This is a genomic window from Streptomyces sp. a15 (assembly GCF_059026085.1).
In genome coordinates, this window is sequence record NZ_JBWLKM010000053.1 from 1 (window position 1) to 55,849 (window position 55,849).

Annotated in this window: 50 protein-coding genes and 10 pseudogenes (1 of these 60 cut by a window edge); 31 read left to right on the top strand and 29 right to left on the bottom strand. The window is 69.6% G+C overall.

What is annotated here, in order from left to right; all coding sequences use genetic code 11:
- Positions 1-588, top strand: a pseudogene (locus tag AC5P09_RS35720) (hypothetical protein); the annotation flags it as partial.
- Between the two features lie 390 nt (positions 589-978).
- On the opposite strand, the gene AC5P09_RS35725 reads toward AC5P09_RS35720, so the two are convergent.
- On the bottom strand, positions 979-2,148 hold the full coding sequence (locus AC5P09_RS35725) for a PucR family transcriptional regulator (RefSeq protein WP_493877869.1): 1,170 nt from the start codon (positions 2,146-2,148) through the stop codon (positions 979-981).
- A gap of 267 nt (positions 2,149-2,415) precedes the next feature.
- Between AC5P09_RS35725 and AC5P09_RS35730 the strand changes: the two genes are divergently transcribed.
- From AC5P09_RS35730 to AC5P09_RS35775, 10 genes and pseudogenes are all read left to right on the top strand, one after another.
- On the top strand, positions 2,416-3,483 hold the full coding sequence (locus AC5P09_RS35730) for a Glu/Leu/Phe/Val dehydrogenase family protein (protein ID WP_493877870.1): 1,068 nt from the start codon (positions 2,416-2,418) through the stop codon (positions 3,481-3,483).
- A complete protein-coding gene (locus tag AC5P09_RS35735) occupies positions 3,480-4,670 on the top strand; it encodes an MFS transporter (protein ID WP_493877871.1) in 1,191 nt (396 codons plus the stop codon). Before AC5P09_RS35730 ends, AC5P09_RS35735 begins: the two co-directional genes overlap by 4 nt.
- 505 nt (positions 4,671-5,175) lie before the next feature.
- The gene (gene hppD / locus AC5P09_RS35740; RefSeq protein WP_493877872.1) at positions 5,176-6,252 is read left to right on the top strand and encodes a 4-hydroxyphenylpyruvate dioxygenase; all 1,077 of its coding nucleotides are present in this window, start codon (positions 5,176-5,178) and stop codon (positions 6,250-6,252) included.
- On the top strand, positions 6,249-7,397 hold the full coding sequence (locus AC5P09_RS35745; RefSeq protein WP_493877873.1) for an alpha-hydroxy acid oxidase: 1,149 nt from the start codon (positions 6,249-6,251) through the stop codon (positions 7,395-7,397). Before hppD ends, AC5P09_RS35745 begins: the two co-directional genes overlap by 4 nt.
- Positions 7,391-7,936 carry a hypothetical protein gene (locus tag AC5P09_RS35750; protein ID WP_493877874.1) on the top strand — a complete coding sequence of 182 codons (546 nt, stop codon included), beginning with the start codon at positions 7,391-7,393 and terminating at the stop codon, positions 7,934-7,936. The genes AC5P09_RS35745 and AC5P09_RS35750 overlap by 7 nt, the downstream gene beginning before the upstream one ends.
- Positions 7,923-10,073 carry a malate synthase G gene (locus AC5P09_RS35755; protein WP_493877875.1) on the top strand — a complete coding sequence of 717 codons (2,151 nt, stop codon included), beginning with the start codon at positions 7,923-7,925 and terminating at the stop codon, positions 10,071-10,073. The genes AC5P09_RS35750 and AC5P09_RS35755 overlap by 14 nt, the downstream gene beginning before the upstream one ends.
- Before the next feature lie 37 nt (positions 10,074-10,110).
- Positions 10,111-11,073: a quinone oxidoreductase family protein gene (locus tag AC5P09_RS35760; RefSeq protein ID WP_493877876.1), complete on the top strand. Its 963-nt coding sequence runs from the start codon at positions 10,111-10,113 to the stop codon at positions 11,071-11,073.
- Between the two features lie 780 nt (positions 11,074-11,853).
- Positions 11,854-12,711: pseudogene (locus AC5P09_RS35765) on the top strand (reverse transcriptase domain-containing protein); the annotation flags it as partial.
- Complete coding sequence (locus AC5P09_RS35770) at positions 12,602-13,156, top strand: group II intron maturase-specific domain-containing protein (RefSeq protein WP_493877919.1); 555 nt, start codon at positions 12,602-12,604, stop codon at positions 13,154-13,156. The pseudogene AC5P09_RS35765 and the gene AC5P09_RS35770, both read left to right, overlap by 110 nt.
- 278 nt (positions 13,157-13,434) lie before the next feature.
- Positions 13,435-14,049, top strand: a complete 615-nt coding sequence (locus tag AC5P09_RS35775) for a transposase (protein WP_493877877.1) — start codon at positions 13,435-13,437, stop codon at positions 14,047-14,049.
- Here the strand turns inward: AC5P09_RS35775 and AC5P09_RS35780 are convergent.
- Genes AC5P09_RS35780 through AC5P09_RS35790 form a run of 3 tightly spaced genes read right to left on the bottom strand, consistent with a single transcriptional unit; the run spans position 14,030 to position 16,267 of the window.
- On the bottom strand, positions 14,030-15,124 hold the full coding sequence (locus tag AC5P09_RS35780) for an ArsO family NAD(P)H-dependent flavin-containing monooxygenase (protein WP_493877878.1): 1,095 nt from the start codon (positions 15,122-15,124) through the stop codon (positions 14,030-14,032). The genes AC5P09_RS35775 and AC5P09_RS35780 overlap by 20 nt on opposite strands.
- Positions 15,121-15,912: an aquaporin gene (locus AC5P09_RS35785; RefSeq protein WP_493877879.1), complete on the bottom strand. Its 792-nt coding sequence runs from the start codon at positions 15,910-15,912 to the stop codon at positions 15,121-15,123. Before AC5P09_RS35785 ends, AC5P09_RS35780 begins: the two co-directional genes overlap by 4 nt.
- Positions 15,913-15,952: 40 nt before the next feature.
- Positions 15,953-16,267 (bottom strand): ArsR/SmtB family transcription factor, encoded by a 315-nt coding sequence (locus AC5P09_RS35790; protein WP_493877880.1) that lies wholly within the window; start codon positions 16,265-16,267, stop codon positions 15,953-15,955.
- A 253-nt stretch (positions 16,268-16,520) separates the two neighbouring features.
- Here AC5P09_RS35790 and AC5P09_RS35795 point away from each other — a divergent pair, with 253 nt between their 5' ends.
- Together AC5P09_RS35795 and AC5P09_RS35800 are read left to right on the top strand one after the other, a co-directional pair.
- A complete protein-coding gene (locus tag AC5P09_RS35795; RefSeq protein ID WP_493877881.1) occupies positions 16,521-16,943 on the top strand; it encodes an arsenate reductase ArsC in 423 nt (140 codons plus the stop codon).
- A 5-nt stretch (positions 16,944-16,948) separates the two neighbouring features.
- Positions 16,949-17,118: pseudogene (locus AC5P09_RS35800) on the top strand (thioredoxin-disulfide reductase); the annotation flags it as partial.
- Positions 17,119-17,177: 59 nt separating this feature from the next.
- Here AC5P09_RS35800 and AC5P09_RS35805 read toward each other — a convergent pair.
- From AC5P09_RS35805 to AC5P09_RS35815, 3 genes are read right to left on the bottom strand one after another with little or no spacing between them, the layout of a single operon-like run.
- Positions 17,178-18,149: an NAD(P)-dependent alcohol dehydrogenase gene (locus AC5P09_RS35805; RefSeq protein ID WP_493877882.1), complete on the bottom strand. Its 972-nt coding sequence runs from the start codon at positions 18,147-18,149 to the stop codon at positions 17,178-17,180.
- Complete coding sequence (locus tag AC5P09_RS35810) at positions 18,146-18,397, bottom strand: helix-turn-helix transcriptional regulator (protein ID WP_493877883.1); 252 nt, start codon at positions 18,395-18,397, stop codon at positions 18,146-18,148. Before AC5P09_RS35810 ends, AC5P09_RS35805 begins: the two co-directional genes overlap by 4 nt.
- Positions 18,391-18,819, bottom strand: coding sequence for a hypothetical protein (locus tag AC5P09_RS35815; protein ID WP_493877884.1), 429 nt, complete (start codon positions 18,817-18,819; stop codon positions 18,391-18,393). Before AC5P09_RS35815 ends, AC5P09_RS35810 begins: the two co-directional genes overlap by 7 nt.
- Positions 18,820-18,939: 120 nt before the next feature.
- Between AC5P09_RS35815 and AC5P09_RS35820 the strand changes: the two genes are divergently transcribed.
- Together AC5P09_RS35820 and AC5P09_RS35825 are read left to right on the top strand one after the other, a co-directional pair.
- Complete coding sequence (locus AC5P09_RS35820) at positions 18,940-20,301, top strand: hypothetical protein (protein ID WP_493877885.1); 1,362 nt, start codon at positions 18,940-18,942, stop codon at positions 20,299-20,301.
- An 81-nt stretch (positions 20,302-20,382) separates the two neighbouring features.
- Entirely contained in the window at positions 20,383-20,670 is a 288-nt protein-coding gene (locus tag AC5P09_RS35825; protein ID WP_493877920.1) for a metal-sensitive transcriptional regulator, read from the top strand.
- A 62-nt stretch (positions 20,671-20,732) separates the two neighbouring features.
- On the opposite strand, the gene AC5P09_RS35830 is transcribed toward AC5P09_RS35825, so the two are convergent.
- Entirely contained in the window at positions 20,733-22,898 is a 2,166-nt protein-coding gene (locus tag AC5P09_RS35830; protein ID WP_493877886.1) for an MMPL family transporter, read from the bottom strand.
- Between the two features lie 104 nt (positions 22,899-23,002).
- Here AC5P09_RS35830 and AC5P09_RS35835 point away from each other — a divergent pair, with 104 nt between their 5' ends.
- Positions 23,003-23,401: a DUF302 domain-containing protein gene (locus AC5P09_RS35835; protein WP_493877887.1), complete on the top strand. Its 399-nt coding sequence runs from the start codon at positions 23,003-23,005 to the stop codon at positions 23,399-23,401.
- Between the two features lie 20 nt (positions 23,402-23,421).
- Here AC5P09_RS35835 and AC5P09_RS35840 read toward each other — a convergent pair whose 3' ends face one another.
- A complete protein-coding gene (locus AC5P09_RS35840; protein ID WP_493877888.1) occupies positions 23,422-23,883 on the bottom strand; it encodes an Lrp/AsnC family transcriptional regulator in 462 nt (153 codons plus the stop codon).
- Between the two features lie 98 nt (positions 23,884-23,981).
- Here AC5P09_RS35840 and AC5P09_RS35845 point away from each other — a divergent pair, with 98 nt between their 5' ends.
- Together AC5P09_RS35845 and AC5P09_RS35850 are read left to right on the top strand one after the other, a co-directional pair.
- Positions 23,982-25,088, top strand: coding sequence for a histidinol-phosphate transaminase (locus tag AC5P09_RS35845; RefSeq protein WP_493877889.1), 1,107 nt, complete (start codon positions 23,982-23,984; stop codon positions 25,086-25,088).
- On the top strand, positions 25,085-25,720 hold the full coding sequence (locus AC5P09_RS35850; RefSeq protein WP_493877890.1) for a YitT family protein: 636 nt from the start codon (positions 25,085-25,087) through the stop codon (positions 25,718-25,720). Before AC5P09_RS35845 ends, AC5P09_RS35850 begins: the two co-directional genes overlap by 4 nt.
- 167 nt (positions 25,721-25,887) lie before the next feature.
- Here the strand turns inward: AC5P09_RS35850 and AC5P09_RS35855 are convergent, their stop codons facing one another.
- Together AC5P09_RS35855 and AC5P09_RS35860 are read right to left on the bottom strand one after the other, a co-directional pair.
- Entirely contained in the window at positions 25,888-27,636 is a 1,749-nt protein-coding gene (locus tag AC5P09_RS35855; protein WP_493877891.1) for a VanW family protein, read from the bottom strand.
- 267 nt (positions 27,637-27,903) lie between these two features.
- Positions 27,904-28,710, bottom strand: coding sequence for a DeoR/GlpR family DNA-binding transcription regulator (locus AC5P09_RS35860; RefSeq protein WP_493877892.1), 807 nt, complete (start codon positions 28,708-28,710; stop codon positions 27,904-27,906).
- Positions 28,711-29,018: 308 nt separating this feature from the next.
- Here AC5P09_RS35860 and AC5P09_RS35865 point away from each other — a divergent pair, with 308 nt between their 5' ends.
- From AC5P09_RS35865 to AC5P09_RS35895, 7 genes are all read left to right on the top strand, one after another.
- A complete protein-coding gene (locus AC5P09_RS35865; protein WP_493877893.1) occupies positions 29,019-30,086 on the top strand; it encodes an ABC transporter substrate-binding protein in 1,068 nt (355 codons plus the stop codon).
- A 32-nt stretch (positions 30,087-30,118) separates the two neighbouring features.
- A complete protein-coding gene (locus AC5P09_RS35870; protein ID WP_493877894.1) occupies positions 30,119-30,937 on the top strand; it encodes an ATP-binding cassette domain-containing protein in 819 nt (272 codons plus the stop codon).
- A 122-nt stretch (positions 30,938-31,059) separates the two neighbouring features.
- On the top strand, positions 31,060-32,184 hold the full coding sequence (locus AC5P09_RS35875; RefSeq protein WP_493877921.1) for a sugar ABC transporter permease: 1,125 nt from the start codon (positions 31,060-31,062) through the stop codon (positions 32,182-32,184).
- Between the two features lie 5 nt (positions 32,185-32,189).
- The gene (locus AC5P09_RS35880) at positions 32,190-33,698 is read left to right on the top strand and encodes an FGGY family carbohydrate kinase (RefSeq protein ID WP_493877895.1); all 1,509 of its coding nucleotides are present in this window, start codon (positions 32,190-32,192) and stop codon (positions 33,696-33,698) included.
- Complete coding sequence (locus AC5P09_RS35885) at positions 33,695-35,182, top strand: FGGY-family carbohydrate kinase (RefSeq protein ID WP_493877896.1); 1,488 nt, start codon at positions 33,695-33,697, stop codon at positions 35,180-35,182. Before AC5P09_RS35880 ends, AC5P09_RS35885 begins: the two co-directional genes overlap by 4 nt.
- Positions 35,179-35,802: a histidine phosphatase family protein gene (locus AC5P09_RS35890; RefSeq protein ID WP_493877897.1), complete on the top strand. Its 624-nt coding sequence runs from the start codon at positions 35,179-35,181 to the stop codon at positions 35,800-35,802. The genes AC5P09_RS35885 and AC5P09_RS35890 overlap by 4 nt, the downstream gene beginning before the upstream one ends.
- Positions 35,799-36,833: a 2-hydroxyacid dehydrogenase gene (locus AC5P09_RS35895; protein WP_493877898.1), complete on the top strand. Its 1,035-nt coding sequence runs from the start codon at positions 35,799-35,801 to the stop codon at positions 36,831-36,833. The genes AC5P09_RS35890 and AC5P09_RS35895 overlap by 4 nt, the downstream gene beginning before the upstream one ends.
- Positions 36,834-36,842: 9 nt before the next feature.
- Here AC5P09_RS35895 and AC5P09_RS35900 read toward each other — a convergent pair whose 3' ends face one another.
- On the bottom strand, positions 36,843-37,043 hold the full coding sequence (locus tag AC5P09_RS35900; RefSeq protein WP_493877899.1) for a VOC family protein: 201 nt from the start codon (positions 37,041-37,043) through the stop codon (positions 36,843-36,845).
- Between the two features lie 274 nt (positions 37,044-37,317).
- Between AC5P09_RS35900 and AC5P09_RS35905 the strand changes: the two are divergent.
- A pseudogene (locus tag AC5P09_RS35905) lies at positions 37,318-37,500 on the top strand (putative quinol monooxygenase); the annotation flags it as partial.
- Positions 37,501-37,606: 106 nt separating this feature from the next.
- A pseudogene (locus tag AC5P09_RS35910) lies at positions 37,607-38,131 on the top strand (alpha/beta hydrolase); the annotation flags it as partial.
- Here AC5P09_RS35910 and AC5P09_RS35915 read toward each other — a convergent pair.
- Both AC5P09_RS35915 and AC5P09_RS35920 read right to left on the bottom strand, forming a co-directional pair.
- A pseudogene (locus AC5P09_RS35915) lies at positions 38,121-38,198 on the bottom strand (phosphotransferase-like protein); the annotation flags it as partial. The pseudogenes AC5P09_RS35910 and AC5P09_RS35915 sit on opposite strands and share 11 nt — an antisense overlap.
- A 99-nt stretch (positions 38,199-38,297) precedes the next feature.
- Complete coding sequence (locus AC5P09_RS35920; RefSeq protein WP_493877900.1) at positions 38,298-38,885, bottom strand: carboxymuconolactone decarboxylase family protein; 588 nt, start codon at positions 38,883-38,885, stop codon at positions 38,298-38,300.
- 223 nt (positions 38,886-39,108) lie between these two features.
- Between AC5P09_RS35920 and AC5P09_RS35925 the strand changes: the two genes are divergently transcribed.
- Complete coding sequence (locus AC5P09_RS35925) at positions 39,109-40,053, top strand: hypothetical protein (RefSeq protein WP_493877901.1); 945 nt, start codon at positions 39,109-39,111, stop codon at positions 40,051-40,053.
- A 113-nt stretch (positions 40,054-40,166) separates the two neighbouring features.
- On the opposite strand, the pseudogene AC5P09_RS35930 reads toward AC5P09_RS35925, so the two are convergent.
- Positions 40,167-40,574 (bottom strand): annotated as a pseudogene (locus AC5P09_RS35930) (transcriptional regulator); the annotation flags it as partial.
- Positions 40,575-40,634: 60 nt separating this feature from the next.
- On the opposite strand from AC5P09_RS35930, the pseudogene AC5P09_RS35935 reads away from it, so the two are divergent.
- Positions 40,635-40,790 (top strand): annotated as a pseudogene (locus AC5P09_RS35935) (polyphosphate kinase 2); the annotation flags it as partial.
- Between the two features lie 120 nt (positions 40,791-40,910).
- On the opposite strand, the gene AC5P09_RS35940 reads toward AC5P09_RS35935, so the two are convergent.
- From AC5P09_RS35940 to AC5P09_RS35990, 11 genes and pseudogenes are all read right to left on the bottom strand, one after another.
- On the bottom strand, positions 40,911-41,366 hold the full coding sequence (locus AC5P09_RS35940) for a pyridoxamine 5'-phosphate oxidase family protein (RefSeq protein ID WP_493877902.1): 456 nt from the start codon (positions 41,364-41,366) through the stop codon (positions 40,911-40,913).
- A gap of 66 nt (positions 41,367-41,432) precedes the next feature.
- Positions 41,433-42,059: a glyoxalase gene (locus AC5P09_RS35945; RefSeq protein ID WP_493877903.1), complete on the bottom strand. Its 627-nt coding sequence runs from the start codon at positions 42,057-42,059 to the stop codon at positions 41,433-41,435.
- Between the two features lie 14 nt (positions 42,060-42,073).
- Positions 42,074-42,350: pseudogene (locus AC5P09_RS35950) on the bottom strand (helix-turn-helix transcriptional regulator).
- A gap of 9 nt (positions 42,351-42,359) precedes the next feature.
- Complete coding sequence (locus tag AC5P09_RS35955) at positions 42,360-42,713, bottom strand: winged helix-turn-helix transcriptional regulator (protein WP_493877904.1); 354 nt, start codon at positions 42,711-42,713, stop codon at positions 42,360-42,362.
- A 5-nt stretch (positions 42,714-42,718) separates the two neighbouring features.
- Positions 42,719-43,612, bottom strand: coding sequence for an amidohydrolase family protein (locus AC5P09_RS35960; protein ID WP_493877905.1), 894 nt, complete (start codon positions 43,610-43,612; stop codon positions 42,719-42,721).
- Between the two features lie 53 nt (positions 43,613-43,665).
- The gene (locus AC5P09_RS35965) at positions 43,666-43,860 is read right to left on the bottom strand and encodes a DUF2795 domain-containing protein (RefSeq protein ID WP_493877906.1); all 195 of its coding nucleotides are present in this window, start codon (positions 43,858-43,860) and stop codon (positions 43,666-43,668) included.
- A 170-nt stretch (positions 43,861-44,030) separates the two neighbouring features.
- Positions 44,031-45,473 carry an FAD-dependent oxidoreductase gene (locus AC5P09_RS35970; RefSeq protein ID WP_493877907.1) on the bottom strand — a complete coding sequence of 481 codons (1,443 nt, stop codon included), beginning with the start codon at positions 45,471-45,473 and terminating at the stop codon, positions 44,031-44,033.
- 75 nt (positions 45,474-45,548) lie between these two features.
- Positions 45,549-46,772, bottom strand: a complete 1,224-nt coding sequence (locus tag AC5P09_RS35975; protein ID WP_493877908.1) for a polysaccharide pyruvyl transferase family protein — start codon at positions 46,770-46,772, stop codon at positions 45,549-45,551.
- Between the two features lie 451 nt (positions 46,773-47,223).
- Positions 47,224-48,105, bottom strand: coding sequence for a 3-hydroxybutyryl-CoA dehydrogenase (locus AC5P09_RS35980; protein WP_493877909.1), 882 nt, complete (start codon positions 48,103-48,105; stop codon positions 47,224-47,226).
- A 55-nt stretch (positions 48,106-48,160) separates the two neighbouring features.
- Positions 48,161-51,406, bottom strand: coding sequence for a fused isobutyryl-CoA mutase/GTPase IcmF (gene icmF / locus AC5P09_RS35985; RefSeq protein WP_493877910.1), 3,246 nt, complete (start codon positions 51,404-51,406; stop codon positions 48,161-48,163).
- 170 nt (positions 51,407-51,576) lie between these two features.
- Positions 51,577-52,113: pseudogene (locus tag AC5P09_RS35990) on the bottom strand (acyl-CoA dehydrogenase family protein); the annotation flags it as partial.
- Between AC5P09_RS35990 and AC5P09_RS35995 the strand changes: the two are divergent.
- Both AC5P09_RS35995 and AC5P09_RS36000 read left to right on the top strand, forming a co-directional pair.
- Positions 52,113-52,745, top strand: coding sequence for an FAD-binding oxidoreductase (locus AC5P09_RS35995; protein WP_493877922.1), 633 nt, complete (start codon positions 52,113-52,115; stop codon positions 52,743-52,745). The pseudogene AC5P09_RS35990 and the gene AC5P09_RS35995 sit on opposite strands and share 1 nt — an antisense overlap.
- 20 nt (positions 52,746-52,765) lie before the next feature.
- On the top strand, positions 52,766-53,038 hold the full coding sequence (locus AC5P09_RS36000) for a DUF6510 family protein (RefSeq protein ID WP_493877911.1): 273 nt from the start codon (positions 52,766-52,768) through the stop codon (positions 53,036-53,038).
- A gap of 31 nt (positions 53,039-53,069) precedes the next feature.
- On the opposite strand, the gene pgm is transcribed toward AC5P09_RS36000, so the two are convergent.
- The 3 genes from pgm to AC5P09_RS36015 all read right to left on the bottom strand — a co-directional run.
- Positions 53,070-54,710 carry a phosphoglucomutase (alpha-D-glucose-1,6-bisphosphate-dependent) gene (gene pgm / locus AC5P09_RS36005; RefSeq protein ID WP_493877912.1) on the bottom strand — a complete coding sequence of 547 codons (1,641 nt, stop codon included), beginning with the start codon at positions 54,708-54,710 and terminating at the stop codon, positions 53,070-53,072.
- 125 nt (positions 54,711-54,835) lie between these two features.
- Positions 54,836-55,276 (bottom strand): OsmC family protein, encoded by a 441-nt coding sequence (locus AC5P09_RS36010; RefSeq protein ID WP_493877913.1) that lies wholly within the window; start codon positions 55,274-55,276, stop codon positions 54,836-54,838.
- Between the two features lie 335 nt (positions 55,277-55,611).
- Positions 55,612-55,849 carry the 3' portion of a PPOX class F420-dependent oxidoreductase gene (locus AC5P09_RS36015; RefSeq protein ID WP_493877914.1) on the bottom strand. The gene runs 194 nt beyond the window's last position, so only the last 238 of its 432 coding nucleotides appear in the window; the start codon falls outside the window, past its right edge — the gene reads right to left on this strand; it ends in the stop codon at positions 55,612-55,614.

Genomic DNA, 55,849 nt, shown 5'->3' on the forward strand with positions numbered 1-55,849 from the left:
GCCGGTGCGGACACGGTTGCCGCCTGGATCGGGGACATGCTCGACCGTCCCCGTCCCCGCCAGCGATCAGCGAAGGCACCGCTGCATCCGGAGACGGGACTGGCGAACGCGACCGTCCAGCAACGTGTGGTGGCCGTGCGGTCCTTCTACGAGTACCTGGTGGAAGACGGGCTGCGCGAACGGAATCCGGTACGTTGGGGGCAGTCGAGCCGCCGTGGCCGTCCTCCTCGGCAGGGGCTCGTGCGGCGCCTCGAGCAGCCGTGGAAGTACTACGACCTGGGTGAGGGCTACTGCTCTTACGACTTCTTCGCCAAGTGCCCCCACCGGCTGGCCTGCGCACGCTGCCCGTTCTACGTCCCCAAGACCTCCAGCCCAGGCCAGCTCCTGGCCGTCAAGGACGGCATCGACGAAATGCTCGAACAGCTCAACCTCACCGATGACGAGCGCGAAGCCCTCGAAGGCGACCGCGAGGCGGTCGCCGCCCTAGCGGAACGGCTCAGCGACATCCCAACTCCGGCTGGCCCTACCCCCAAAGAGCTCGGCACCACCAAGAGCTTCATCCCTCTCACCCAACTCACCGAAAGGTAAAGCTCCTGCCCCGATTCTCAATAACTTGCCACTTAATCCCGTTGTCGGTGACGTACCGGATCGCGTCCAGCATCCGGCGGTGGCAGTAGCCCTCGGGCTGCCCGCCCCGGCCCTCCAGCCACGCCGGGGTGGGCAGAGTCTTCCGGTGGCTGAGAAAGCTGCACCGCCTGCGCTGGAAGCAGCTGCGCCGCCTGTTCGTCACCACCTCCGGGCGGTGGCGGCCGGTCGGCATGGGCGGGATCGAGTTGTTCGACCCCTCATCGGTGACGGTGACCCGCTATCGATATCGGGGCACGATCCCGACCCCCTGGACAACACCGGCACCGCGCTCCGGGGGCGACTCAACCAGCGCATCGTCCACCGCTTTGCGGCCCTGGCCGGATGAGCGTTTCAGAGTGTCGGCAGGCCGAGCGCGATGATGGTGGACGACAGTCCTTGCCAGGTGCGTACGTCCCAATCGGTGAGTTGCTGCCAGCGCTGCAGGCGGTACTTCACGGTGTTCGGATGCACGTGCAGGACGCGGGCGGTCGCGCTGAGCGAGAAGCCGTTCTCGGCGAACCTGAGCACTGTCTCTGCCAGGTCAGGGTGTTGTCGCGCGGCCTCTCTGCGCGGCTCGAGCAGCACCGCGAAGCGTTGCGCGGTGGGCGCCAAGGTGGCGAGCAGCCAGTGGTCGGCAAAGGATTTCACCTGTCCCGGATCCGTCAGGGGCAGCGCCGCTCTCGCGTCCGCCATGCTCATCGCGGCGCCGGGGAGCCCGGTCCGCGGCAGGCCGATGCCGAAGCTCGCATCAGGGTTCTGCCGCTGGGCCGCTTCGACCACGGCCTGCGGCGAGATGTCCTGGACCAGGGCGATCATGAGGTTGCCGCGAGTCGCGCAGCGCAGCGTGCCCGGCCACCGGCGGTGCCGCAGATCCATCATGCGCTCGTCGGTCCAGGCCTCGGCCGGTGAGCACAGCGCCTGGAACTCGCCGGCCGGGTCGAAGGTGAGGGCGGCAGCCAGTTGCTCGAGGTCGACGCCTGCGGGCGCGGCGGTGGCAAGGCCGTCGAGGAACTGGTGGGTCAGCCTCAGGAGCGTGGCATCGGCGGCGCGGACGGCGACGCCGTACGCCTCGGCGGCCGCACTGCTGGAATGCTGCACCCACGTCCAGACCATCCCGACGATCGAGACGAGTTGCGCGACGACCCGGGTGTCGTGCGACTGAGCGCGAGCCAGCAGCACGTTCCACATCTCACGGTAGCCGACGTGGTAGGCCTCGACGAGGGCTTGCAGCGGCAGGCCGGTGGCGGCGCGTTCGGCTCCGAGTGCATGCGCGGCCTCGACCTCTTCGCGGGTGGGTGAGCGGCGTGCGGCCACGCCGGTCAGCAGGCCCTGGTAGTGGCGGGTGACGTCGCGTTCCTGCTGCTCGCGGTCCACGATCTGATAGCTCGGGATTTCGAGCCGTATGCGGTCAACGATCTTCGGGATCACCGTGGGCAGTTCTGCGGCGAGTGATTCGCAGAGTTCGACGACGGGCTGCCACGCCGCGGCGGTGTCGGCCTGCACCCCGGCCCCCTCGGTCACGGACTCCACCATCGCCCCTCCCGATATGTGGATTTCGTAGTGATCTCTCTCGCGGTTGTATGGCAGCTTCGCTGCGACTACGCGTCGACGATAGGCGATCAAGAACGCGCATGCTGCTCTTTTGTGGACTCCGCAAAGACGACGCCGGGAAGTTCTCAGATTCGGTTCTGGTCCCGCGGACCGGTCGTCGGCAGGCTGGACAGCGGACGCCGTGGGGGCCTGGTCCCCAGCGATGGGTCGAAAGCATCTGGGTGCACTGGAGGACGCGTGGAGACTCCGATGGAGTTCAGTCATGAATCGGTCGTGGTGCGACGCGGGCGGCGGAGCCGGCTGCCGATCGTCGTCGCAGTGCACTCCACTGCTCTCGGCCGTGCGGTAGGCGGCTGCCGGATGTGGGCGTACGACAGCTGGGAGGGCGGCCTGCGCGACGCGCTGCGCCTATCAGAGGGCATGACCCGTAAGTGCGCTGCCGCCGGACTGCCGAACGGCGGCGGCAAGACGGTCGTGGTCGTTCCCGCCGGGCGGAGCCTTACCGCGGACGAACGCCGCGCGGCGCTGCACGATGTCGGCGACATCGTGGCGGAGCTCGGCGGCGCCTACGTGACCGGTCCCGACGCGGGTACCGGACCGGCCGACATGGCGGTCATCGGCGAACGGACCGAGTACGTGTTCTGCCGGCCGGAGGCCGTCGGCGGAAGCGGTGATCCCTCGCCGTTCACGGCCCTGGGCGTCGTCGCCGCGCTGCGCTCGACCTGCCTGGCGCTCTTCGGCTCGCCGGCCTTGGCGGGCAGGAGATTCGCGGTGATCGGCTTGGGACACGTCGGGGAGCAGATCGCCCGGCAGTTGGCGGCGGCGGGAGCCGACCTGGTCCTGAGCGATGTCGACCCGGCGAAGCGCTCGCTCGGCGCAGAACTGGGCGCGGTGTTCGCCGAACCCGACGCAGCGGCCACCGCCGAGGTGGACGTGCTCGTCCCCGCCGCGCTCGGCGGCTTGCTGACCCGGGATCTGGTGGCGCGACTGCGATGCGGCGCGGTCGCGGGCGCGGCGAACAATCAACTGGCCGATCCCGGCGTGGCGGAGTTGTTGCGGGAGCGCGAGATCCTCTGGGCCCCCGACTACATCGCCAACGCCGGCGGTGTCGTCAACGCGGTCTCGCGCGAAGTCCTCGGCGACGAACCGGAGGAAGCGGTCAAGCGCATCGAGTCGATCGCCGACACCCTGACCGGCCTGTTCGAGACGGCCGTACGCGCGAAGACCACGACAGCGCAGGCCGCCGACGACCTCGCGCGCCAGCGGCTGGCCGTACCGGTTCCCAGCGCACCGGGACCGGCATGAACCCCCGGGTCTACGTGCTGGCCCTGGCCACCTTCACCGTCGGCACCGAGGGCTATGTCATCGCCGGCGTACTGCCGGCGGTCGCGCACTCCATGAACGTGTCCGTAGCAGTGTGCGGACAGCTGGTCACGGTCTTCGCGCTGGTCTACGCCCTGGCCGGGCCGCCACTGATCGGCGCGTTCCGGAGGGTGCCGCCGAAGTCGTTGCTGATCTGGGCCATGCTGGCTTTCGCGCTCAGCAACGCCCTCGCGGCGTGCGCACTCGACTATGCCGTGCTCGCCGCGGCGCGCGTGCTGGCCGCGTTGAGCGCGGCCCTGCTGGCCGGGCCGGCCGCCGCGGCGGCGGCGGCGCTGTGCCGTCCTGAGGACATGCCCAACGCGATCGCGGTCACCGCCAGCGGCAACGCGCTGGCGCTCACCCTGGGCGCGCCGCTCGGCACCTTGATCGGCGGACTGTTCGGCTGGCGGGGTACGTTCCTGTTCGTCACGATCCTGGCGCTGACGTCCGCGCTGATGCTGGCGGTCCTGCTGCCGACGGTGCCGCCTGCTCCCCTCGGCACCGGCCGGGCCGAACTGCTGCGCAACCCGGCCGTCCGGTGGAGTCTGCTGACCACCTTCGGGGTCTTCCTCGCCGCGTACTGCACCTACACGTATCTCGCGCCGATCGTCGAGCGGGCGACCGGGATGGGAAGCCAGGGTGTCGCGGCGCTGATGATCGTCTTCGGAGCCGGCGCGTTCCTGGCCGGGCGCACGATCGGCAAGATCCTGGTCAAGGTGCCCGTGGCGCGGGTGCTGCGGGTGGCTCTTTCGCTGATGGCGCTGCTCCTCGCGGCCATCGCCGTCGGCACCGCCTGGCATCCCCGCACCGCCGCGGGGATCGCCGCGTTTCCGGTGCTGTTCTGCCTGGGTGCCGCCTGGTGCTGCGGCGGGGTCTCCCAGCAGACGCGGATCGCCGCCCTGGTGCCCTCGCAGCGGTCCCTGGCTCTGGGTGTGCACTTCTCCGTGCAGTTCCTGGGCGTCGCCGTCGGCGGTGCCGTCGGTGGCCTCGCCCTGTCGACGGGGGGACCGGTGGCCGTTCCGGCCCTGTCCGCGCTGATCGCGTGCGTATCGCTGCTCTTCGTGCGGCGGACCGTCCCGGAAACAGCCGACTCACCGGATCGCGTGGCGCCCGCGACGATCCCGCGGTGATCACCGCGCAGGAGTGAGCAGCGGATCGGCCCGGAGAGTTACTCAGAAGCGCCTTCGCACGTGGAGGCGCTTCTGATGTCTGTATGCCGCGAATTATCAGCGCCCTGCTGACGCGAGCGGGCCCAGTCATCAATCTACTTGTCTACATGTTCGCATCACCAAGACGGGCCCCGGAAAAGTTCGATGAAATCCACAGAATACTGAGCCGCAGATTTGCGAGAATTGCAACCGGCGATTCCGCATTGCCTGCTCAGCGCGCGCGAGATGTGCCGTGAAACATGGATTTAATCTCGTGTTCCGTCGCGCCGCCGAATGTGGCCATTGTCAAGCCGCCCGAGGGGACTGTAAGTTCGAGTTGAGCGAGCAACAAAAGGGCCTGCGACTCTCTCATCCGAGCCGCAGTTGCCAATGGAGTGCGTCAGCCGCAGGTCGGGGCGTTCTGGGGGATCCCTTCTTCGAAGTCCCATCTGATTTCGGTTGACTTCAATGCGTTGGGAGAACTGCCATGCACGCGTTGCGTGATGCTCGGTTGGATCACGTCGAGTTCTATGTCGGAGACATTGACGCGACCGTCAAAGACCTCGTGTCGAAATACGCCTTCCAGATAGCGGGGACGTCGAGCACGAGCATCCGGTCCCACCGCTCGATAGCGTTGAAGCAAGGGGACATCGTCCTCTTAGTCACCCAGGGGCTGACCGAGGGTTCCCCGGTGTCCACGTGGGTCCGCACCCATGGCGACGGCGTGGCCAACGTCTGGCTGCGCACGCCGTCGGTCCGTGCGGCCTTCACGGAGGCCGTGGCCAACGGCGCCCAAGCCGTGCTTGAGCCGGTCGAGCGCGCCGGTGTGCTGGTCGCCGGCTTCGGCGCGTTCGGCGACGTCCAGCACGGCCTGGTCGAACGCCCGGACGATGCCGACCCCGGGCAACTGCCGCCGGGCATCGTCCCGACACAGGAGTCCGCGCCGCAGGCGCCCGCGGAGTTCGACGTGCTCGACCACTTCGCCTACCTCGTCGGCGCCGGCGACCTTCGGAACGCGGTGAAGTTCTACGAATCCGTCCTGGGTTTCTCGGTGATCTTCGAGGACCGGACCATGGTCGGCGGTCATGGTATGGATTCCCAGGTCGTGCGCAACGCCGCGGGCGACGTCACGTTCACCATCGTCGAGTCCGCCGCGAAGCCGGGGCAGGCCCTGGACTTCATCGCGGAGTTCGTGCAGAACAACGCCGGGCCCGGCATCGAGCACATCGCGTTCGGCTGCGCGGACATCGTGACGGCCGTCCAGAAGCTGCGCGGGCGCGGAGTGGACTTCCTCGACACTCCGGCCGCCTACTACGACCTGCTGCCCGACCGCATCGGCGGCGTGGCACGCCACGAACTCGAGCAACTGCGAGAACTGGGCATCCTCGCCGACCGGGACCACGGCGGCGAGCTGTTCCAGATCTTCACGCACTCCACGCACCCGCGGAAGACCTTCTTCTTCGAGGTGATCGAGCGGTTCGGTGCCGAGACCTTCGGCAAGGGCAATGTCAAGGCGTTGTTCGAGGCCAGGAAGGCGGAGCGGAACCAGCGGGAGGAAGGGTGACGGAGGCGACGGAGGTGACAGAGCCCGGGCAGCCGAGTCGGCCGCTGTCCGTGGCCGAGTTCGCAGACGCGGCCCGCGAGGTGATACCGACCGGCGCCTGGGATTTCATCTCCGGCGGCAGTGGTGCCGAGCTGAGCGTGGCGGCCAACCGGCGCGCCTTCGACAACCTGTACGTGGCGCCGCGGATGCTGCGGGACGTGTCGCACGTGTCGACCGCATCCCGTCTGGTCGGCACCGAAGCGAGCCTGCCGGTGGCCATCGCGCCGATGGCCTACCAGGGGCTGGCCCATTCGCAGAGCGAGGCGGCCACCGCACGCGCGGCGAAGACGGCGGGTGTTCCGTTCACCGTGGCGATGCTCAGTGGGACACCGGTGGAGGACATCGCCGAGTCGGGTGCCGACCTGTGGTTCCAGCTGTACTGGCTGCGGGACCGGGGCGCTACCACGGAACTGGTGAGCCGGGCCGAAGCCGCGGGCTGTCAGGCGCTCATGCTCACCGTCGACGTGCCCCGCATGGGCCGCCGCCTCAAGGACCACCGCAACGGCTTCGCGCTGCCGTCCGACGTCTACGCCGCGCACTTCCGCGGTGCGGCCGCGATCGGAGCGCAACGGGCCTCGGCCGGAGGCTCGGCCGTCGCCACGCACACCACCGAGATGTTCGACCCCTCATTGGCGTGGAGCGACATCGAATGGCTGCGGGCGCGCACCAGGCTGCCGCTCGTCGTGAAGGGCATCCTGACTCGCGAGGACGCCCTGATGGCGACACGCTCGGGCGTGGACGCGCTGGTGGTCTCCAATCACGGTGGGCGTCAGCTCGACGGAGCCGTGCCCGCACTCACGGTGCTGCCGGAGATCCGGGCCGCGGTGGGAGACACCGTGGAACTACTCGTCGACGGCGGCATCCGGTCAGGGGCGGACGTACTCAAGGCCCTGGCTCGCGGCGCCGACGGCGTCCTGCTGGGGCGGCCGATCCTCTACGGGCTCGCCGTCGGCGGTGAGTCGGGCGTCGACGCCGTGCTGTCGCTGCTGCGCGAGGAACTCGAGACGGATCTCGCCCTGTCCGGCTGCCGTACCGTCGGCGAAGCCGCCCACCTGACGACCTACGAACTCAGCGCTTCCAGCAGTACGGGGACTGCACCATGGTGAAGCAGGACATCATCAAGACGCTCGGTCCGTCGGGGACGGACGCGCACGCGGAGGCCGTCCGCATCGGGGGCGAGAACATCAAGCTCTTCCCCTCCTTCCGTGCCGCCATCGACGATTCCGAGACACACGGCGGCAGGGCGCTGGTCGCCGCCGGGTATCTCGACATGAACAACGGCTCAGTGATCGACTCCTGGGTCGACCTTCATTTCAGCAAGCTGAAGTCGATGACGATGGTCGGAGTCTGGGAGTCGCCGACCAAGCCCATGTGCGTCGCGGTCCATTCGGAGTTCTCCGGCGAGCTCGCGGACATCCGCACGGCGGCGTCCCACCCGGCCACCCTCCAGTTCGTGCGCGAGCACCTGCCGGCCGACGTGGCGGTCTCGACGGTGCGGGCGAAACCGGAGGCCGCACGGCTGGTGAGCGAGCAGGCCGTAGACGCCTGCATCGGATCGGTTGACGTCGTCGAATCCATCGAGAATCTGAAGATCTTGAAGAAGTTGGAGGCGACGATGGTGTGGTGCCTGTATGAGCATCGCTGACGTCGCCGCGGACGCACGGGTCCGGATCGGGGCACTGCGGGTCGCGCGCGCGTTTCGGGATTTCGTGGAACGGGAGGCTCTCCCCGGCATCGGCGTGGCTGCCGGGGAATTCTGGGCCGGGTTCGAGCGGCTGATCGACGACCTCGCGCCGCGCAATCGCGCGTTGGTGGACCGGCGCCGCGAACTACAGGACAGCGTGGACGCCTGGCACACCGCGCACCGCGGCGAGACCTTCGACGCGGACGCGTACCGCCGGTATCTGACAGAGATCGGCTACCTGGTCGCGACACCGGAGCCCTTCACCGTGGACACCGCCGGCACGGACGCGGAGATCACTCGGATCGCCGGTCCGCAACTGCTGGTGCCGGTGGTCGACGAGCCCTTCGTGCTCGAAGGGGTCAACGCCCGGTGGGGGTCGCTGTATCGCGCCCTGTACGAGACCGACGTGATCCCTCCGGGTGACGCCGCCGGACGACGCGAGGCGGTCATCGACTTCGCCCGGGGCATCCTCGACGTGATGGCGCCGCTCGACGAGGGCTCGCACGCGGAATCGACACGCTATCAAGTCATCGACGGCGCATTGCGCGTGCAGTTGTCCGACGGCACGTTCAGCACACTGGCCCCCACGGCGCGGCTGGCCGGATTCCGCGGTGATCCCGCTCGGCCGTCGGTCGTGCTGATCGAACATCATCGTCTGCACGTCGAGATCCAGTTCGACCCGGGCGGCGAGTTCGGCCGCCTCGACGCGGCCGGCATCCAGGACGTGGTCCCGGAATCCGGGATCACCACGATCATGGACTTCGAGGACTGTGTCGCCGCCGTGGACGTCGCGGACAAGATCGAGGTCTACCGTGCCTGGCTGCGTCTGATGGCCGGCAGCTACACCGCGCGGCACGGTAGCGGCGGGATGGACCCCGATCGCGGGTACACCGCCCCGGACGGCAGCCGGATATCACTCCCCGGGCGGGCCCTGCTGTTCGCCCGGATCGTCGGGCAGTTGATGACCACGGACGCGATCCTCGACCGCGAGGGCGCCGAGGTGCCGGAAGTCATCGTCGACACCGTGATCGCCACCCTCGCGGCGCTGCACGACCTGCGGGGCGACACCTCTCGCGTGAACTCCCGTGCCGGCGCGGTGTATCTGGCGGTGCCGAAACTGCACGGGCCGGACGAGTTCGCCTTCGTCGACGAACTGTTCGGCCGCGTCGAGCGCTTGCTCGGACTGCCGGATCACACGGTGAAACTCGGGCTGCTGGACGAGGAGCGGCGCACCACCGTCAACCTGGCGGCGTGCCTTGAGGCGGTCCGGCATCGAGTCGTCTCCACCAACAACGGCCTGCTCGACCGAACCGCCGACGAGATCCACACCTCGATGGCGGCCGGGCCCATGGTGCCCAAGGCCGCCATGAAGACCCAGCACTGGCAGATGGCCTACGAGCAGTGGCACGTCGACACCTGCCTGGCCCACGGCCTTCAGGGGCGGGCACTGATCGGGCTGGGCATGTGGCCCACGCCCGATCGGATGAGCGACCTGTTCGAGTCCAAGATCGGCCAGCTGTCTCTGGGCGCGGGGATGACCTGGGTGCCGACCGCCGTCGCCGCGACTCTGCACGCCGTGCACTACCACCAGGTGGACATCGCCGATGTGCAGCGCGAGGTCGCGGCGGCCGGACCGCGCCGTTCGCTCGGCGAGCTCCTGCGCCCGCCTGTCGCCGAAACCGAAACTCTCGCCGATCCGCGGACGGAGCTGGACGCCCACTGCTACACCGCTCTCGGGTACGCGGTGCGCTGGATCGAGCGCGCCGTCGCCAGTTCCCCGATGCCCGCTTTCGACGGTGTCGTCGTACTCGAGGATCGCGCCACACTGCGGATGTCGACCCAGCTGCTGGCGAACTGGCTGCACCACGACGTGATCACCGTGCGGGACGTGGACGACGGTCTGCGCCGGGCGGCGGCGGTCCTCGACGATCGCCTCCACGACGAACCGGGTTACCGGCCGCTACTGTCCGCGGGGGAAACCTCCCTCGCGTGGCAGGCAGCCCGCGAACTGATCACCCGGGGCACAACGGCGCCGAACGGCTACACCGAACCGGTGCTGTACCGATTCCGCCGCGACCAGAAGGCCCAGGCAACGTGATGCGGTCGAACCGACGAGAGCGAGAAAGGGAGACCTCGTGCACGCAGTAGTAGTGACCGAGCCCGGCGGCCCGGATGCTCTCCGTTACCGCCGGATGCCGGACCCGGTTCCCGGGCCGGGCGAGGTGCTGGTGCGGACCAGAGCGATCGGCGTGAACTACCGCGACGTATACGTGCGCAGAGGGGAGTATCCCACTGAACTCCCCATTCCGGGCCTCGAAGGAGCAGGCGAGGTCGTGGCGGCGTGCGATGGAGCCGAGGTCGCCGTCGGGGATCGAGTGGCCTGGGCGTACGGCAGGGCCAGCTATGCCGAACTCGTGGCCGTGCCGGCCGACCAGTGCGTGCCGGTGCCCGACGGGATCGACTGGCAGGTCGCCGGTGGCGCGTTGTTGCAGGGAATGACCGCGCACTACCTCCTGGAGTCGGTGTATCGACCGACGCCGGGAGACTCGATCCTGATTCACGCGGGTGCCGGCGGCATGGGCCAGCTTCTGGTGCAATGGGCCGCGGCGCGAGGCGCCAAGGTGATCACCACCGTGTCCACCGACGAGAAGGAGAAGCTCGCCCGGGAGGCAGGGGCCTGGCACGTGCTGCGTTACGGTGACGATCTCGCCGATCGTATCCGGGAACTGACGGGCGGCGATGGGGTCTCCGCCGTCTACGACGGCGTCGGTGCGGCCACCTTCGAGTCGAGCCTCGCCTCACTTCGGCCGCGAGGCACACTCGCGTTGTTCGGATCCGCGAGCGGCCGAGTGCCGCCGTTCGATCTGCAACGTCTCGCCGAACTGGGTTCGTTGTTCGTGACCCGGCCGGTGCTGCCGCACTTCGTCCGTACCCGCGCCGAGGTGCTGTGGCGCGCGAACGAGGTCTTCAGCGCGATATCCGAAGACGTACTGCGCATACGGTTCGGTGGCACCTACGCCTTGCCCGACGCGGCACAGGCCCATCGGGCGATCGAGTCCCGCGCCACAGCCGGTTCACTCGTGCTGCTGCCGGCATGATGGTGGACCTTGGCTTGACTCTGTCGGGGATCTTGGTTGCGCCGTGAGGCGCTGTGGTTCGAGTGGAGGTGAAAGACCGACACCTCTGGCCTGTCGCAGCAGGTCAGCGTAGCTGAGGGCAGCCTGACCCGGGTGGTGCCGGAGAGGGCGGGAGCGGCCCTGACAAAGCCGGGACGTACCAGCACTGCCAGATGGTGCGGGTCCGGCGAGCGAGACGAAGAGGAGTACGCGAGGAACCGGCGTTACTACGTCCTTCAACCCCGACACCGGCTCGAACCTGGCGGATCTGGGCCGGGCGCGGTGCGTCTCGTCGTCCGAAGGGGCGACGGGAACTTCCACGGCCGTATTCAAGAGCGGGCGTGGGAGGCCACGAGGAAAGCCTGCGGCGTACTCGTGGCGAGGCCGCTGGGACATAGTCGGGCTCCTACTTCGACAAACGGATCACAGTGAACACGGGAACCGTCCGGTCGCAGCTCCACGCTCCTCAACTCCCATATGAGGAACGCGGATAGGCGCACCGACAGCCGAACGGATCGGGCGGGGCGGAGCCGCCGTAGTACTCCGAGGCCGGGAAAGCCGGTCACATGGGGAAGGGCGGCAGCGGAAAACATGCAAGGAGGGACTGCAATGCCAGAAGACACCTCGCTGAACAGCGAGGATCCAAGTTCTCGGGCTCGGGTACTGGAGATGCAGACCAAGCTGCACCATTGGGCGACGGCCGATCCGGGCCGTCGGTTCGATGACCTGTTCAACCTCGTGCACGACCCGGCAACGCTGACCATGGCGTTCGCCCGGGTCGCGGGAAACCAGGGTGCCCGCACTCCCGGTGTCGATGGCCTGACGGTCATCGAGGTCGAGGGGCGGATCGGGACGCCCGGGTTCCTACATGACCTGCGGGCCGCTCTCAAGGACGGCTCGTTCCGACCTCTTCCGGTGCGGGAACGCAAGATCCCGAAACCAGGTGGGTCGGGGAAAGTCCGCAGCCTCGGCATTCCGACGGTCGCGGACCGGGTCGTGCAGGCCGCGCTGAAGCTGGTGATGGAACCCGTATTCGAGGCCGACTTCACGCCGGTCTCCTACGGATTCCGGCCGGGCCGGCGGGCCCAGGACACGATCGCCGAGATCCATCACTTCGGCGCCAACAGCTACCGCTGGGTGCTGGACGCGGACATCGAGGCGTGCTTCGACCGGATCGACCACGTGGCCCTGATGGACCGCGTGCGTGCCCGGGTGAAGGACAAACGTGTTCTGGCCCTGGTCAAGGCGTTCTTGAAAGCCGGAATTCTGACGGAGCTCGGCGAGAACAAGGAAACCATGACCGGGACCCCGCAGGGCGGGATCCTCTCCCCGCTATTGGCCAACATCGCCCTGTCGGTGCTCGATGAGCACCTGATGGAGCCGTGGAAGCCGGGCGGGGTGATGTTCACCGCATGGCAGCGCCAAGGCCGCCGCCGTCGCAAGCAGTTGCCGAACTGGCGGGTGGCCCGTTACGCGGACGACTTCGTCGTGCTCGTCAACGGCAGCCGCGATGACGTGCTGGCTGTGCGCGAGGACGTCAGCCGGGTGCTCAGGCCGCTGGGTCTTCGCCTGTCTCAGGAGAAGACCCAGGTCACGCACCTGGAAGACGGAATCGACTTCCTGGGGTTCCACATCCACTGGCGCCGCAAGAAGGGGACGGATCAGTGGCACGTCTACACGTTCATCGCCAAGCGCCCCACTCCGGCAGCTGAAGGCGAAGATCCGTGCGCTGACCCGCAGGCAGTCGCAACAAGATCTCAAGACCCTGCTGATCAGGATCAACCAGATTGTGCGGGGCTGGTCCGCCTACTTCCGGCATGCCGTGGCCAAGAATCAGTTCAGCGCACTCGCCGATTTCATCTGGTGGCGAGTAATGCGGATGCTGAGGGTCCGGCACAACTGGACGTGGAAAGACATCCGCCGACGGTTCGTCAGCCCCACCGGGCGGTGGCGGCCGATCTCGGCGGAGGGAACCGAGCTCTTCGACATGGCAGCGGTGGTCGTTACCCGATACCGCTGGCGAGGAGCGCGCATCCCCAGTCCGTGGACCGAGATTCGAGCCTGATGGCGGTCTCCGTGGAGAGCCCGCTGCGTTGAGAGGCGCACGGCGGGTTCGGCGAGAAGTCCGGGGAAACGGACCGGGAGAGATCCCGGCACCGCGCCCCGGGCATACTCAGCAGTCTCCCTGTGCGCCGACTTGATCAGCGGGCATGCTCGGGGCTGTTTCACAGGCCGATGCAGTCGTCGAGGTGTCCGTTGTCGCTCCGTCCCCGTTCCGGTGAGCAAGTCCCGTCTCTCACCGCGCAGATCGCGCGGGCGAGCAACCCGGGCGGAACGACGGCGATGGGGGTGAGAGACCACCTCGACGGGCTGTGGTGCGACGAGCACTTCGCCGACTGGTACCCGCGCGACGGACGCCCCGGCATCTCGCCAGCCCAACTGGCCACCGTGTGTGTACTGCAGTTCCTGCTCGGTCTGTCGGACCGGCAGGCGGCCGAGGCGGTGCGCTGCCGCATCGATTTCAAGTACGCCATGGCCTTGGGGCTGGTCGATCCCGGTTTCCACCACAGCGTCCTGGCCGATTTCCGCGAGCGCCTCGCCCAGGACGACCGCGCCGACCGACTTCTCGATCTGGCGCTCGCCCGCCTGAAGGAAGCAGGCCTCCTGCGCGAGCGCACCATGCAGCGCACCGACTCCGCCCACGTCCTGGCCGCGGTGCGTGATCTGCCCCGGCTGGAGCTGGTCACCGAGGCCGTCCGTGCCGTGCTTGAGGAAGTGGCCCGCACCGCTTCGCACCTGCTGACCGGCCTGGTCGACGAGGACTGGGGGCGCCGCTACGGCCGTCCGGTCCGTCGCTCGGTCGCCATCCTCGCCTCACCCCGCGACAGCATCCAGCAGGCTCTGCAGCCGGCAGGCGCGAATCCCGAGAACCTACGCGTCAGGCTTCGGCGGCGATGAGTTCGGCGATTTCGCGGGTCGCGTCGCGGGCCGGGCGTCCCACCCCGATGAGAGTGGCGGAGGCCGGCCCGGTCCAGTCGCCGTAACCGAGAAGGTGCAGACGCGGCTCGTCCACCGTCCGCGTACCGGCGGTGGCGATACGACCCCGCCGGCCGCGCAGACCGAGGGGCGCCAGGTGGGAGAGGGCCGGGCGGAAACCGGTGCACCAGATCACCGCGTCCGCCGGCGCCCGAGTGCCGTCGGCCCGGACGATCCCGTCACGGTCGAGGCGTACGAACATCGGCGACGCCTTCAACAGCCCGGCGTCCCGGGCCTCCCGCACCGGCGGTACCGCGACGATGTCACCCAACGACGCCACGCCCTCGGGATCGGTGCGGCCCTCGTCCAAGGCCCGGCGACGAGCGGTGGCCACGTCGAACAGGGCCCGGCCGTCGATGTCGTCGGCGAGGAAGCGGGGCGGGCGCTGCGTGACCCAGGTCAGTTCGGTGTCGTACGCGAGGTCGGCCGCGATCTGCGCACCGGAGTTGCCGCCGCCGACGACCACGACCCTCCCCCAGCCTTCGGCCGGGGGGACCCCCAGCCCGCTGAAGTGACGCGGGTTGCGGTACTCGACGGTGTGCAGTTGCCGGCCCCGGAAGTCCGACCGGCCGGGGACCGCGGGCAGGAACGGGCGCCACCACGTGCCGGTGGCGCTGATGACAGCCTGGGCCTGCCATGAGCCGGAGTCGGTCTCGACGCGCAGCAGCCCGCCGCCGGCCCGGTGGACGCCGGCGACCCGTACGGGACGGTGCACCGGGAGGCCGTACCGGTGCTCGTACTCCGTGAGATACCCGACCACATGGCCCGCGTCCGGATACGTCTCCCCCGTCTGGTTGGGCATCGGCCGCCCGGGCAGGGACGAGTACGCGGCCGGTGAGAACAAGTGCCGGGAGTCCCAAGCGTGTTGCCAGGCGCCGCCGGGTTCGGGCTGGGCGTCGAGGATGACGAAGTCCAGGCCGAGGCGGCGCAGATGGTAGCCGGCGGCGAGCCCGGACTGGCCGCCGCCGATCACCACCACGCCCGTCCGACGGGTCATTCGGCGGAGCGACCGGGCATGAAGACGATCGCGACCAGGGCCAGACCGACCACCGCGCCCACGAGTTGGGCGCCGATGAACCCCGGGACCGAACCCGGTGCGATGCCCGCGAACGTGTCGCTGAACGCGCGGCCGACCGTCACCGCCGGGTTGGCGAAGGACGTGGACGAGGTGAACCAGTACGCGGCGCCGATGTAGGAGGCGACCGCGACGGGGGCGAAGCGGAGGCGGTCGGTGCGGGCCAGGCCGAAGATCAGCAGGATCAGCCCGGCCGTCGCGACGACCTCGCCGAGCAGCAGATGGCCCGCCGAGCGGTCGTGGGTGGACCACTCCACCAGCGGCTTGCCGAACATCGCGTCCGCCAGCACAGCACCCGCGATGGCGCCGACGACCTGGGCCGGGACGTAGACGGCGACCTCACGGGCGGTGACGCCGTCACCGCCGCGCCGCGCGGTCCACCACTCGGCCAACGTGACGGCCGGGTTGAAGTGCGCGCCGGAGACCGGGCCGAGCAGCAGGATCAGGATGCCGAGGCCGAAGACGGTGGCGATCGAGTTGGCCAGCAGCTGGACGCCGACGTCCTTCGTCAGTTCGGTGGCCTGGATGCCGGATCCGATCACGATCGCGACGAGGAGTGCGGTGCCGAGGAGTTCCGCTGCGGCCCGGGCGGTCAGCGGCGTACGGGGCGGGGTGGCGCCCGGCGCGGGCTGGGGCTCGTGCCCCGGCGTGGCGGAGGTTACGACGGACTCCCCGGCTCTGTCGTGTTCGGTGGCCTCGGTGGCGGTCAACAGGACTCCTCGGTGGGGACGGACGGCGACGGGCGCCAGGTCAGGGACAGGACCGCTTGATGTTGTTCTCGGCGGTGGCGCGCGCGGTCTCCGCGAGCTCGGCGAACTGACCGGCCAACGAGGCGATGACATCGGGCTTCAGCCGGTAGTAGGTGAACCGGCCACACGGCTCCGTCTCCACGACCCCCGCCTCGCGCAGCACCTTCAGATGGTTGGAGACGTTGGTCTGCTTGGCCCCCGTTTCCTCGATCAGGTGCGTGCTGCAGAGCGTCTCCCGGGCCAGCAGGGTGACAATCCGCAGCCGCATGGGGTCTGCGAGAACCCGCATCAGATCAGTGTCGACCGACGTCATCATGGGCTGATACTCTCACATCACTCGAAGCTGATACCAGCCCGGGATGAATCGTTGGAACCCGGCGAAGGGGGTTCTCATGACCACGTCCCCGCGCACGCGGGCGTGCTCGGCGAGACACTCGCACGGTGGCCGACGCGCTGGGGCCCTCACCGAGATCGACGCCCACATCACCGGACTGCTCGACTCCCCGCCGAGCACCTCAGCCTCCCGTACCCCTTAGACCTCTCTTGATCCGTTCACGAAGGAAGAACCCATGTCCTCCGCCAGCCCGCTCGCCTCCGTGCTGTTCGTCTGCGTCCACAATGCCGGGCGCTCGCAGATGGCCGCCGGATTCCTCAACCACCTCGCGGGCGACCGGATCGAGGTTCGTTCCGCCGGATCCATTCCCGGCGACCAGGTCAACCCGGCCGCGGTCGAGGCCATGAAGGAGGTCGGTGTCGACATCGCCGACGCCAAGCCGAAGATCCTCACCACCGAGGCCGTCCAGGCGTCCGACTACGTCATCACCATGGGCTGCGGCGACGCCTGCCCCATTTTCCCCGGCAAGAAGTACCTCGACTGGGCTCTCGAAGACCCGGCCGGCAAGGGCGTCGAGTCCGTCCGCCCCATCCGCGACGAGATCAAGACCCGCATCGAGGCCCTGATCGCCGAGATCGACGCCAAGCAGGAGGCCTGAGCGGCGTGGCCGACTGCGGCATACGCGAGGGCATCGTCATCGGCCCCGGTCCCGGTCCCGCCGGATACACAGCCGCCCTGTGCACCGCCCACGCCGAACTCGGGCCGCTCGTCTTCGGCGGCGTGATCTTCGTCGGCGGGGCTTGACCACAACTACCGAGGTCGAGAACGGTCCCCGCGGCATCTCGTACTACTGATGGAATCCACCTCCACCGTCGCCTCACATTGTGTCGCCTCACATGGCGATGACGATCTTGCCGCGTGCACGGCCCTGCTCCAGATGCCGGATGGCTTCCGGAACCTCACCCAGCGAGTACGTCCTCTCGATGACCGGCGTGACTGTGCCGGCCTCCATGAGTTGCGTCAGGAGCTCGAGGTCCGCGTTGCGTTCCGCGGACATCAGGCCGCGCAGCTTCTGCTTGGTGAACGGGGACAGGACCATCGCCTGGAGCGTGCGGTCCACGCCTTGCAGCCACCGTCCGTCCCCTTCGCCGCCCACCAGGACGAGCGTTCCGCCAGGGGTGAGGGCGCGCCGCAGGAGTGACAAGGGGCGGTTGCCCGCGGTGTCGAGGATGAGGTCGTAGCGGCGAGCCCCGTCCGCGAAGTTCTCGCGTGTGTAGTCGATGACGTGGTCCGCACCGATCGACCGGACCAGTTCCGTCTTCGTCGTGCTGCACAGGCCCGTGACGTCCGCCCCGAAGGCCTTGGCCAGCTGTACGGCGTACGTTCCTATGCCTCCCGCCGCGCCGATGACCAGGACCTTGTGTCCTGCCTGCACCTGCCCTCTGTCGCGCAGGCCCTGGAGGGCGGCGAAGGCGGCGGTGGGAACGGCTGCCGCCTGCTCGAAGGTGAGGTTGGCCGGCTTCGGTGCCAGCCTGTCCTGCCGACCACGCGCGTACTCGGCGAAGGAGCCGTCGCAGGTGCCGTACACCTCGTCGCCCGGGCTAAAGCGCGTCACGTTCGTGCCGACCGCCTCGACCCGCCCCGCGACATCCAGGCCACGGATGCGGGATGCGGGGGCGCGAAGCCCGTATCCCATCAAGCGCATCAGATAGGGCATGCCCGTCATGCAGTGCCAGTCGGCCGGGTTCACCCCTGCCGCGCGCACCTGCACGAGCACGTCGTCGGGCCCGGGTTCCGGTGTGGCGATGTCCCTGAGTTCCAGGACTTCCGCCGGGCCGTAGATGTCCTGAACAACTGCCTTCACGGTGTCTCCTCTTCGTGGTCCGAGTACTGGAACACGTCGTCCAGTGGGACTTGGAACACCTTGGCGATCTGGAATGCCATCTCAAGGGAGGGCGAATAGCGGCCCTGTTCGATGGCGATGACGGTCTGGCGGGATACGCCGATCCGGTCCGCCAGTTGAGCCTGGGTCATTTCTCCGTGCGTGAATCGGAGGGACCGGATCGCATTCGTGACTCTGGTGGGCTTGGGTTTCGGCTTGGGCTTCACCACGGCTGGAAGCCTCGGCGGTACGCGACGATCCTGGCGGCGGACCCGAGGATCGCGGACAGGACGAACGCCAGGTAGATCGCGTTGGAGATCCAGAAGTGGTCCAGCTCGGCCATCGACATGCCGAGGGCCGAGACTCCGCCCACGACGAGGAACGACTGGCCGACGTATTCGCCGAACCGAATGATCTCCTTGTCGCGTTGGTCCTTCTTGCGGGCGTCCTTCGGCGAGAAAGTCGCGACGAGGACGTGCAACACGATCGACGCGGCGATCGAGGCGCCGACGGCCCACAGCATCGCAGACACGTACGCCACATCGGCGACGGCAGTATCGCCCGCCCGCCCAAGAATGACGGCGCCGTAGGCCGCATATGTGCCGATCGCGAGGACCCCCATGATCCACGCGCTCTTCTCTTCGAATGGCATGCCGTGAATGTAAAGCACGCTTGACATGACGTCAAGGTTTCTTTACATGACTACGTGACCGAGGAGGCGCCCCGGACCACAGCGGACGGCCGGCGCGCGGGTGCCGACTATGTTGGCCGTATGACGAGCCTCGATCACCCGCGACTGTCCGGGCTGGGGCGAAACCCAGCAGCGTCCGTGGGGGTCCTGGTGCGCCTGGCCGCCCACGCGGCCGGCCGTCACGGCATGGCGCTGCGCCGCGGACGCCTCGCCGACGCCGTTGTCGAGGCGCTGTTGACGCACGGCGACGGCCACACCGCGGTGGGCCTTCACGGGGACCGGATCTCCCCAGCGATGCGCCGCAGAATCGCTGAGCATCCCGATCCGGCGATCCGTGATGCCTACGCGGATTTCGTCCGCTACACCGTGGACCGCCAGGTGACGATCGGCATCGACGCCCTTGAGGAGGCCCACGGCCGGCCTCGGACTGCACTTGTCGGCGCGCCGAGTCCGAAGCTGCGCGCCGCGGTAGCGCGAGACTGGTACGACCGGCCGGCAGCGGTGCAAGTGGCGCTGCTCGCCGACCCGGACCCACTGGTCCGTGCGGCCGCCACCGTGCGCAAGGAACCAGGTGTCCCGCCGGAATGGAGGGACCGTTGTCTTGCCGACCCGGCCGTGCGCGTCAACGTGGCGCGCTATGTCCCGCTCACGTCGGACCAGTTCGCACAGCTCATGCGAACCGAGGACGAAGAGGTCTATGAGGCTGTCGCCACAAACCCGCACCTGACCGCCGACATGGTTGCCCGGCTCCTGGACATCGACGACCCGATGGTGCGCGTCGCGGTGGCGCAGAGCCGCCACGTCGACGCCGAAACCCGGAACCGGCTGTATGCGCTCGTAGAAGCCGCGCGCGCGGACGGAAGCATCGAGGCTGGAGTGGCGCTGAGCTGGAACTTCACCGAACCGGACTGGCTGCGCGAAGCGCCCCTCGACGAGCGGATGACCTACCTGGACTGCCAACAGGCCATATTCCGGCGTGTACTGGCCTCCTGCCGCGACCTGCCCGAGGAGGCCTGGCGTCGGCTGGACAACGACCCGGACCTCATGGTCCGCCGCGCCGCCGCCCGCCGGCCGGACGCACCGCCGGACGTCCTGGAACGGCTGGTACGCGCCCACGGCGACGTCTTCCACATCCGACCGCTGCTCGTCGAGCACCCCAACTTTCCCCGTCACACGCTGCGCACGTTCGTCGACGAACCGAGCCCGAACGTGCGCTACGTCGCCCTGCAGGACCCGGAGCTACCCGTGACAGCCCTTCAGCAACTTGCCGCCGATGTGGAGCCCTTCCTGCGCCGCGGGGTCGCCCGTCACCCCAACATCACGGATGCGCTGCTGGGGCAACTACTGGCGGATCCGACCCCCGAGGTCGCCGACGATGCCGGTGCCAACCCGGCGCTGCGGCCCGCCCGGATGTATCGAATCCTCACCGATGCCGGTTTGTGAGGCCCCACATCATTGGACCTGCTCCTCGTTCCCCCGACCGCGGGAGTACATTACCCCTAGGGGTATGAGTGAGGAGTGATGGTGGATCTGGAACTCGCGGGTGCGGAGCTGAAGTCAGTGCTGAATCGGCTGCGCAGGGCGCAGGGGCAGATCGCCGGAGTGATCCGGATGATCGAGGAAGGCCGGGACTGTGAAGAGGTGGTGATGCAGTTGTCCGCGGCCTCCCGTGCTCTCGACCGGGCGGGGTTCGCCATCATCGCCACTGGTCTGCAGCAGTGCTTGACGGACACCGACGGCGACGGCAGGACCGATGAGAGCCGCGAGCAGATGCGCGCCCGCCTGGAGAAACTGTTCCTTTCGCTGGCCTGAGGCGTACGGCGCGCATCAGCTGCGGTGACCGAGCCCCCGGTCTCGATGACGCGAGCTGCTCCTCAGCCGTGCGAGAAGCGGATCTTCGGCAGCACCCGGCGCAGCCAGGCCGGTGACCACCAGGCGGCCCGGCCGGTCAGGCGGAGCAGGACCGGGAGCAGTACGAGCCGGATGAGGAAGGCGTCGAGCAGGACGGCGACGCCGAGGACGATGCCCATTTCCTTGGGCGGCAGCGGGTCGGCCAGCGCGAAGGTGAAGAACACGGCGACCATGACCGCGGCCGCTGCGAAGACGACCCGGCCGGACTGCGCGAGGGCGCCGACGACCGCCTGCCTGGGGTCGCCCGTCCGCTCGTAGTTCTCCTTGGCGGAGGAGAGCAGGAAGACGGTGTAATCCATGGCGATGGCGAAGATCATCGCGAAGAAGAAGACCGGCCCCCATCCGTCGAGGAAGCCCTGCGGTTCGAAACCGAGCAGGTCCGAGAGGTGCCCGTCCTGGAAGATCAGCCTGGCGACGCCGAAGGCGGCAGCGGTGGCGAGGAGGTTCGTCAGCACGCCGATGGCGGCGACCAGCGGGGCCTGCAGGGCGACCAGCAGGAGGAGGAAGCCGAGGACCAGGATGACCCCGATGACGAGCGGTGCCTTGTCGTCCAGGGCCTGCTTGAGGTCGAGGTTCTCCACGGCCGCGCCGCCGACCAGCGCGTCGTCGGGGAGCTCTGCGCGCAGCGTGTGCACGGTCTTCGTCAGCGAGGGATCGGACTGGTCGACGGACGGCATGGCCTGGATGAGGCTCCAGCCCGATCCGTCGGCCGCCTGCTGGGCCGGCAGCACAGCTGCGATGCCGTCCGTCGATGTGAGCGCCTCGACCGTGGCGGCGGACCGGGCGTTCGGTACGACGATCTGCAGCATGCCCGGCGCACCCTTTCCGAAACTCTCCTGGACGAGGGCGTACCCCTGGCGCGAACTGTCGTCCTCGGGCAGGACCTTGATGGACGGCATCGCCGTCTTCAGCCCGAACACCGGCACGGCCAGGGCGATGAGAACAGCCAGTGCGAGGGCACCGAACCGCAGCGGCTGCCGCCACAGGCGCTCGCCCCAGGCACCGAAGCGCGGTGACTCGGTCCGGTCGGTCCGCGTACGGGGCAGCGCCCACTTGTTGACGTTCGAACCGAGCTTGACGAGGACCGCGGGCAGCAGCGTCAGGGTGGCGGCGAGGACGAAGACGACGGAGAGCATGATGCCGACCGCCATGGTCCGTACGGCGGGCGCGGGCACCAGCATCACCGCGGACAGACTCACGAGCACGGTCAGCCCCGACAGCAGGACCGCCTTTCCCGCGGTGTCCATGGTCTCCTCCACGGCACGCCGCCGGTCACCGCTGTGCGCCAGGGCGGCGCGGAACCGGATCACCAGGAACAGCGCGTAGTCGATGCCCAGGGCGAGCGCGAACATCAGGGCGAAGTCCATGGCCCAGATGGAGATCGGCGTGATGTGGCTGATGAGGACGAGGGAGCCGACCGAGGCGGCCAGGCCCGCCATCGTGAGCAACAGCGGCAGTCCCGCGGCGACGAGCGAGCCGAACGCCACGACGAGGACCGCCAGGGTCACCGGCCAGGACAGGATCTCGGCGTGGATCATCGCCTCGAGGTTGGCCGTGTTGAAGTCGCTCCACATCACCGAGGAGCCGGTGGCCCGCACGGTCACGTCGTCGGTGGACAGCTCGCGCAGCGGCTCCTTGAGGTCCTCCGCGGCGCGCACCATGTCGTCGGGGTCGGCCGCGGCACCGCCCAGGACGACGGCCGTCCTGCCGTCGCGACTGATGCTCGCACCGGGCTGAGGCGCCACGACCTCGCTGATCCGGTGGTCGGCCGTCAGTTCCTTGGTGACCTCGGCGATGACTCGCTGCACCGCCGGCTCGCCGACCTGGTGACTGTTCGAGGACACGACGACCTGTATCGCGGAGGAACCGGTGCCGCCGAAGTGCTTCTCGGCCTGCTCTCGCACCTTCACCGACTCCGAGCCGTTGCTCTGCCAGCCCGCGCCGGAGAGCGCCGAGGTCACCTGCGGAGCGAAGGCCCCCAGCACGGCGACGACGACCAGCCAGCCGATGAGCACCTGCTTGAAGTGCCCGGCGGTCCAGGCGCCGAGCCGCCCCAGCGGGCCGGCCGAACCCGGCGGCGAAGGGTCATCGGCATTCCTGCCGGGCGCACCGGTGGTGGTTGTGGACATGGTTCCTCCTTGGGCCGTAATACCCCGTGGGGTATTCTGCGAGGCAGACAATACCCCAGGGGGTATAGAGCCGGCTCACGCCACCACTCGAAGGGATCCACGCAATGCGTTACGACCGCACCGTGCACGTAAAGAGCGACTTCGCCACCACCGTCACGGCGGTGCGCGAGGCCCTGGCCGAGCAGGGATTCGGCATCCTCACCGAGATGGACGTCACCGCCACTCTCAAGGCCAAACTCGGCCACGACATGGAGGACTACCTGATCCTGGGCGCCTGCAACCCGCCCCTCGCCCACCGTGCCCTCGAGATCGACCGCACGATCGGGCTGCTTCTGCCCTGCAACGTCGTCGTACGCGCCGAGGGGGACCACACCGTCGTACAGGCCCTCGATCCCGGCACGATGACCGCCTTCACGGGACTCGAAGCCCTGCGTCCCGTGGCCGAAGAGGCGACACGCCGACTTGACGAAGCCCTGAGCGCGCTTACGCGGCAGCCTGCGTGAGACACGGGCCCCCGCACCCCTCAGCCCTGGGCGGCCTCTTCGATGAGCGCGCGGATCCGCAGCGGCATCTCCTCGCACAGCGAGATGGCCGTACTGGTCCGTGTCACACCCGGCGCGGCGACAATCCGTCCGGTGATCCGATGCAGGTCGGCGGTGTCCCGGGCGACCACCTTCACCAGCAGGTCCGCCTCTCCCGTGGTCGAGTGCATCTCGACCACCTCCGGAATGCCGCGCAGGGTCTCCATCGCGTGCGGAGAGCTGGTCTGACTCAACGCGATCGACACGAAGGCGACCAGCCCACGGCCGAGAAACGCCGGGTCGACACGACGGGTGAACTCTCGGAGCGCTCCCACTTGCTGCATGCGCTGCAAGCGGGAACTGAGGGTGTTGCGCGCAATGCCCAGCCGTGCCGCGAGCGCCAGGGCGGTGGCGTCCGGCTCGTCGTCGATGGCGAGGAGGATCTTTGCATCAAGGCTGTCCACCTGAACATTCTGTCACTGATGCCATGACTCAGGTTCCATTCTGCTCAGCCGAAAAGAGAGGTGTTGCACATTCGGCGCTTCCTTTGCAGGCTGACCGCATGCCCGAGTCCAGTTCGACGCGGTCCGTCCGGCGGTCTCCCGCCCTGCGCACCGCGCTCTCCGCCATACCGCCCTACGCCCCCGGCCGTCGCGCGTCATCCGCACTCACCGCGGCACTCGCGTCCAACGAAAGCCACTTCGCACCCCTGCCGTCCGTGCAGCAGGTCGTACAGAACGCCGCTCGGACGGTCAACCGCTACCCGGACATGACGAGCACCCGCCTGCGCGAGGAAATCGGCGCGTTCCTTCAGACGGATCCCAGCCACATCGCCGTCAGCCCGGGAAGTGTCGGAGCACTGCAGCAGCTCATGACCTCGTTCTGCGACGAGGGCGACGAAGTCGTCTTCGCCTGGCGCTCGTTCGAGGCCTACCCGATCCTCGTCCAGCTTGCCGGCGCCCGGCCTGTCCCCGTTTCCCTCACTCCGGCCGAGGAGCACGACCTCGACGCCATGGCGGCAGCGATCACTGATCGAACGCGGATGGTGCTCCTGTGTGTGCCCAACAACCCGACCGGCGTGGGCATGACCCAGGCTGACCTGGTGGCATTCCTCGACCGGGTCCCGCCGACCGTGCTCGTGGTGGTCGACGAGGCATACGCCGAGTACGTCGACTCGCCGGGGCACGCCGCCGCCCTGAGCCTGCTCGACGAACGTTCCAACGTCTGTGTCCTGCGCACCTTTTCCAAGGCGTACGGACTCGCCGGTCTGCGCGTCGGATACGCCGTGGGGCCCGCCCATGTCGCGGACGGCCTCCGGCGGGCAGCGCTTCCCTTCGGGGTCAGCGCTCCGGCCCAGGAGGCCGCGATCGCCTCCCTGGCCGCAGCCGAGGAGTTGCACACGCGCGTCACGGCCCTGGTCCGGGAACGGAGGCGAGTCGTCGAGGCGGTTCGGGACCAGGGATGGTCCGTGCCCGACAGCCAGGCGAACTTCTTCTGGCTGCGCGCGAACGGCCGCCCGCTGAGCAGACTGCTCACCGCGTTCGACGACGCAGAGATCCTGGTACGGCCCTTCGCCGACGAAGGAATCCGCATCACCCTCGCCGACCGCGACACCAACGACCGCGTCCTGCGGGTCCTGTCCGACGTGCGTCGCGGAGCAGCACTGTGAACACCGAGACAGCCGAAGCCCCGTCCACCGACCGCGTGATACCGCACAGCCCTGCCGAGGACGTCCTCGGCATCGCCGTCGGCACACTGGTCACCTCGTTCGGGCTCTTCCTGATCAACACCACAGGTGCGGTCACCGGTGGTACCGCCGGCCTCGTTCTGTGGCTCGCACAGACCGTGCACTGGCCGTTCGCCGCCGTCTTCGCCCTCGTGAACCTGCCCTTCGCCGTCCTGGCCTGGACACGAAGGGGATGGCGCTTCGTCGCGAGTTCGGTGCTGGCGGTGTCGTTGCTCTCGGTGTTCTCCCTGCTCCATCCCATGTACATCGAAGCGGCACAGGTCAATCCGCTGTACGCCGTACTCATGGGCAATCTCGCCGCGGGCATCGGCCTCCTCATCGTGCTCCGCCACCATTCCAGCCTCGGTGGTTTCAACGTCGTCGCCCTCATGTGCCAAGACAGTCTGAGGTGGCGAGCCGGGTACGTGCTCCTGGCGCTCGACGCCACGGTCGTCGCGCTGTCAGCCCTGACGGCACCGTTTCACACCGTCGTACTGTCCGTGGCAGGCGTCGTTGTCCTCAATCTGGTCCTCGTCGTGAACCATCGGCCCGGCCGCTATCCCGCGGCCCTCTGAGCGGCGGGCGGGTTCGCGGACCGGTCGGCTGCGCCGACGTTCACCGGCGTTGCGGGACAGGGCCTCGGGCGGGGGACCCGTCCCGTCCGCTCCCTCGCGGAGGGGTCTCGCCGAGCGCCGAGCGCCGAGGTCCCCTGTGCCTCTGCTGCTCGCGGACCGACCGGCACTCAGTCGCAGGTGACGCTGTCTCGCGGCACGTACCGGGTCTTGAAGGTCTCGCGCCTGACTTCCTCGCCAGCGTCCTTGAAGACCCGGTCGACCGCCACGTCGAAGCCTTCGAGCGGGGTCTGCGGCACGCACTTCTCCTCGGCACCCTCGCGGGTTCCCGGCTGCTCCACGTTGGTGCGCGGGCCCTTGACGGCCTCCACCGCGTCGTACTTCTTGGTGCCGAGGAAGGTGACCGTGACGGAGGTGTCGGTGGCGCTCGCCTGGATGTACAGGGCGTTGCCCGAGTCGTTCCTGAACCTCAGGTCGATGCTGCCCCAGGCCACCGTCGCCTCTCGGCCCTCCGGGTAGCGCTCGATGTAGAACGAGTGCGCCCGGTACTCCAGCGGTTTCACCCCGGCGAAGAACATGGCGTTGAAGACCGTGGTGGCGACCGTGGACACGCCCCCACCGGCTGCCTTCTCGAACTGGTCGTTGTTGATGATGATGCCCTCGACGAACCCGTTGGCCTTGGTCCGCTCGCCCACGGTGCGGTTCAGGCTCCAGTCCGCGCCGGGGAGCACGACCGACCCGTCGATCAGCTCCGCGGCACGGCCGATGTTGGTGACGCGGTACGGCTCGGGCTCGAAATTGACCGTGAAGGTGGACAGCTTCTCCTTGATGCCCAGCCGGCCGACGTTGTCGCCGGTCAGCTTCGGCTCCAGCTTCTCGGTGGCCACCGCCCCGGTGCGGGCCGCCCCGGTCCGTGTCAGGAGTGGCAGTACGGCCGTTTCGACCGCCTTGGCCGTGATCTCCTGCCCGGCCTTGCCGTTCGAGGCCACCACCACGCGCCCGCCGTCCAGGCGCAGCTTGGCGTTGACCGCCTCGTCGGTGGCCTGCGCGAGCGGACCGGTCAGGGCCGGATCTGCCAGGAGGCCCTTGCCGTCCAGTGCCGGTGTGAGCCGGTTCGCCTTGTCCGGTTTCATCGCCAGGTGCTCGCCGAGCGTCGCCGGACTGATCTCGATCTTCCGCCCACCCGCGGTGAGGGTGACCGGGGCCGACATCGCGGGCCCGGCGAACTCCTTGATCGCCCGGTTAACCTCCGCCTCGCCGACCCGTGGCTCGGTGGTACGGATCGGCAGACGGACCGCAGCCGTCCCCTGGCCGGGGACAGAGGAGGCCGCCAGAGCCTTGAGCGCGCCGTCCACGTCCAGGGACTGCCCGGACACCGGCTTCGCGGACACCGGCTCGCCCGCGTGGAACGTGACGCCGCCATCGCGGACCTTCCGGTCGTGTCCCTTCGCGGTCTTCGCCAGCGCGGCACGGGCCTTCGCCTCGTCCACGCGGACGACCGGCTCCACTTCACGATCATCGCTGGTGAACAGGCGGCCGATCACGGTGAACGGGTCGCTCCCCGCGCGCGCGGCGCGGGCGACGGTCTCTTCGCCGTCCAGAGAGAAGCCCGCCACTTCGATGGCGGCGGTGCGGTCGCCCATGCGCACCTTCACCGGCTCCGACCAGGCTCCACCGAGGGCGCTCTGCAGCTTCTCCCGCGCCTGCGAGCGGCTCATCCCTCCGATGTCCACACCGCTCACCCGGGTGCCCCCGGGAACCTCGCCGCTGGAGGCCAGCAGGCCCACCACGTACAGCCCGCCGAAGGCGAGACCCGCCGCGCCGGCCGCCACCAGAGCGACGCGGCCTATTCGGCGACGGCCGGCCGGCGTGGCGTCGGCGGTGTCGGCGGGTGGGCCGAGAAGGGATGAGCGGAGCACTGGTTCTCCTCGTCTGTAACCGGTGGTGCTATCGGGATGTTCGTGGTGACTCCACCGGCTCGATCACCAGATCTGCCGGGCGCGGACACGGCACACGCACTCCCCGCCGGACCAGTGCTACTCGGCCCCTCGGCACGTATCCCCCAGTTAACTAAGCCTCTTAGTTGTACCAGCAGCATCGACCGCACTTGTCTGTTGTGGCGCTTCCCACAGTCCCACCGTCGGCCGCTCCGGCCTCGATGTGGATCAGAGGAATGCGAACCGGCTTCACTCCGGGTCGGCAACGAGCACTTCCACGCCGCTGGCCTGCAGCGCGTCGAGCTCTGGCGCCGAGATGCCGGCGTCGACGATGACGAGGTCGAATGCGGTGACGGATGCGAGCTGGTAGAGGCCGCGGCGCTGGAACTTGGTGTGGTCGACCAGAAGGATCTTGCGGTCGCAGGCCTCCATCAGCGCTCGTTTCACTCCCACGGTCTCCTGGGACTGGTGGTAGCAGTGGCCACGGGTGATGGCCGTCGTCGAGGCGAACAGCGTGTCGGCACGCAGGCTGTTGACCGCGTCGATGGTCCGGATGCCGAGGAACGCGTCGTAGGCCGGGTAGTAGGCGCCGCCAAGCGAGATGAGGTCGATCCCCGGACTGCCGGCCAGAACCTGGATCACGGGTACGAAGTTGGTGATGACCGTGAGCGGTGCGCGCTGCGAGAGCAGTCCGGCGAGCGCGAGGGCGGTGGTGCTGTCGTCGACGATGAGGGACTGCCCGGGCTTGACGAGGGGAAGTGCGGCACGGGCGAGTGCGCTCTTCTCCGCCGCCATGGCCTGGTTGCGGTGCCGGATGTCGCCGTGGAATGCCGTCGACGGTTGTGCGGTCGCGCCGCCGCGGACCTTTCTCAGCCACCCCTTGCCCTGCAGGTAGTCGAGATCGCGACGGATGGTCATCGGTGTCACGCCCAGCTCGTCGGCGAGCCGCTCGATACGGACGAAACCTTCGTCGACGACGCGGCTCTTGATCCGCTCCCGCCTCTCGCGCGGCCCTCGCCCACCCTCATCGGTGGCCGGATCTCTGCCTTCCCCCATGGAGTCCCCCTGTTCCCTTTCTGTTAACAGAACACATACGGGCCGTATCGGGATTTCATCGCGCCCATTGCCACGCCCTTCCCCTGCAACGAGGGCGTTACAGCTCGGTTTGTGGCGCGCCCGCCGAAGGAGCATGGCACACCGATGTTCACCCATGCCAGCAGAACGAACAGCCTCAATGATCAAACGATCAGACTCCGGTGTTCAGTTCTCGGGATCTGTTGACACCCCCAAGGGCCGCGAGTTTCTTGTGCGTTACGTCATAGCGGCCGACCGGCGGCTACACGGTCCGGATCAAGGAGTCGAACATGAGGAAACTGGCCAGTGGTGCTCTCACCGGCATCCTCGCCCTGGGCGCTCTCACCGCCTGCGCTCAGGAACCGAGTGCTGGTTCCTCCAAGGCGGACGGAGGGTCGGGCAAGGTCGCGTTCCTCATGCCGGACCTGGCCTCCACCCGCTACGAGCAGTACGACGCTCCGCTGTTCAAGGAGCGTATGGCCGAGCTCTGCCCGGACTGCGAGGTGCTCTACCAGAACGCCAACGCCGACGCCTCGCTTCAGCAGCAGCAGGCGAATTCCGCGATGACCCAGGGTGCCAAGGTGATCGTGCTCGATCCGGTGGACTCGGCCGCGGCGGCCACGATCGTGCAGACGGCGCAGTCCCAGGGCGTCAAGGTGGTCGCCTACGACCGACCCATCCCCGACAAGCCCGCGGACTTCTACGTGTCGTTCGACAACGAGGCGATCGGTGAGGCCATCGCCCAGTCGCTGGTCGACCACCTGAAGGAGACCAAGGCCACGGGCGGTGTGCTCCAGATCAACGGGTCTCCCACCGACGCCGCCGCCGGGCTGATCAAGAAGGGCATCCACAACGCCGTCGACGACAGCGGGTTCCAGCTGCTCGCCGAGTACGACACGCCGGGCTGGGCACCGGAGAAGGCCCAGCAGTGGGCGAGCGGGCAGATCTCCCAGTACCGCGGCAGGATCGCCGGTGTGGTGGCGGCCAACGACGGCACCGGCGGCGGAGCGATCGCGGCATTCAAGGCCGCGGATGTGCAGGTCCCGCCGGTGACCGGCAACGACGCGGAGCTGGCAGCGATCCAGCGGATCATCGCGGGCGATCAGTACAACACCATCTCCAAGCCGATCAAGATCGTCGCCGAGGCGGCCGCAGACGTTGCCCACCAGCTGCTGCAGGGCGAGGAGCCCAAGGCGGCCACCAAGCTGTTCAACACCCCGTCGCAGCTGTTCAAGCCGACCGTCGTGACCCAGAAGAACCTCAAGGAGGTCACCTTCGGTCCCGAAGGAGTGCTCAAGGCCAAGGACGTGTGCACCGCGCAGTACGCCGCCGACTGCCGGCGCCTGGGCATCCAGTAGCCGTCCGAAGTCTCCGAGGAAAGAGGGTCACGATGACAGGCACCGCGGGTACCGGTGCGGGCACGGACACCGTGTTGTCGCTGAGGGGAATCTCCAAGAACTTCGGCGCGGTCGCCGCGCTGACCGACATAGAGCTCGACGTCGCGGCCGGTGAGGTGGTCGCCATCGTCGGGGACAACGGCGCCGGCAAGTCCACCCTGGTGAAGATCCTGTCGGGGGTGTACACCCCCGACGCGGGAGAGATCTTCGTACACGGCAAGAAGGTGTCTCTCGGCTCACCGGCCCTTGCCCACTCGATGGGCATAGCCACCGTTTTCCAGGACCTCGCCCTGTGCGAGAACCTCGACGTCAAGGCGAACCTGTTCCTCGGCCAGGAACTCCGGCCCTGGATGCTGGACGACGTCGCGATGGAAAAGCGCTCCTGGGAGTTGCTGCGACAGCTGTCGGCGAAGATCCCCACGCTCAGCGTCCCGGTGGCCGCCCTCTCGGGCGGCCAGCGGCAGACGGTCGCGATCGCACGATCCCTGCTGAGCGACCCGAAGATCGTCCTGCTCGACGAGCCGACGGCCGCCCTGGGCGTCGCGCAGACAGCCGAGGTCCTCAACCTGGTCGAGCGGCTCAGGCACAACGGACTCGGCGTCGTGATGATCAGCCACAACATGGAGGACGTCCGGGCGGTCGCCGACCGCGTCGCGGTGCTGAGGCTGGGCCGCAACAACGGCGTGTACGACGCCAAGGACGTCTCCTCCGAAGAGATCGTCGCCGCGATCACCGGCGCGAGCGACAACGTGGTCTCGCGGCGGGCCGCGGGCCGGGCGACTTCCCCGAAGGAAGAGAAGGAAGAGCTGTGACCATCATCGACACCTCGGTGGCAACGGCCACCGACCGGCAGGACGAGCGTCTCGTGACGCCGCAAGGCATCGCCGACAGCATCAGGGCCACGATCCGCCGCGTTCGGGGCGGAGACCTGGGCATGCTGCCCGTCGTCGGCGGCATCGTGGTGATCTGGACGATCTTCCAGCTGCTCAATCCGACCTTCCTGTCCAGCACCAACCTCGTGAACCTGTCCTTCGACATGGTCCCGGTGGGCGTCCTCGCGCTGGGGATCGTATGCGTCCTGCTGGTCGGCCAGATCGACCTCTCCGTGGGATCGGTGAGCGGCGTGTCGGCCGCGATCACGGCCGTCGTCATGGTGAAGAACGAGCAGCCGATGTGGCTGGCGGTCCTCGCGGCCGTGGCCGGCGGCTGCCTGATCGGATGGCTCTACGGCCAGGTACTCAACCGCGTGGGCGTGCCCAGCTTCGTGGTCACCCTGGGAGGGCTGCTGGCTTTCCTCGGCGTCCAGCTGTGGCTCCTGCGAGGCCAGAACGCGATCAACCTGCCCTACGACTCCACCCTGGTGAAGTTCGCCCAGCTCTGGTTCGTCCCCGCCTGGGTGGCCTACGCGCTGGCGGTGGCGGCCGCCGGCGGGTTCCTGGCCACCGGGTGGGTGCGCGCCCGCACCCGCCGCCACGCCGGGCTGTCGTCCTCGTCGCCGCAGTGGCTTGTCATGCAGTCCCTTCTGCTGCTGGCCGGGCTGCTGCTCGCGGTCTTCTACCTGAACCGCACGCGCGGTGTCGCCTGGATGTTCGTCTTCTTCGTCGCGCTGGTGCTGGTGATGAACTACGTCCTGACCCGCACCAAGTTCGGACGGTCGCTCTACGCGGTCGGCGGCAATGCCGAGGCGTCCCGCAGGGCCGGCATCAACGTGCGGCGCGTATACACCTCGGCGTTCGTCATGTGTTCCGCCCTGGCCGCGGTCGGCGGCATCCTGGCCGCCTCGCGACTGGCCGCGGCGAACCAGAGCAGCGGTAGCGGAGACGTCAACCTCAACGCCATCGCCGCGGCGGTGATCGGCGGGACCAGCCTGTTCGGCGGCCGCGGCTCGGCCATCGCCGCCCTGCTGGGAGTCCTGGTCATCCAGTCGATCTCCAGCGGTCTCACTCTGCTGAACCTCGACTCCTCCTACCGGTTCATCATCACCGGCGCGGTTCTGCTCATCGCTGTCGGCCTGGACTCCGTCGCCCGGCGCTCGCGCCAGGCACACGGTCGGGGGTGACGCAGGTGACTGCGATCGCCATCGACGCGGGCACCACCACCATCAAGGTGGTCGGATACGCCGACGACGGGAAAGAGCTGGCAGTGAGCCGTCGGCCCACCCAGGTGAAACGGCCCCGTCCCGGGTGGGCCGAGCAGGACATGTCCGAAGTCTGGGCCGCGGTCGCCGCCGCCGTCCGGGAAGTCGTCGCCGCGCTCCCCGACGCACCCGACCTGGTCGCCGTCACCGCACAGGGCGACGGAGCCTGGCTGGTCGACGGCCAAGGGCACCCCACCGGACCCGCCGTACTGTGGAACGACGGGCGAGCCACGGAGCAGATCACTGCGTGGGAGCGTGACGGGGTGGCGCGGGAGGCGTTCCGGATCTGCGGATCGCGGGTGTCCACCGGGATGCCCAACGCCGTGCTGGCCTGGCTGCACGAGAACGACCCCGACCGGGTGGCCCGATCGAGCCACCTGCTGACCTGCGGCGGCTGGCTTCACCTGAAGCTGACGGGGGAGCCCGCCGTCGACGAGTCGGACGCCTCGGCGCCGTTCATGGACATCAGGCGGCGCGACTGGTCCGACCGGCTGTTCGAGCTCTACGGCCTTCAGTGGGCACGGCGACTCCTGCCCGAGCTTCGCGACGACGACCACCGCGTCACCACGATCAGCACCTCCGCGGCCGAAGAGACCGGACTGTCCGCAGGCATCCCGGTGGTGATGGCGCCGTACGACATCTGCGCCACCGCCATCGGCGCCGGCGCGGTGACCGCCGGCCAGGCGTGCTGCATCCTCGGCACCACCCTGGCCACCGAGGTCATCACGGACACGGTGGTCACCGACGAGCCGGTGGGCATCACCGTGACGCTCGGAGTCCCAGGTCGCTACCTCCGTGCCTTCCCCACCATGAGCGGCGGCGACGTCCTGGACTGGGGGGCGGGGCTGCTCGGACTGACCTCGGTCACCGACCTGATGGACCTGGCGGCGCGGGGCCGACGCCATACAGCCGGGGTGCGGTTCATCCCCTACCTCTCGCCTGCCGGGGAACGGGCCCCGTTCTTCGACACCACCGCACGCGGTTCCCTGTCCGGCCTCTCCCTGGAAGCCGGCCGCGAGGACGTGGCCCGTGCGCTGGTGGAGGGGGTCACCATGACCATCCGCGACTGTCTGGCCGCGGCCCCGGGCTCCCCGGACAGGCTGGCGCTCTGCGGCGGCGGCACCAGAAGCGACTTCTGGATGCGGCTGATCGCCGATGTGACCGGCCTTCCTGTGACCATTCCCGCCGCCGCGGAGGTCGGGGCCCGCGGCGCCTGGCTGACCGGCCTGGTCGCCACCGGCCGCGAGCCGGACTTCCCGACCGCCGCCGCCCGGCACGTGCAGGTTGCCGCCACCTACCAGCCCGATCCGCAGGCGTTCGACGACTTCAGCGACCGGTACGCCGGCTTCTTGCGGCTGCGGGAGCTGAACCGGCCGCTGTGGACACACGACCGCGGACAGACACCTCCGACGCCGACCGGTGGAGACAGCGTATGACCGCCACCGGAAGCGATGCCTGGCTGGGCATCGACCTGGGCACCCAGGGCGTACGCGTGGTCGTCGCCGCGTCCGACGGCACTGTGCTGGGTGAGGGCTCGTGCCCGCTGACCAGCCGCCGGGAGGGCGATCGCCATGAGCAGCACCCTGAGCAGTGGTGGCGCGCGGTCCTCACGGCGATCGACCGGGCCCGCGCCGCGGGCGCCGACCTGCGCCGGGTCCAGGGGGTGGCCGTGGACGCGACCTCCGGCACCATCACCATGCTCGACCGCCGCGGCCTGTGTGTGACACCGGCGTTGATGTACGACGACGGGCGCGCCGCGGCGGAGACGGAACAGGTCAACGCCGCCGGGGAGCAGCAGTGGGCCAAGGCCGGCTACCAGCGGATGCAGCGATCCTGGGCTCTGCCCAAGCTCCGATGGCTGCTCGGCCACTATCCCCAGGCCGCTGAGAACGGCTGGCGACTGGCGCACCAGAACGACGTCATCAACCGCAGGCTCGTCGGGCACGAGGTGCCCACGGACACCAGCAACGCGCTCAAGACCGGTGCCGACGCCGCACAGGTGACCTGGCCCGAGCCCGTGCTCGCCGCGTTGGAGATTCCCCGCACGATGCTGCCCGACCTGGTGCTGCCCGGCACGGTCATCGGTCAGGTCTGCGCCGCGGCCGCCGCCGAGACCGGGCTCACCGAAGGCACCGCCGTCGTCGCCGGGATGACCGACGGCTGCGCGGCACAACTGGGCTCCGGCGCGACCGCCGTAGGAAGCTGGAACTCGGTCATGGGCACCACCCTCGTACTCAAAGGCGTCACCAAAGACCTCGTCCATGATCCGCACGGGGTCGTCTACTCCCACCGCTCACCCTCCGGCCACTGGCTGCCCGGCGGAGCCTCCAGTGTCGGGGCCGGCCTGGTCGCACGAGAATTCGCGGACGCCGACCTGGACCGGCTCACCCGCGAGGCCGCGGCACTGCTGCCCACCGACCTGTTGCGCTATCCGCTGGTCTCCCCGGGCGAACGGTTCCCCTTCGTCGCCCCGGCCGCCCGCGCGTTCGGCAGCCGCGAACCGGCCACCCGCGCCGAGTCCTTCGCCGCACTGCTGCAGGGCGCCGCGTACATCGAACGGCTCTGCTTCGACTACGTGGACCTGCTCGGCGCCCCCACCGACGGAACGATCGTCCTCACCGGCGGGGCCACCCGCAACCCCCTGTGGAACCAGTTGCGCGCCGATGTGCTGCGACGCCCGGTGAGCCTTCCGCGCAACGCGCAACCGGCGCTCGGCATGGCGGTGCTGGCAGCCTCGAGCCGTGCCCCGCTGGACAGCGTCGCCGCCGCGATGGTGCGACTCGACCGGACCCTCGAACCGCGCCGTTCGGAGAAACACCGTCACGAAGCGGGCTACCTCCGGCTGCTCGACCTGCTTGTCCAACGCGGCTGGCTCCCCGGCGTCGTCGCGACCCACGCACGAGAGAGGACGGCGCTTTGAGCCTCCATGTCATCTTCGTCCGGCACGGGGAGACCGTGTGGCACGCCGAGAACCGGTATGCCGGCAGCACCGACATCGCACTCACCGAGCGCGGCCACGCACAGTCACGCGCGCTCGCGGACTGGGCCGCGCAGGCGGACCTCACCGCCATCTGGGCCTCCACGCTGACGCGCTCCCAAGAGACCGCGCACGAGAGCTCGTTGCGCACCGGGCTGCCGGTGAGCGTGGACGAACGGCTGCGCGAGCTCGACTTCGGCATCGCCGAGGGCCTCACGCGCGCCGAGATGCAACAACGGTTTCCCGACCATCTCGCGGCCTTCACGACCGACCCGGTGACGAACCACTTCCCCAAGGGCGAGAACCCCGTCGACGCCGCCGACCGCTATCTGGCGTTCCTCACCGACCTCCAGGCCGATCACCGCGACGGCCGCGTCCTGGTCGTGGGCCACTCCACCGCGATCCGGCTCGCGCTGTGCCGCCTGCTCGGCCTGCCGCTGCGCGCGTACCGCCGGACCTTCCCGTTCCTGGCCAACTGCGCACTCAACGAAGTCGTGTTCAACGACGGCGTGCCGTCGCTGCTGAGTCTGAACCGCCCCGTGACCCCAGGAGCACTCACGTGACCACCATCCTCGCCGCCGGTGACCACTTCGTCCTCAACTCCCTGCTCATCGACAGGCTCCGGCCCGCCGCACCCACCGCGACCTTCCGCGAACTCACCCTGCCCTGGCCGGTCGAGCCCTTCGGGGACGTGGCCGAGGTACAGGAGGCGTCCGGCACCGAGGAGCAGCTCATCGAGGCCCTCAGCGGAGTGGACATCTGCGTCACCCAGATGGCCCCGCTCACCGAACGGATCCTGAAGGCCAGCCCCGATCTGCGCCTGTTCTGCGTCAGCCGCGGCGGCCCCGTCAACGCCAACCTCGAAGCAGCCACCCGGCACGGCGTCGCGGTCTCCTTCGCCCCCGGGCGCAACGCCACCGCCACCGCCGAGCACACGGTCGCCCTCATGATGGCCGCGGCCCGACGCGTCCCCGCCACCCACGCGGACCTCGCCACAGGCACCTGGCGAGGTGACTACTACATGTTCGACAAGGTCGGGCCGGAACTCGAGGGCAGCACCGTCGGGATCGTCGGATACGGCGCCATCGGCTCCCGCGTCGCCCGGATCCTGCGCGGATTCGGAGCCCACGTCCTCGTCGCCGACCCCTATGTCCGTGCGGACGACGTGTCACCGGCCGAGGTGACCGACCTGGCGGACCTCATGCGGCGCTCCACGTTCGTCACCGTCCATGCCCGCGCGACACCGGAAACCGAGCGCTTGATCTCCAGGCAGATGATCGATCTGATGCCCGAGGGCGGCGTGCTGGTCAACTGTGCCCGCGGGTCCCTCGTCGACTACGACGCCGTGTGCGATGCCCTGGATGCCGGGAAGCTCTTCGGTGCGGCCTTCGACGTCTTCCCCCGCGAGCCGATCCCCGCCGACTCACGCCTGCTGACGACCCCCAACATCGTCATGACCCCCCATCTGGCCGGCGCCAGCAAACAGACTGCCTTCAACGCCGCCACCATCGTGGCCTCGGAAGTAGCAAGATTCCTGCAAGGCCGGCCACTCGCGCACTGTGCGAACCCAGAGGTTCTTGCCCGGCTTCACTGAGATCTGGGTTCAGAGTGGAGCGCCGCCGAACCCGATCTCGTTCCCCTCCGGATCGTGGTACGTCACCTTGCGCACACCATTCGCGTAGGTCTCCCGCTTCGTGGGCTCCAGTCCCCGATCGGTGATCCCGGCGACGAGGGTGTCGAGGTCGTCGACGAAGATGGTGTGCAGGGCGTGGCCGGCGTGCTCCGGTCGCTGTTCGATGGCCACCGACCGATGTTCCGCGAGTTCCCATACGGCCTCCGTGTCGCTCGCGACGAGCACAGGAACGGCATGACCTGATCCCAGGTCCCCGCCTCCCGGTCGCCCACAAGCCCTTGCCCGGATCCGGCACCCGGGGCGGGGTGAGCCGCTCGACCAGGCGGGCCGAAACCGGGATCACGCTCCACCGCCGTCCAGCCTGCTCAGGTCAGGACACCCGCCAGGGTGCGCACGCTGTGACGCAGACGGGCCGCGTCCTGGCTGGGGGGCGCGCCGAACTGGCTCCCGTTCCGCGTCCGACCCCGACGTCGTCCACGTCACCGAGGGCTGGACCAGCGAGGAGGACCACCACCGGATCTTCGCCGGTGAGGCGGCCCAGGCCATCGTGGCGCAGATCGGCGGACTGCCGGCCGGGGAGTCCGAGTACACCGACTATGTGCCGGTGTGCGGCAAGGCCGCCTTCTGATCCGCCGATCGGTCCCCCGGTACTTCCCTCCTGCCGCCCCGGTGCCTGCCGAGCGGCCCTCTCCTCGCCGGACCGTCCGGCACCACCCCCGCGAAAAGCAGCGACCATGACCACGGCACGCCCTGATCTGGACCCCGAACTGCGTGAGCTGCTGGCCGGCATGCCCCTGATGACCCGGCTCGGCCCGGAGGTGCTCGCGCACCTGCGCCGGCTCCCGTCGACGCCCGTCGAGTCCCTCCTCGCCCACCGTCAGGTCGACCGGCGCGAGGTCACCGTGCCCGCCACGGACGGTGCCCCGATCCCCCTGTCGGTCTTCAGTCCCGCGAACGCCCATCGCACCACCGCCGCACCCTGCGTGTACTGGATGCACGGCGGCGGCATGGTCATGGGCGACTGCTTCTCGCAGATCGACATCCCGCTGGAGTGGCTCGACCGGTTCGGCGCGGTCGTGGTCTCGGTGGACTACCGGCTCGCACCGGAGGCCACCGGCACCACCCTGGTCGACGACTGCTACCGGGGGCTGCTCTGGGTCGCCGAACACGCCGCCGAGCTGGGCATCGATCCCGCCCGGATCGTCGTCGCGGGCGCCAGCGCGGGCGGCGGCCTCGCCGCCGGCGTCACACTGCTGGCAGGCACCGCACGATCCCGGACTTCCCCGAGCTGGAACCACCGTTGAGGATGATCATCTGAGTCGTCACCGCGCCACAGTAGGGGCGCCTCCCCAGGACACAAAACGAGTTTCTGCCGACACTGCTCTGCTGCGAGAACCCGGTGAACGGTGAGGCCGGAGGACGCCGTCAGCGCATCGGGGGCAGTCCGGGCTCCGGCCGCACCTGAAGGGAGTTCAGAGTGAAGGCCAGCAGGTGGTAGTGGCCCACCAGCATCGGCAGCTCTATCAGCTGACGCTCCGTCAGGTGCCTGGTCAGCCCTTCCCACGTCGGCCCGCTGATCCGTGCGGCTGAGCGCAGCTCATCCGTCGCCCGCAGCAGCAGGGACTGGCGTTCCGTCCAACCCGGCGCGTCGGGACCCGCCGCCACCCGATTCATGTCGTCCGGTGACAACCCGGCCTTCGCGGCGATCCCCACATGCTGGCCCCACTCATAGGGCGAATCGCAGTTGCGCGCCACCCTGAGGATCACCAGCTCACGGTCGGCGAAGGGAAGCTCGCCCGCGAGCAGCAGTTGGCTGCTGAACGGAAGCCAGGCGGCGAACAACTCCGGATGACGGGCCAGCGTGGCGAAGACATGTGCCTCGCCGAGCGAAGACACACCGAGTCCGAGTGAGCCGATGTCGGCGGACAGCGTCTCCCGCACGGACTCAGCCCATTCCTCCGCGGGCTGCGGAGGAATGCGGGGGGCGGCGGGCGACAGCGGCGGCTCTGGCACGCGGCCACGCTACGCCAGGCAGAGGCCGGAGGAAACGTCGACGACAAGCCATGTCCGCCTGGCTACGAGCGCCGTGGATGAGCCGGCCCAGGATGCCGGAAGGCCTGAAGCCGAGTCGCCCTGAAGGCGGTGAGCACCGCTACGTACGCCGAACCGGCCACTCCGGCGGGCGGGACGGCGGGCCGAGGTGCACGGTGGCCGGGCTCGGTGGAACCTGAGGATCATGCAGCGTAAGAGGGGCCGGGGCGACGCAGGGCACGACGTGGAAGCCGTCCTTGACGAGCTCTACGCCACGCCGCCGCCGGGCTTCGTGGCCCGCCGGGAGGAACTGGCCGCCGGGGCCAGGACAGCCGGACATGCCGAGGATGCCCGCCTGATTCATGCGGCCCGTCGTCCCACCCTCGCCGCATGGGCAGCCAACCTGCTGCTTCGTTCCAAGCCCGAGGAGAGCCGGCGCTTCCTGGAGCTGGGTCGTGCTCTGCGGGAGGCCTACCAGACCCTGGACGCCGACGGCATCAAAGAGCTCTCCGCGCAGCGCCGCCGCGTCGTCGCCGTCCTGTCCCGGCAGGCCGCCCAGCTGGCCCGTGACGCAGGGCACGGGCTGTCGGACAGCGCCCAGCAGGACGTCGAATCCACTCTGCTCGCCGTGCTCGCCGACCAGGACGCAGCCGACCAGTGGGCCACCGGCCACCTGACATCCGCCCTCACCCCACCGTCGACGTTGCCCTCCGGCACCACGCCAACAGCCAAGCCACCGCGCAAGGCGCCCAGTCGCAGTCGCACGGCCGCGCCGCCGCCGGTGCGGGCCCGAGCGAAGGATGAACTCGCCGACCGGCGCCGCCGACGGCAGGAGGAACTCACCCGAGCCAGAAAGGCAGCCAGGGCGGCCGAGCAGCACCTCCGCGACGAGCGTGCGGCACAAGCGGACGCCGACGCGTTGTGGCAGCGGGCACGCGACCGGCACGACCAGGCCCGCCGACAAGTGGCCGCTGCCGAACAGCAACTGCGACAGGCACGCGAGGAACTCCAGCAAGCCGACCAGGCACAGCGGGAGGCCGAGGAACGGCGACAAGCTGCCGCAGACGCCCTGGCACGCGCTGAACGGGCGGCTCGCGAGGCCGCCCAGGAGGTGGAACGCCTGGCCGCACCCGGGGGCCACCACGGATAGGGACGTGGCACGAGACCACCCGACGCACAGGCCTCACCGGCAATGGCACGGGCTCTTCCGGGCGCTGCCGGCGACTCAAAGCGGCTGACGAGACGGCATGCAGCCCGGAACCGTCAGGCCGCGAACCCCACGTTGGTCACATACTCGTACTGGCCCCACTCGGAACCGAGGTCCACCACCACGTCACTGACCCAGGCGTCGTCCAGAGCCTCCGCGTCGTCATTGGCCCACGCCTCGACGATGCGACCCCAAGGCGCATCCCAACGGCGGACATTGAGCGTTCGGTACTGCACCGCGCGCTGTCGTGGCCGGTCGACCTGGGACTGGTTGAGCGGATGGAACTCCACCCGCGTGCCGCGGCCGTCGCGATTGAGACGGGCCAGCAAGCAGCGGACCACGTTCTGCCGGCGCACCGTGCGATACGCGGCCTCGACCCTCTCCAGGTTCCGCCGCGAGGGACTGCGCCTGCCGTCGAGCCAGGCCTTGAGGGTGCGGTCGGTGACGGTCAGTCCGGCCTCGCGTCGACCACCTCCCTGCCGAGTCCCGCGTCGGCGACGGCCCGGCGGGCGGCCTGGGCGTGCAGGCGGGCCCGTGTGGAGGCCATGCGCAGCGTGCTGGCCCGATTCGACTACTCGGACAAGGACGAGGAGGTCGTCGCCGAGCCCGACCCACGGATCGTCGGCGCGGCAGCCACCCTGCTGGAAGCGGACGAGGACTACACCGCCCCTGAGTACTGATCGCCGCCAAAGGCATCCGGTGACCTGCGTGAAAAGACCAGCGAAAAGTCCTTGGCGCAGTGACGGACGGCGCTCCCCCTGGAGCGGTCGTTGGGGCGCGGGTGTGTTGCCGTGCGGCGGTCAGCCGAGCCAGCGGCCGTCGCGCATGAGGTCACGTCCCCGCAGTTCGTTCGCCTCTCGCCAGGCCTGGATGCGCCGCGGCCGGATCAGGAAATACTGGTAGGGCTCGTCGAGCTCGCGCGGGTCGAACCCGGTCCTGGTCGCGAACGCGTCGCCCGCTTTCGGGCCGAGGTCGGCGATGTCCACCGGCTCGGCGCTGCCCTCGACGACAACGACGTCGCGCGTGGGCCCGAGGCTGAGCCGCACCCGATCGTCCGCCAGCAGGTTGCGGCCGGTGACCGAGGCGCGCGGGGTCGAGATGACGAACGCGGTCCCGTCCCAGAGGTAGGAGAGCGGGATGAGGTGGACGCCGCCCGGGGAGCCCGACGTCGCGACCCAGAGATCGACGTCGGCCTCCAGTCTCGCGCGCGTGTCCCGCAGCCTCTCCTCAAGTCCACGCGGCGGCGCGCTCGTCATGCTTCCTCCAGTCACTTGGCGGAGATCCCTTCCGACGGCCAGGCAGGGCAGGGCAACGGTAGAACATCATGGCGTGGGAGTCAGTGCTGCGGTCTCCCATGCGAACCCGTCCGGGTCGGTGAAAGCCCCGACATCGCCGCCGATCATGATCCGGTGCGATCCGGTGCCTTCGGGAGAGACGCCGACGACCTTGGCCAGGCCACGGCGCTTGTACAGGGCCAGCTTGACGGGACCCGTCCCGGTGGCGAACTCGACGTACTTGCTGCCGAAGCTCTTCGCCACGGCGAGGCCGCGGTCGACGTAGAACCGCTTGCTCTGGGCCATGTCCACGACTCCCAGCAGAAGAACGATCTCGTCGATCTGCCGGGTGGCCGGGCCGGTGTCCTTCTTCGACGAAGATGCGACCTGCCAGATCGTCCCGTCCGGGGCCTGTACGACGCCCCCGTAGCCCCACAGCGACTTGGCAGCGGGCTTCAGCGTCGCGGCGCCGGCGTCCACGGCGGCGTCGATGAGGGCGTTGACGTCGGCCGGCTGGGAGACCACGAGCGACAGCGTGAACCCGCGGAAGCCGGTCGTCGGTGCCTCCGAGGCCCGAAGGCGTGTCTGACTGCCCAGGCCGAAGGCGGTGGTGTAGAAGCGGTTGGCGGCCGTGGGGTCGGCCACGTCGAGGGTGACGAATTCGATGGATGCCATGACCATCACGCTAGTTATGGCTCGGCGACCGGCGCTTCTTGATTCCTGACCGGTCTTGTCACCTGTTTGTGCCACGCACGGCGGCATGCCGACCAGCTAGGTGAAGCGACTGCTGAAGGTGCCCAGCGCTGAGCAGCCGGCCGGGGAGCAGATCTCAGTGCCGCTGGGGTCGCGGCGACGTCGTACCGCCGACGGGCGCCCGATACGCCGTGTCATGAGATATGCGTACGGCGACTGGCCGTAGGTCGGCCGGAACCGCGGTGGGACGCGTGGTGCTGCGGACTCGCCCAGGAGAGGAAGCTACGCCGCCGGGACCCGTCCCGCGCCCCTGGAGCCCGAGCGTCGCATGCTCCATTGCGCGAGCGGCAGGAGGGCGGCCGCCAGTGCCTGGCCGTCCGGGGCCAGGCGGTAGCGGATCTGTACGGGCGTAGTGGGGATGACGGTGCGCTCGATGAGGCCCGCGGCCTCGAGTTCCTTCAGGCGCTGGGAGAGCAGCCGGTCGGAGATGCCGTCGATCATCGCGCGGTACTCGCCGAAACGCCGGGCGCCCCGGTCGGCGGCCTGCAGTACCGAACCCGTCCAGCGGCGTCCGATCAGTTCGAGGGTGCCCTCGAAGCTCGGGCAGGAGTCGTCATGCGGGCCGCATGCCGCCATGACGTCTACAGCCCGAAGAGCCGCGCCCCGTTCTCGTAGCAAACCCCGCGCAACCACGCATCCCCCAGTCCGAGCCGTTCAAGCACCTCGAGCTGGTGGACGTACTCATACGGGATGTTGGGGAAGTCGGACCCGAGCAGAATGCGATCGCCGAGCTCGGCGAGCCGGCCGAGTTCGGTCGCCGGGAAAGGGCTGAAGCGCTCGCTGAAATCCGTGAACACCATGGTCGTGTCCAGGCGCACCTCTGCGTACCGCTCGGCCAGGTCCAGGAAGTCGGTGTACTCCGGCATCCCCATGTGCGCCACGATCAGGGGCAGGCGCGGATGCCGGGCGAGGATCCGCCCCACCGGCTCCGGCCCGGTGTGTTTGCCGGGTGCGGGACCCGAGCCGCAGTGCATGACCACGGGGACTCCCGCCTCGGCCAGCATCCCCCACACCGGATCGAGCAGCTCGTGAGTCGGGTCGTACGCCCCCACCTGCACATGGGATTTGAAGACCCGAGCCCCCGCCTCGACCGCCGTGCGCACATACTCCTCCACGCCCTCCTCGGGATAGAGGGTGGCCGTGTGCAGACAGTCGGGCGTACGTCCCGCGAAGTCGGCGGCCCATTCGTTCAGCCAGGGCGCCATGCCGGCCTTGTGCGGATAGAGCATCGCGGTGAAGGCGCGGACTCCGAACTGCCGCAGCAGCGCGACCCGTTCCTCCTCCTCGTGCCGATAGGTGATCCCCCACTCGATGCCGGTCGCCGGGCCGACCGCGTCGAAGTACTCCCACACCTTGCGCAGGACGCGCTCCGGCATGAAGTGCGTGTGTACGTCGACAAGCCCGGGGACCCCGATACGTCGCCGAAACCTCTCCACAGCCTCGGCTTCACCCGGCCGTACGCGTCGCGCAGTCATGTCCTCACTGTCACGTACACGCGCCGTCAGAACAACTCCCTTGATCCCTGCGGTCACTCGGACCCGAACACCGCCTGGCTGACGTCGTTGGGCCCGTCGAACTTCTTCTTGGGCAGGGACTCGATGCGCTCCACGAGTGAGCTGTCGGCGCCGTTGTCCCGTGCGCGCCGCGCCAGGTCCTTCTGGTCGGCCGGGTAGTCGGCTCCCTTGAGTGCCTTCTGCAGATCTATGGGGCTGATGCCGGCCATGTCTGCGTTCTTCCAAGAGCACTTGCTGTTCGGCTTGTGCGAGTACCCGGCCTCCGGGTGCCCATTCGGAGATCGCCGCACCGGCCGACAGGTATCGACCGTGGTCAGAAGGGGCGGCGCCAGTCGGCAGGACGGCACCGACACGGTCGGCGGTCACGGCCCGTCGGGCTCTACCAGCGCGGAGCGGGTGCGGTCCCGGTGCGCAGGCGGGCGCCCTGGCGCAGCAGCTCGTCCTGGACAAGCGGGTGGGCCACCTCGCGCGGGGCGCATCCCTGGCGCACGGCCAGGGCCGCGCACACGCCGGCCGCCTGCCCGGTGGCCATGGCGATGGGCATCACACGGTAGGAGGAGTGCGCCACGTGCGTGCCCGAGATGCAGCGCCCCGCGACCAGGAGCCGGTCCGTCTCCCGCGGCAGCAGACAGCGCAGCGGGATGTCGTAGAAGCGGCCGGCGGGTACGCGCTTGAGGAGGGTGCCGGTGCCCTCGGGATTGTGGATGTCGATCGGGTAGGCGCCGTGCGCGACGGCGTCCGGGAAGGGGCGTGCGGCCAGGATGTCGTGGCCGGTGAGCTTGTAGTCGCCCAGGATGCGGCGGGTCTCCCGGACGCCGATGTGGGAGCCGCTCTGCACGACGTACGACTCCTCGAAGCCGGGGACGTGGTGGCGCAGGAAGTGGTCGATCTGGGCGAGCTGGCGGCGGGCCACGTACTCGGCGCGGGTCAGGTCCCAGACATTGACCCCCAGCGCCCTGGTGACGCGGGTGCTGTTGACGCTGACCTCGCCGGGATGCGGGGTGGCGAAGAACAGCACGTCCTCGCGGGGCAGGGTGAGCTCGCCGTCCGCGGTGGCCTCCTGGACGAGGTCCCACAGGCCGTGCACGCCGCGCCACTGGTCGGGGTGGGTCCGGACGTACTCGGCGAACCGCGGGCGCACGAAGTCCGCCACCCGGAACATGAGCGTCATCGGCTGCACGAGTCCGTCCTCGTCACGGCCGATCTCGTACGGGGCTCCGCAGGCGGCCGCGACATCGCCGTCGCCGGTGCCGTCCACGACCACACCGGCGTCGATCGCCACCGGTCCCGACTTGGTCTCGAACACCACCCGCCAGCCGTCGTCGAGCGGCAGCGCCGCGGAGGCGAAGGAGTGGAACAGCATCCGCACCCCGGCCTCGTCGAGCAGGTCCAGCAGCACCAGTTTGAAGATCTCCGGATCGAACGGCACCGTGTAGCCGGTCTCGACGGAGGGCGGGACACAGCCGCCCCGCTCGGCGAGCCGGTCGAGCAGCCGCCACAGCACACCGGCGACGACCGGTTCGCCCTCGCCGTGGTCGGTGGGCAGCAGGCGGGTGGCGTCCCCGTCCCCGAAGACGGCCTGTTTGTGCTCGTTGTGGAACGACATCAGCGGCATGACCAGCGCCGCGGTCGCGTTGCCGCCGAGGAACCCGTAGCGCTCGACGAGCACCACCTCGGCGCCGGCCTCGGACGCCGCGAGTGCGGCGCCGCAGCCGGCGGGGCCGCCGCCGACCACGAGGACGTCGGTCCGGCCCGCGTACCGGGCGGAGCGCGGTGGCAGCGTGACCGTGCGGTGTTCTCGGGGTTCTTCCAGGATCGGCATCGGGTGCTCCCGTCGACGGCCTTCCGGGTACGGACATCGAGGCACGTGCCGGCCGGGTCCGGCGGCCTCGGCCGGTCAGGCCCCCGCGCTCTCGACGGTCCTGAGGCCGTCCGGGCGGTCGATGCCCTCGGCGGCGCCGCCCATGCCCTCGATGGTGTCGAGCAGGACGCCGCAGCGGGCGCAGGTCTCCCTGGCCAGCCCGCACAGCTCGCCGACGCGGGAACGCAGCTCGTCGTGCCGCTGGGGGTACTCGTCCCACAGCCGGTCCACTTCCGCCAGCAGCAGTCCGGCCTGCTCGCGTGCCACCCCGACCAGCGCCGGCGCGCCCATCCGGCGGGCGAAGTCGAAGACCTTGCCCGAGTAGGGCAGCGGCAGGAACGGCAGCCCGGACAGGGCGGCGAAGATCAGGAAGTGCAGGCGCATGCCGACGGCCAGATCCAGATGGCGCATGAAGCCGAGGACCTGCCCGGGGCTGTAGGTGCCGTTGAGGATGCGCCCGTGCTCCGGTGCGGTCATGTGGGACAGCACCGCGTGCGCGTGCCGTACGTCGTGGCGTTCCATCGGGAGGAACACCACATGGGCGTCCAGGCGCCGGACCAGGAAGTCGGCCACGTCGGCGAGCAGCGCGTGATAGTCGCCCTCGTCGAGCTTCTCGGCCGCCCGGCCCGGTTCCCGTACCGACATGCCCACCAGCCGGCCGGCGGTCGGAATGCCCTCGTTCCTCATCATGCGGTCCGTGAACGGCTCCGGGGTCAGCAGCAGCGCCGGATCGGCGGTGACGGTGACCTCCCGCTCGACGCCGACCTCCTCCAGGACCAGCCGCGACTCCTCGTCGCGCACCACGACGTCGTCCATCTTCGGCAGCACGTCACGCACCGCCTCGCGGTCCTCGGCCTCCCGCAGCGGACCCGCGCCGACGGCGTACGCGAACGTCCGCACGCCGCGGGACTGCGCCGCGCGGACCACCCGAAGGTACCGGCGCGCCTCGCCGTCGTAGAGGATGCCACCGCCGCCCATCACCAGCAGGTCCAGGCCGGACAGTGCGTCCATCACCTGGCTCTGCGCGACACCCTCCCAGTTCACGACCTCGTCGACACCGCGGTGGTGGAGACGGGTGTGCTCGGCGTTGCGGCTGAAGACGACCAGCCGGGCGTCCGGGCGATGGGTACGCAGACAGCCCAGGACGCAGGCCAGGATCGATTCGTCGCCGATGTTGAAGCCGCCGTAGGAACCGAGCACGCCGATACGTGGGCCCGGTATGCCGCTGATCGGGTGCAGATGCTCGTGCGGAGTGGTCATCTGTGGGCTCCCGTCGCGTCGGAGTCGGTCGCAGGTACGGACGTCGGTCCGGAAGGTCAGGGACAGGCTGCCGGTCCCTGACGGAATACGGGGTCGGGCACGTCGCCGCCGCGGCGGACGCATCTGCTCTACCGGCTGGGTTGCCGTGGACCGGGAGGGCAAACCCTCCGAGCGGAAGGGGTGAAGCGGGAGCCGCCGGTGTTCGGCCCGTCCGCTCCGGCAGGCAGCCGTCCCCACGTCCCGGGCACCCCCTGCCCCTGACACGGCGGCCGGCCGGTCGGCGCACGCGGCCGGTCCTCCGGTGCACACGCAGGCACGGCCCTCGCGGGACGCTGACCAGGCCGAACGCATCGTCGTCCAGTGGGTCGGCCGGGACAACGGCGCTACGAAACTCGGAGCAGCTGCAGCACCTTGTACATGAGGTCAGCTGTGCCGACTACACGACTCACCCTCACTGTCGCGCGGTGTGGTCGTAGAACCCGTGCCCGCTCTTGCGGCCCAGGCGGCCGGCGGCGACCATGCGGCGCAGCAGCGCGGGAGGCGCGTACAGCGGCTCCTTGAACTCCTCGTACATCGACTCCGCGACCGCCTGTGCGGTGTCGAGGCCGATGAGGTCGAGCAGGCGCAGGGGGCCCATGGGGTGGGCGCAGCCCAGTTCCATGCCGCGGTCGATGTCCTCGGGAGTCGCGGAGCCGGTCTCCACCATGCGGACCGCGGCGAGCAGATAGGGCACGAGGAGTGCGTTGACCACGAAGCCGGAGCGGTCGGTCGCCTCGACGACCTCCTTGCCCAGGGCTTCGGAGGCGAAGGCCCTGGCCCGTACGAGGGTGTCGGGACTTGTGGTGAGGGCCGGGATGATTTCGACGAGGGTCTGGACGGGTACGGGGTTGAAGAAGTGGATGCCCAGGACATGGGTGGGTCGCCGGGTGGCCATGGCGAGGTCGACGATGGGGATCGACGAGGTGTTGGTGGCCAGAATGGCCTCGGGGTCGGTGACGACCTGGTCGAGGGTCTTCAGGACGCCGGTCTTCAGCTCGCGGTTCTCGGCGACGGCCTCGATCACGAACTGGCGGTCGGCCAGGTCCTTGAGGTCGTCGGTGAAGGTCAGGCGGGCGCGCGCGCCGTCCCGCTCCTCCTCGGTGATCTTGCCGCGGCGCAGACCCCGGTCGAGGGAGGCCTCGACGCGTCGGCGGCCGGCCTCGGCTGCGTCGGAGGACGACTCGGCGACGAGTACGTCGATGCCGCTGCCGCTGCCGCTGAGGGCGGCGACTTCGGCGATGCCGGAGCCCATGAGGCCGCAGCCGACGACACCGAGACGCGAGACAGTTTCCATGCGGGTGGCCCTTTACGTGAAGCGGAGAGTGGACAGGCCTGTGCTCAGGCCGTCTTCAGACGTTGCGGCGGTACTCGCCGCCGACTTCGAAGAACGCCTCGGTGATCTGCTGGAGTGAGCAGACCCGGGCGGCGTCCATCAGTACGGCGAAGGCGTTCTCGCCGCTGGTGGCGGCGCGCTTGAGTTCGGTGAGGGCGGCCTCCGCCTCGGCGCGATGGCGTCCGCGGAAGTCCTCGACGCGGGCGAGCTGGGACTGCTTCTCCCCCTCGGTGGCGCGGGCCAGTTCCACCGTCGCGTGCTCGCTGTCACCGCCGGGCTTGCGGAAGGTGTTGACGCCGATGATCGGCAGCGTGCCGTCGTGCTTGCGCTGCTCGTAGAGCATCGACTCGTCCTGGATGCGGCCCCGCTGGTAGCCGGTCTCCATGGCGCCGAGGACTCCGCCGCGCTCGCTGATGCGCTCGAACTCGGTGAGGACGGCCTCTTCGACGAGGTCGGTGAGTTCGTCGATGATGTACGAGCCCTGGAGCGGGTTCTCGTTCATCGCCAGGCCCCACTCGCGGTTGATGATGAGCTGGATGGCGAGGGCGCGGCGGACGGAGTCCTCGGTGGGGGTGGTGACGGCCTCGTCGTAGGCGTTGGTGTGCAGGCTGTTGCAGTTGTCGTAGATCGCGATGAGCGCCTGCAGGGTGGTGCGGATGTCGTTGAAGTCCATCTCCTGGGCGTGCAGGGAGCGTCCCGAGGTCTGGACGTGGTACTTGAGCTTCTGGCTGCGCTCCCCCGCCCCGTACTTCTCGCGCATGGCGACCGCCCAGATGCGGCGGGCGACCCGGCCGAGGACGGTGTACTCGGGGTCCATGCCGTTGGAGAAGAAGAAGGACAGGTTGGGCGCGAAGTCGTCGACGGACATGCCGCGAGCGAGGTACGCCTCGACGTAGGTGAAGCCGTTGGTGAGGGTGAAGGCGAGCTGGCTGATGGGGTTCGCCCCGGCCTCGGCGATGTGGTAGCCGGAGATGGACACCGAGTAGAAGTTGCGCACTCCCTGCTCGATGAACCACTCCTGGATGTCGGCCATCATCCGCAGGCTGAACTCGGTGGAGAACAGGCAGGTGTTCTGGCCCTGGTCCTCCTTGAGGATGTCGGCCTGGACCGTGCCCCGGGTGTTCTGCAGGACGTAGGACCGGATCTCCCGGCTCTCCTCGGCGGTCGGTTCGCGGCCGTGTTCGGCGGTGAAGGCGTCGAGCCGCTGGTCGATGGCCGTGTTGAGGAAGAAGGCCAGGACGGTGGGGGCCGGGCCGTTGATGGTCATGGAGACCGAGGTGGTGGGGGACGTGAGGTCGAAGCCCGCGTAGAGCGCCTTCATGTCGTCGAGGGTGGCCACGGACACGCCCGAGGTGCCGATCTTGCCGTAGATGTCGGGGCGCAGGGCCGGGTCGTGGCCGTAGAGGGTGACGGAGTCGAAGGCGGTGGACAGCCGGGTGGCCTCGCTGTCCTTGGACAGATAGCGGAAGCGGCGGTTGGTGCGCTGGGGGTCGCCCTCGCCGGCGAACATCCGGGCCGGGTCCTCGCCCTCGCGCTTGAACGGGAACACGCCCGCGGTGAAGGGGAAGCGGCCGGGCAGGTTCTCCGCGCGCAGGAAGCGCAGGAGTTCGCCGTGGTCGGTGTAGCGGGGCAGGGCGACGCGGGGGACGAGGTTGCCGGACAGGGACTCGCGGACCAGGGCGGTGCGCTGCTCCCGGCCGCGGGTGACGGTCACCAGTTCCTCGCCCGAGTACGCCTGTACGGTCTCCGGCCAGTCCGCAAGGAGGTTCCGCGCGGACGCGTCGAGGCCTTCCTCGGCGTCGACGAGCAGTTTCTCGACGTCGGCGGTGGGTGCTTCGATCGCGGTCAGTTCGTCCCGTACGGCGGTCAGGCGCTGGACGCGCCGGGCGGCGTCGGCCTGCGTGGCGGTGTCGGCGTGGTAGCCGCGTACGGTCTCGGCGATCTCGGCGAGGTAGCGCACCCGGGTGGTGGGCACGATCTGCGCGGCGCCGCTGGAGTGGCGTACGTCTGTCGCCGGGAGGATGCCCGGGCCGGCCGCCAGGCCGCGTTCGGTGAGCAGGCCGAGCAGGTGCTGGTAGAGGGCGGTGACGCCGTCGTCGTTGAAGGTGGCGGCGCTGGTGCCGTAGACCGGCATGTCCTCGGGACGCGAGCCGAACGCCTCGCGGTTGCGGACCAGTTGGCGGCCTACGTCGCGCATCGCGTCCGCCGCGCCGCGCCGTTCGAACTTGTTGATGGCGACGACGTCGGCGAAGTCCAGCATGTCGATCTTCTCGAGCTGGGAGGCGGCACCGAACTCGGGCGTCATGACGTACAGCGACACGTCGGAGTACGGGGCGATGGCGGCGTCGCCCTGTCCGATGCCGGGGGTTTCCACGATCACCAGGTCGTATCCGGCGGCCTTGCAGGCGGCGATGGAGTCGGTGAGGCCTTCGGGGAGTTCGTGGTGGCCGCGGGTGGCCAGGGAGCGGAAGAAGACCCGGTCGCCGTCCAGGCTGTTCATCCGGATGCGGTCGCCGAGCAGGGCGCCGCCGCCGCGCCGCCGGGTCGGGTCGACGGCGAGCACGGCCACCCGCAGCTTGTCCTGCTGGTCGAGGCGCAGGCGCCGTACGAGTTCGTCGGTGAGGGAGGACTTGCCCGCGCCGCCGGTGCCGGTGATGCCGAGGACCGGGACGGAGCGGGCGGCCGCGGCGCGGCGGAGCGCGCCGAGGTCCTCGTCCGGCACGGTGGCTGCCTGCAGGGCGCTGAGCAGCCGCGCGAGGGCAGGGCGTTCGCCGGCGAGTACGGCGGCGAGCTGAGCGGGGGTGTCCTGCCAGGGAGCCGTGTCGCACTCCCTGATGATGGTGTTGATCATGCCGGTGAGGCCGAGGCGCTGTCCGTCCTCCGGGGAGAAGATCCGTACCCCGGCGTCGGCGAGCCGCTGGATCTCCTCGGGGACGATCACCCCTCCCCCGCCGCCGAAGACCTTCACATGGCCGGCGCCGCGTTCGCGGAGCAGTTCGGCCAGGTATTCGAAGTACTCGACATGGCCGCCCTGGTAGGAGCTGACGGCCACGCCCTGGACGTCCTCCTCCAGCGCGGCGTCCACGACCTCGCCCACCGAGCGGTTGTGGCCGAGGTGGACGACCTCGGCCCCCTGCGCCTGGAGGATGCGCCGCATGATGTTGATCGAGGCGTCATGGCCGTCGAAGAGGCTGGACGCGGTGACGAGGCGCACCGGGTGCTGCGCTTGGTGAAGCTGCGGTGTGCTGGTGCCATCGCTCACGGTGTACTCCGGACGGCCTGCCCGTGGGGACGGGCGACGGGTGGGAGGCTCAGATTACTAGGACGTCCTAGTAATTTACTAGGACGCCCTAGTATTTTCGGCAGCTTCCCTCATCGACTGGTTGTAGTCAATGACAAGAAACCAGGGCGGGACGGATTGCCGACGCTCCGTCAGGAGCCCGCAGCTCCGGTCTGACGCGGTCGCCGGTACGGCTTCACCGCGCGGCGCGCGATGGCGAAGCGATGGGTCTCGGACGGACCGTCATAGATCCGGAACGGCCGTACCTCCCTGATCAGTCGCGCCAGCGGGGCATCCTCGGCCGAGATGCCCAGCGCGCCACAGATCTGCACCGCCCGGTCGACGATCCGGCCCACCGCCTCGGCCACGAAGACCTTGGACACCGAGGAGAACTGCGCGGCACTCGCGGAGCCGGTGTCCAACTCCCAGGCGGTACGCCAGATCAACGCGCGGCTCGCCTCGATGTCGATCTCGGAGTCGGCCAGCATCTGCTGCACCATGCCGAGATCCCCGAGCAGCGAGCCGAAGGCCTCGCGGGTCCCGGCGCGCTCCAGGGCGACGTCCCGGGCGCGAGTCGCGGCGCCGAGCCAGCGCATGCAGTGCGTCAGCCGGGCGGGACCGAGGCGGACCTGGGCGTTCTCGAAGCCCCGGTGCACCTGGCCGAGCACCTGATCCTCGCCCACCACGCATTCCCGACCGGCCCGGCCACCTCCCCGGTCAGCATGTCGACGTGCGCCTGACCTCCGACGACGGCTACCAGGCCGTGCGCAGCTATTCGTCGGCCGCGCCCGCCGACGGCAACCGCGTCGAACTGGGCGTGCAGGCGGTACCCGACGGGGAGGTCTCGCCGTATCCGGCCGACGCGGTGCCCGTGGGCGCGGAGGTGGAGGTGCGGGGACCGCTCGGTAACTGGTTCGTGTGGCGGCCGGGGCGGACCGAGCCGGTGCTCCTGGTGGGGGGTGGCTCGGGGGTCGTCCCGCTGACGGCCATGGTGCGCGCCCACCGCCAGTCGCTCTCGCGGGGCGCCCTCCACCTGCTGTACTCCGTGCGCAGTGCGGACGACGCCTGGTACCACGAGGACCTCACCGACGGGCATCCCGATCTTGACGTCCGCCTCGTGTACACCCGCAAGGCGCCGCCGGGCACCGCCCGCGCCCCGGGCCGGGTCACGGCGGCCGACCTGGCGGAGGCGACGGCCGGGCTGCTGCCGGCGAGCCCCGTCCACGTCTGCGGCCCCACCGGGTTCGTCGAGGCGGTCGGCGATCTGCTGACCGGCCTGGGACGGGATCCGGCGACCATGCGCACCGAACGCTTCGGCTGACCCCGACGTTGGAGGACCCCGTGCCGGATACCGCCGCTCATCTCGACGGCAACTGCCTTGCCGGACCGCTTTCGGAGATCCTCTCCGTGGAAGCGACCGACGCCTGGTGGCGCTGCCCGGAGTGCGCCCGCTCGGGGCCGCTCGCCGAGTTCCACGTCTACGGCCCCGAGCCCGGTCTCACCGCCCGCTGCCCCGGCTGCGCGCACGTGGCGCTGCGGCTGGTGCGTGAGGAGCGGTATGTGTGGCTGACGCTGGGCGGGGGCGCCGGCGCGTTCCGTTTCGCCGTCGCCTGAACCCCCGCCCGGGCCGCCCGGGTCCCGGCGGTCAGCCGCCGAGGGCCGCCATCACCACGTCCTTGGCCTCCTCCTGGACCCGGCGCAGGTGGTCGGGTCCCTGGAACGACTCGGCGTAGATCTTGTAGACGTCCTCGGTGCCCGAGGGGCGGGCGGCGAACCAGGCGTTCTCGGTGGTCACCTTGATGCCGCCGATGGCCGCCCCATTGCCGGGGGCCTCGGTGAGGACGCCGGTGACCGCCTCGCCGGCCAGGGTGTCCGCCGTGACCTGCGCGGGCGAGAGCTTGGCCAGCAGCGCCTTCTCCTCGCGGGTCGCCGGGGCGTCGATGCGGGCGTAGGCGGGATCGCCGAAGCGGGCCGTCAGGGCGGCGTAGTGCTCCGACGGGGTCTTCCCGGTGACGGCGGTGATCTCGGAGGCGAGCAGCGCCAGGATGATGCCGTCCTTGTCGGTGGTCCACACCGAGCCGTCGCGGCGCAGGAACGACGCGCCGGCCGACTCCTCGCCGCCGAACCCGAGCGAGCCGTCGACCAGGCCGTCCACGAACCACTTGAAGCCGACGGGCACCTCGACGAGGCGCCGCCCGAGGTCGGCCGCGACACGGTCGATCATGGAGGACGACACCAGTGTCTTGCCGATGCCTGTGTGGTCGGGCCACTGCTCGCGGTGGGCGTACAGGTAGGCGATGGCGGCGGCCAGGTAGTGGTTGGGGTTCATCAGACCCGCGTCCGGGGTGACGATGCCGTGCCGGTCGGCGTCGGCGTCGTTGCCCGTGGCGATCTGGAAGCGGTCCCGCTGCTCGATGAGCGAGGCCATCGCGTACGGCGACGAGCAGTCCATGCGGATCTTGCCGTCCCAGTCCAGCGTCATGAAACGCCAGGTGGGGTCCGCGAGCGGGTTGACCACGGTCAGGTCGAGCCGGTGCTCCTCGGCGATCCGGCCCCAGTAGGCGACCGAGGCCCCGCCGAGCGGATCGGCGCCGATCCGGACGCCGGCGGCACGGATCGCGTCCAGGTCAAGGACGGCAGGCAGGTCTGCGACGTAGGTGCCGAGGAAGTCGTAGCGCCCGGTGCCGGGGGCCGTGAGGGCCCGGACGTACGGGATGCGGCGTACGTCCTTCAGCCCGGCCGTGATGATCTCGTTGGCGCGGTCCTGGATCCAGGACGTCGCCTCGGATCCGGCCGGGCCGCCGCTGGGCGGGTTGTACTTGAAGCCGCCGTCCGCGGGCGGGTTGTGCGAGGGGGTGACGACCACGCCGTCCGCGAGGCCGGTGGCACGACCGCGGTTGTGGGCGAGGATGGCGTGCGAGACGGCCGGGGTGGGGGTGTAGCCGTCGGCGACGTCGATGAGCACGGTCACGTCGTTGGCGGCGAACACCTCCAGTGCGGTGACCCGGGCGGGCTCGGACAGGGCGTGCGTGTCGGCGCCGAGGAAGAGGGGCCCGTCGGTGCCCTGCGCGCTGCGGTACTCGCAGATGGCCTGGCTGGTCGCGGCGATGTGGTCCTCGTTGAACGCCGTGCTCAGGGACGACCCGCGGTGCCCTGACGTACCGAACGCCACCCGTTGCCCCGGGTCGGCCGGGTCGGGGTGCAGCGCGTAGTACGCGGTCACCAACCGGGCGACGTCGACAAGGTCCTCGGCACCCGCCGGCCGACCCGCTCGTTCATGCTGCATGTGCGTTCCTCCGCATGGCTTGCTCCGTCGCTCGACGTCCCATCTTTCCTCGTCACGGGGCGGGTGTGCGAGGGCCCGGCCGCCGTGCAGTACAGCGAGCGGGTTCCACGGGACCTCGCATGACGTCAGGCGTCGTCGACCGTCGCGGTGACGGGCGTGCCGGTCTCGACGGTGCGGCTGACCGTGCAGAGCCGGTCGTGGGAGGACTTGACCGCCCTCGGGAGGATCGCTCGGGCGCGATCCGCGCCTTCTCCGTCTGCGAAGGCGACGGAGAAGGTGACCGAGAGGTCGGTCATCCGGTTGCCGAGCTCGTCGCTGATCTTGTTGCCGGTCACCGCGACGGAGAACCTGGTGGGCTCCGCGTGGCGGCTGGTGGCGATGTCGACGTCCACCGCCGTGCAGCCTCCGAGTGCGGCGAGCAACAACTCGACCGGGGTGAACTCGGTACCCCCGTGCGGATCGGAGCCGGTGCCGAAGCTGATCGTGCCGCCGCGGGCGTTCGTCGCGGTGAAGTGGCCGGTGCTGGTTCGCTCGACGGTGACGGAGCGCAGGGAATCTTCGGTCATGCCGTCGACACTAAGACCTGCACCGGCCACTCGGTGCGCAGGATGCGGCCGGCGTCCGGCTCGTGCCGGCCCTGCAACCGGCCGGCTCCGGCGCCCGGTTGCAGGACGCGACGGCGGCCCCGGCCTCACCGCCGACGCCATCACGGTCGCCTTCGAACGCGGCGCCCTCACCGACCGTGCGGCGGCATCCGCCCGGTCGGCAGTCGGCTGCGGCCTGGCCATCGCGCACCGCCTGAGCACACCCGGCCCGGCGGCACGATCACCGCCCTCGGGCGAGCGCCGAACCGGGGGCGCCTGCTTCACCGTACGTCTGCCTCGACACCGTTCCTCATGTGTCAGCGGATCCTGGCGCCGTACACGTGGTGGACCGTCATCGCCATCAGCACCCTGCGGTCGGACACCATCACCGACCGGTACTCGTCCCAGTCCGGATGCTCCCCGGCGGCGATGCGGTAGTAGTTCACCAGCGCCTCGACCTCGGGACCGTAGGGGTCGGTTCCCGGACCGGTGAGGGTCGCCGTGCCTTCGGCGGTGGCCCACGCCCAGCCGTCGGGGCTGGTGACCTCCAGCGCG

Bases quoted from the DNA above. Each gene is read 5' to 3' on its own strand.
- AC5P09_RS35960 (WP_493877905.1), bottom strand. From the start codon at position 43,612: ATGACTGCGCGACGCGTACGGCCGGGTGAAGCCGAGGCTGTGGAGAGG.
- AC5P09_RS35755 (WP_493877875.1), top strand. From the start codon at position 7,923: ATGAGCATCGCTGACGTCGCCGCGGACGCACGGGTCCGGATCGGGGCA.
- AC5P09_RS35820 (WP_493877885.1), top strand. From the start codon at position 18,940: ATGACGAGCCTCGATCACCCGCGACTGTCCGGGCTGGGGCGAAACCCA.
- AC5P09_RS35945 (WP_493877903.1), bottom strand. From the start codon at position 42,059: ATGGCATCCATCGAATTCGTCACCCTCGACGTGGCCGACCCCACGGCC.
- AC5P09_RS35940 (WP_493877902.1), bottom strand. From the start codon at position 41,366: ATGACGAGCGCGCCGCCGCGTGGACTTGAGGAGAGGCTGCGGGACACG.
- AC5P09_RS35750 (WP_493877874.1), top strand. From the start codon at position 7,391: ATGGTGAAGCAGGACATCATCAAGACGCTCGGTCCGTCGGGGACGGAC.
- AC5P09_RS35885 (WP_493877896.1), top strand. From the start codon at position 33,695: ATGACCGCCACCGGAAGCGATGCCTGGCTGGGCATCGACCTGGGCACC.
- AC5P09_RS35970 (WP_493877907.1), bottom strand. From the start codon at position 45,473: ATGCCGATCCTGGAAGAACCCCGAGAACACCGCACGGTCACGCTGCCA.
- AC5P09_RS35775 (WP_493877877.1), top strand. From the start codon at position 13,435: ATGGGGGTGAGAGACCACCTCGACGGGCTGTGGTGCGACGAGCACTTC.
- AC5P09_RS35980 (WP_493877909.1), bottom strand. From the start codon at position 48,105: ATGGAAACTGTCTCGCGTCTCGGTGTCGTCGGCTGCGGCCTCATGGGC.
- AC5P09_RS35735 (WP_493877871.1), top strand. From the start codon at position 3,480: ATGAACCCCCGGGTCTACGTGCTGGCCCTGGCCACCTTCACCGTCGGC.
- pgm (WP_493877912.1), bottom strand. From the start codon at position 54,710: ATGCAGCATGAACGAGCGGGTCGGCCGGCGGGTGCCGAGGACCTTGTC.
- hppD (WP_493877872.1), top strand. From the start codon at position 5,176: ATGCACGCGTTGCGTGATGCTCGGTTGGATCACGTCGAGTTCTATGTC.
- AC5P09_RS35780 (WP_493877878.1), bottom strand. From the start codon at position 15,124: ATGACCCGTCGGACGGGCGTGGTGGTGATCGGCGGCGGCCAGTCCGGG.
- AC5P09_RS35870 (WP_493877894.1), top strand. From the start codon at position 30,119: ATGACAGGCACCGCGGGTACCGGTGCGGGCACGGACACCGTGTTGTCG.
- AC5P09_RS35875 (WP_493877921.1), top strand. From the start codon at position 31,060: ATGCTGCCCGTCGTCGGCGGCATCGTGGTGATCTGGACGATCTTCCAG.
- AC5P09_RS36010 (WP_493877913.1), bottom strand. From the start codon at position 55,276: ATGACCGAAGATTCCCTGCGCTCCGTCACCGTCGAGCGAACCAGCACC.
- AC5P09_RS35790 (WP_493877880.1), bottom strand. From the start codon at position 16,267: ATGATGACGTCGGTCGACACTGATCTGATGCGGGTTCTCGCAGACCCC.
- AC5P09_RS35795 (WP_493877881.1), top strand. From the start codon at position 16,521: ATGTCCTCCGCCAGCCCGCTCGCCTCCGTGCTGTTCGTCTGCGTCCAC.
- AC5P09_RS35835 (WP_493877887.1), top strand. From the start codon at position 23,003: ATGCGTTACGACCGCACCGTGCACGTAAAGAGCGACTTCGCCACCACC.
- AC5P09_RS35965 (WP_493877906.1), bottom strand. From the start codon at position 43,860: ATGGCCGGCATCAGCCCCATAGATCTGCAGAAGGCACTCAAGGGAGCC.
- AC5P09_RS35830 (WP_493877886.1), bottom strand. From the start codon at position 22,898: ATGTCCACAACCACCACCGGTGCGCCCGGCAGGAATGCCGATGACCCT.
- AC5P09_RS35925 (WP_493877901.1), top strand. From the start codon at position 39,109: ATGCAGCGTAAGAGGGGCCGGGGCGACGCAGGGCACGACGTGGAAGCC.
- AC5P09_RS35955 (WP_493877904.1), bottom strand. From the start codon at position 42,713: ATGGCGGCATGCGGCCCGCATGACGACTCCTGCCCGAGCTTCGAGGGC.
- AC5P09_RS35865 (WP_493877893.1), top strand. From the start codon at position 29,019: ATGAGGAAACTGGCCAGTGGTGCTCTCACCGGCATCCTCGCCCTGGGC.
- AC5P09_RS35975 (WP_493877908.1), bottom strand. From the start codon at position 46,772: ATGACCACTCCGCACGAGCATCTGCACCCGATCAGCGGCATACCGGGC.
- AC5P09_RS35845 (WP_493877889.1), top strand. From the start codon at position 23,982: ATGCCCGAGTCCAGTTCGACGCGGTCCGTCCGGCGGTCTCCCGCCCTG.
- AC5P09_RS35860 (WP_493877892.1), bottom strand. From the start codon at position 28,710: ATGGGGGAAGGCAGAGATCCGGCCACCGATGAGGGTGGGCGAGGGCCG.
- AC5P09_RS35770 (WP_493877919.1), top strand. From the start codon at position 12,602: ATGACGTGCTGGCTGTGCGCGAGGACGTCAGCCGGGTGCTCAGGCCGC.
- AC5P09_RS35815 (WP_493877884.1), bottom strand. From the start codon at position 18,819: ATGCCATTCGAAGAGAAGAGCGCGTGGATCATGGGGGTCCTCGCGATC.